This is a genomic window from Bifidobacterium sp., from assembly GCF_050874245.1.
GTDB lineage: Bacteria > Actinomycetota > Actinomycetes > Actinomycetales > Bifidobacteriaceae > Bifidobacterium.
Map to the genome: position 1 here is coordinate 1 of NZ_JBNMKH010000007.1, position 48,274 is coordinate 48,274.

A 48,274-nucleotide genomic window follows, 5' to 3' on the forward strand; every position below is an offset into this window, starting at 1 on the left:
GAAATATGGAAATATAAGCGGCCGAACGCCACGGCTATTTCGATTATTGATTACGATTCCCGCGGTTGCGGCTCCCCGGCCTTCTCCGCGACACGCGACACGTGCAACGCAAGGTATGCGGTTTCCGATTCCGTAAGACCGACTTCCAGCCTCATCCGTACCACCATCGCAAGCTGCTTCGCGCACTGGTATGCGCGCGGATACGAGGTTTTAATCGATTCGATGATCGGCTGCGGCTCGTCGTCGAGCTGCTTGTGCTGGTGGATGCGCACGAACAGGTAGCGCAGATGCGTGATGAACCGCGCCACGTTGACGCTGTCCTGCTCGAGTTTGACGTCGTATGTGCTTTCGATGACGGCGATCATCTGCTGGATGACGCCGGTCATGGCGTATGTGGCGGACATGTCGCCGCCCGAGAATCCCGCATTGACCAGATGCAATGCGAACGCCACCGCTTCGCTGCGGGGCAGGGCTCCGCCCAGATAGGTGTTCATCGCGTCGACCAGCGCCAGACCCTTGGCGTATTCGTCGGGATAGAGCGACCTCACTTCCGCCTCAAGCGGATATTCGATGCTTTGCTTTTTCTGCGCGCGTTGGATCGCGCCGCAGAGATGGTCGGCGAGCGCCATGACCAGGGATGGCTTACCGTCGGCCTGTTCCTTCAGCCCCGTCCGGTTCATGGCGTCCGTGACGAGTCTGATGATTTCGGGAGGGATCCCGGCCACCTGCTGTGCCATGTGGTCGGGATCCCTGCCGTCGACGGGGACGAATCGACGGACGATCTTCGCGTCATCCACGTGCTGTCCCGGCTTGGCCTGGAAACCGATGCCACGACCCGTGAGGATCACCTCGCGGTCGCCATCCTTGGCCAGCACGACATTGTTGTTGAATACGCGAAGAACGTCCACGTCGACCCCTTTTCGCCTCTGTGTGACAGTTAGCGCTGGATGTCGATCACCTCATCCCCTGCCTTGACGTCGATGCCGGTCTTCGGCGTGACGGAGGCGAGGGCTGCGGTGTTGAGCACCGTCATCAGCGTGGTGGTGCTGTATCCAGCTTCCTTCACTTTAGCAAAGTCGACGGAAACCAGCGGATCTCCCGCATTCACGCGATCGTTGGCCTTGACCTTGACGGCGAAGCCCTCGCCGTTCATCTTCACGGTGTCGATGCCGACGTGCACGAGCACCTCCACACCATCATCGGTTTTGATGCCGAAGGCATGACCGGTTTCGGCGACGGTCTGCAGCACGCCAGAGACCGGGGCCACGACTTCGCTGGCGGTCGGCTGGATGCCGACGCCCTCGCCGAGCGCGCGGGATGCGAAGACCGGATCGCCGGTTTCGTCCAGAGCGATCACATGGCCGGCGACCGGAGCGTTCACCACGGTGGTGGAGACGGCGACGGCAGGATTGGCGGTTTCAGTCTTGGTCGCGGTGGCAGTGGCAACGGCGGCCGGAGCGGCGGCTTCCTTGGCTTCCACGGCCGGAGCGGCTTCCTTGCGATCGGCGGCGGCACGGGCCAGCACTTCGGCCTTCTGTTCCGGCGTGCGGTAGTCGAACGTGATGATCAGCACGAAGGAGGTGAGGAAGGCCACCGCGATGGACACCGCGTACACCCACATCTGGTCGAAGACCGGGATGGTCAGCAGCGAGGTGAAGGCGAAGGCGGTGGTGGTCACGCCGTGCACGGTCTGGCCGGCGGCGGTGACGGACGGGAAGAGCCAGCCGAGAACGGCGATGACGACGCCGCCGAGGCCGCAGCCGACGAGCATGCGCTTGTAGATGAGCTTGTAACGCAGGTGGATGCCGTACAGGGACGGTTCGGAGACACCGCCGAGCAGGCCCGCGGCGAGCGCGCCGAATGCGGTCTGGCGCATGTCCTTGTCCTTGTCGCGGATGGCGAGGAAGAGCACGCCCGCGGTGGCGCCGAAGCATGCGAAGTTCCACACGCCCATCGGACCCTGGATGAAGTCGTAGCCGAGCGTCTGGATGTTCATGAGCATCAGGGCGTTAAGCGGCCAGTGCAGGCCGAGCGGCACCAGGAACGGGTACAGCAGCGGAATCATGATGGCGAAGATGAACGGAGCGTGGGTATTGAGCCATGCCAGGCCGACGCCGAGGCCGTTGCCGACCCACACGCCGAGCGGGCCGATGATGAAGGCGGTCAGCGTGCCGACGATGATCATGGAGAAGAACGGCACGAAGACCAGCTGGACGCTTTCGGGGATGATCTTCTTCAGACCGTGGTAGACGAGCGCGAGCACGGCGGCCATGAGCAGCGGCACGAACACGTTGCCGCTGTAGTCGCTCAGAGCCATCGGCAGGCCGAAGATATTGGCCGTGCAGGACTTGGTGCCGAGGGCTGCGTTCTCCACGCACGTGGTGGTCTTGGCATCCATCAGTCCGGTGAACTGCGGGGTCATGAGGATGGCCATGATGGAGCCGCCCAGCCACGGATCGACCTTGAGCTTCTTGGCGGCGTTGTAGGCGACCATGATCGGCAGGAAGTAGAACACGCCCTTCCAGATGGCCTTCACGAACACCCAGCCGGCGGAGGCTTCGTCGTTCGGGATGACGTTCAGCGAAATGAGCAGGTTGACCAGCGCGATGATGATGGACGCGCCGAGCAGCACGCCCAGGATCGGACGGAAGGAGTCGGCGAGGTACTCGAAGAAGGAGTCCATCCACGCCACCTTGCCGCGCGCCTTGGAACGGGCCTCGGCCTTGACGTCGGCGTTGCTCTTATGGCCGTCGCCGTCATCGGAGCCGGAGCCTGCGCCGATCTTCGCCATCTCGGGCAGATGCATGATGTTCTCGTACACGGTGGCCACGCCGCCGCCGATGACCACCTGGAAGCGGTCGCCGCTCTGCGGAACCGCGCCAAGCACGCCCTTCATGTGCTCGAGGGAGTTCTGGTCCACCTTGGAGGCGTCCACCAATTCGAAGCGCAGCCGAGTGGCGCAATGCGTCAGGCTGCGAACGTTGTCAGGACCACCGATTGCAGTGATGATCTGCGATTCGAGTGAGTCAGCCATCCTGATTCCTTTCTTTTTCCTTTCGACCGTTCCGATCATGCGATCCTGGCTGCCGCGCAACAAAAAAGACCCGAGACATGGCATAGCAATGCCACATCTCAGGTCTTGCGTCTTAAAAAGTTGACTTGCAACCCTGCATGAGTCGAATCAGGTAAGACAATACACGACCGACGCGATATTGGCAAATCGCCCGCCAGCGAACCACGCAAATCCCTAGCCACGCATCGGACACGCCGTAATCACCCAAAAAAGAAAACGTATTCATCGCACATAATGGGACAATCGCACGGATTCGACCTGCATGCGTGGCACAATGTTGACTATGGTTGCAAAAAATGCGGGAATGCCCGCCACCCCAGCAGATCTGATCAACGTCGACGAGGTCATCGGCAAGTACTATGACGTCGTCCCCGATCCCAACATCCCGGAGCAGCGTGTCTCCTTCGGCACCTCCGGCCATCGCGGATCGTCCCTGAAGACCTCGTTCAACGAGGCCCACATCGTCGCCATCACCCAGGCCATCGCCGAATACCGCAAGAAGGCCGGCGTCACCGGCCCGCTGTACATCGGCCGCGACACCCACGCCCTGTCCGAACCGGCTTGGAAGACCGCCATCGAAGTGCTCGTCGCCAACGGCGTGCGCGTGCGCATCGACTCCCGCGACGACTTCACCCCGACCCCGGTCGTGTCCCAGGCCATCCTGACCCACAACCGTGCAGCCGACGGCACCCAGCGTTTCACCGGTGACGGTCTCGCCGACGGCATCGTCGTCACCCCGTCCCACAACCCGCCCACCGACGGCGGCTTCAAGTACGACCCGGTCACCGGCGGCCCGGCCCCGGCCGACGTCACCAACGCCATCGCCGACCGTGCCAACGAGCTGCTCGGCGATTTCAAGAACGTCAAGCGCGTGCCGTTCGAGCAGGCCATCAAGTCCGACCTGGTCGAGCGCTTCGACTTCCGCGAGCATTACGTGGCCGATCTGGAGAACGTCATCGACTTCGACGTGATCCGCTCCTCCGGCGTGCGTCTGGGCATCGACCCGCTCGGCGGCGCTTCGGTCAACTACTGGCCGCTCATGAACGAGAAGTACAACCTGACCATCGACGTGGTGCGCCCGCAGGTCGACCCGACCTGGAGCTTCATGACCATCGACCATGATGGCAAGATCCGTATGGATCCGAGCTCCCCGTACGCCATGAAGGGTCTGGTCGACTCCCTCAACAACGGCGCGTGGGACAAGTACGACCTGGTCGGCGGCACCGATCCGGACGCCGACCGCCACGGCATCGTCTGCCCGAACTGGGGCGTCATGAACCCGAACCACTACATCGCCGTGTGCGTGGAGTACCTGTTCGGCGGCAACCGTCCGGGCTGGCCGGAGAACGCCGGCATCGGCAAGACGCTCGTCTCCTCCTCCCTGATCGACCGCGTGGCCGCGTCCATCAACGCCAAGCTCGTCGAGGTCCCGGTCGGCTTCAAGTGGTTCGTGGATCCGCTGTTCAAGGGCGAGGTCGCCTTCGGCGGCGAGGAAAGCTCCGGCATGTCCTTCCTGCGCAAGGACGGCCGTGTGTGGACCACCGACAAGGACGGTCTGATCCCCGACCTGCTGGCCGCCGAGATCACCGCCAAGACCGGCAAGAACCCGGCACAGCTGCATCAAGAGCAGGTCGAGCGCTTCGGCGAAAGCTGGTACAGGCGCGTCGATACCCCGACCACCCTTGAGCAGAAGCAGAAGTTCGCCAAGCTCACCGGCGACGATGTCGAGGCCACGCAGCTGGCCGGCGAGGACATCACCGCCAAGCTCACCGAGGCTCCGGGCAACCACGCCAAGATCGGCGGCCTGAAGGTCACCACCAAGGACAACTGGTTCGCCGCCCGCCCGTCCGGCACCGAGAACATCTACAAGGTGTACGCCGAGTCCTTCGAGTCCCCCGAGGCTCTGGACAAGGTGCTCGCCGAGGCGACCGAGGTCGTGGACAAGGCCCTGGCCGAGTGATGCGACGCCGTCATGCCGCGGTGACGCAAGGCATGCGGTGACGGCATGACACATGGTCCGAAAGGCCCGTTCCCATCTGCGGAACGGGCCTTTCGCCATTCATACAGCCATATCGCCCCGGCCCGCGGATTGACGGCCATGGCACGAAACACGGTTTTCTGGCATGAAACGCGCCGTCCGCCGCTCCCCGTATTTCCCTCTCCCGGTACGCTGGAGACAGAACAGGCGAAACGGCCGACGCCGGATGACGTACGTCAGCCGGGAATCGCCGGAAGGAGGGAACGTGCGCATCGCCATCGTCGAGGACCATGCCACCGAACGCGAGCAGATCGCGGCCATGTGCGCGGACCATTTCGGCCACGGACATGGCGGGGACATGGTCTGCGACTCCTTCGCCGACGCGGGCTCGTTCATCGCAAGCTGGAGAAAAAAGCGGTATGACCTGCTTCTGCTCGACTGCTATCTCACCGACGACGAAGCCTCGCCACACGCCGCCACCGGTCTGGACATAGCGCAGCTGATCCGCCGGCAGAACGACGACTGCGCAATCGTGTTCATCACGTCCAGCAGCGATTTCGCGGTGCTCGGCTACGAGGTCCAGGCAAGCGGATACCTGCTCAAACCCGTCGACCGCAAGACCTTCGACACCACCATGGAACGCGTCGGAAAACTGCTTAAATCGAGATTCCCGTCCGCACGCCCGGACGCGGCACGGGAACCCGGCACCGTGGACCCCAGCTGGCACGTGGCGTTCGGCAACCCCGCCATCACCATGGACCGACGGCTCATCGTCTGCGCGCTGTCCGACGCGCACTACGTGGAATTCACCTTCTCGGACGGCACACGGACACGCATCCGCACCAATTTCTCCGACGTGGACCGACGGCTCACCGTCTTCGACAACTTCTACCGCACCGCGCGCGGCGTGCTCGTCAACTTCGACTACGTGTCCGGCATCGTCAACGCGCAATTCGTCATGAAAGGCGGCCGACGCATCCCCATCACGAAGACGATGGTGACCGCCACCTGCCGCGCCTATGCGGAATACACGTTCACCCGCATGCGAACGGAGGACTGACATGCACATCCTGTTCGCAAGCCTCGCCCAAATCACCCCATCGTCCCTGTTCTTCGCCGTCGGGGAGCAGTTCAACGCGCTTGCCGGACTGGCGCTGTGCCTCATCATGGCGTGGGATCATATGGACAATCCCCGTCGCAACGGCGCGCTGGTCATGTCCGCCGGCCTGATCTGGTTCCTGTTGTGTGGAGCGCTGTGCTGCGCCTTGGGCATCCCCTCGCTATGGACGGTCCTTCCGACCGCGCCGATCGTGCTGCTGGTCTTCAAATGGCTGTCCGAACTGCCATGGAGGCAACTGCTGCTCATCGTGGCCACCGCGTCCTACACGGTGGCGATCATCTACTATCTGTCGCTCGTCATCGACGTGGCGGCACTCGGCGCCCAATCCGTCAACCTGCGCGTCGGCTGGCCGGGCCTGACCACTCTGCTGCTGCTCGACATCGTCGCGCTGCTCTCCCTGTGGCACCCGTTGCACGACTCGATTCCAGACACCTTCGACTCCCCGTCCATCAGCAAGGACTTCTGGAGGCTCATCTGGCTCTTCCCCTTCATCTCCACGTCGATCGTGGTGTGGTGCCTGCCCGCGGACAATCCGTCGCTGCTGGACGCGCGCGTGCTGGAGATAGCGTTCACCGTGGCCGTGTTCTACACCTTGTTCATGGCCTTGGCGTACTTCCTCATCTGGTACATGATCAAACAATCGGACCGTCTGCTCGAGGCCCACAGGCGGGAGCATTACGAAGCCATGCAGACGCTGCAGCTGCAGCACATGGACGAGCGCATCCGCGAGGCCCGCCAGATCAAGCACAATGTGCGCCACCACATCCATTCCCTGCAGGCATTGGCGGCCGCCGATGACATGGACGGTATCCGCTCGTATCTGGAGGAGATGTCGAAGCACCATCTGCTGCAGCCCGCACCGATGCAGTATTGCGAGCACACGTCGCTCAACGCGGTGCTGGTCTATTATTGCGACTGGATCCGGCATCTGGGAGCGGACGTGGACGTCAAGGCGTCGGTTCCGCAATACATCGGCATCAACAACGCGGAGCTCTGCTCGATGGTCGGCAACCTGCTGGAGAACGCCACGGACGCCATAACCCGGCAGACCAGCGGCAGCAAACGTCTGAGGATGCGCGTCCAATATCGTTCCGGTCCACCATCGGCGCTGTTCATCACGGTGGACAACACCTACGATGCCAGCAAAACCGACATCACGCGGATCGATGACGGCTTCGCCTCGACGAAGCACGGCGGCAGCGGACTGGGCACCGCCACCGTGCGGGAAACCGCCGAACGGCATCATGGCACGGCCACGTTCGATTATGGGGACGGCGTGTTCCGGGCCTCCGTCATGCTGTGTCTGGACGATTGACGCGCGATACGGCCCAATGCTTCGCGTCGCGCGGCTTTCGTAGGGTAGAAGGCATGACGATTACGGTTTCCACAGATGGTTCCGCCCTTGGCAACCCGAACGGCCCGATGGGATGGGCATGGGCCGACCACGAATCCGCCGCGGGCGGACGGCCAGGGCACGAGCATGCCGGCGATTGCGATGCCGGCGGCGCCACGAACGGCACCAACCAGATCGGCGAGCTATGCGCCGTGCTGGAGGCGTTGCGCGCGCACCCCGGCTCCGAGGATCTGGTGATCGAAACCGATTCGCAGTATGCGATCAACTGCTCCACCAAGTGGGTGCAGGGTTGGAAACGCAACGGATGGAAGAATTCGCAGAAGAAGCCGGTGAAGAACGCCGATTTGATCCGTGCCATCGATGACGAGATCGGGCGCAGGACCGGTTCGGTGCGCTTCGTCTGGGTCAAGGGACATGCAGGCAACGCCGGCAACGAGAAGGTCGACGAGCTTGCCCGCACCTACGCGGGCGACTGCCGTTCGCACGTGCGCGAAGGCTATCTGCCGCTGGAAGGCTGGAAGTCGCTGCTGGCTTCCGAATATTCGCGCGGCACTGACGTTCCCGAGGACGCGCGCATGCTGATGGACGGCACGATCAGCGCCGCCGAATACCACATGGGCCGCGGGCAGGGCGATTCATCCTCCGATTCCGGCGTCCGCGGCACGGCCGGCACGGCCACCGCCTCTGCGACAGGCGGCGCGAAGCCGCGTTCGATCGCCGACATGCTGGCGCAGCCGGAAGGCGTCCCCGACGATCTTGCGGACTTCGGACGATCGCCCGACGACGCTATGGAAGCCGACGGTGTGGCGGAGACGACGGCGCTTGATAAGGCGTCTGAAGCAAATTCCGCCGTCTCCACTGCGGAGCCGTCCGCCGAAGACATGTCTGCCAAGGAATCGCAGGAACCGCACCAGTCATATGCGCAAATGCTGGTCAAGCATGACTACTTCCCGCGTGAAGACGGTGAAGCGGACAAGACCGCAAAGGACGCAACAGACAAATCAGTGGAATCGGAGGAAGCGGAAAACGTCGAGGAACCGGATCGGTCCGATGCCTCGGCGCCTCAGTCCGACCAACCGGCCGCGGAGGAAAAGCAGCCGCGAAATCTGCCGAAACTGCCGCATCGCAAAAGCCCATCGGGACTGTCGGTGTCGGGCACGGTGCGTTTCTCTCCCCCGCCGAATTCCAGCCCGACCTTCGACGGCAAGCCGCGTCTGATCCGCGGTTACATCGCAGTGGAGGGATACGTGGACGGCGATGGCACGCTGATACTGGACGAGGCACCGTTCGCGGTCAAGCACAGCTGATCCGGAGGCCACGCATATCAGGCTGTTTCATCATGGGCCCAATTGTGAAACATCTTGTGAAACAACCTATGGCCCCGCATGCGCGCGCACGACGCAGGCCGCACCATTCCCGCCCCGAAAATCAACGCATCCGATAGTATGGAGACGGTCTTAACCCCATATCGAAGGAGGATCATGGACAAGGCACAGCAGGACGCGCTGAAGAAGGCGGCCGGCATCGAGGCTGCAAAGCTCATTCAGAACGGCATGATCGCAGGTCTGGGCACCGGCTCGACCGTGCGTTTCCTGGTCGACGAGCTCGGCCGTCGCGTCAAGGAGGAAGGCCTCGAGTTCACGGGCGTCACCACCTCCCGCCGCACCCAGGAGCAGGCCGAAGGCTATGGCATCAAGATCGTCGACATCGATGACGTCGACCACATCGACGTGACCATCGACGGCGCCGACGAGGTGGACAAGAACTTCAACGGCATCAAGGGCGGCGGCGCCGCTCTGCTGTGGGAGAAGATCGTGGCCACCAATTCCAACAAGATCGTGTGGATCGTGGACGAGTCCAAGGTCGTCGACACCATCGGCAAGTTCCCGCTGCCGGTCGAGGTGATTCCGTTCGGCGCAGGCCAGGTCATCAAGAAGTTCGAGGCCAAGGGCTACAAGCCGGTGCTGCGTCTGGACGCGGACGGCAAGGAGGTCCGCACCGACGAGAACAACTTCGTGGTCGACCTGCATCTCGACCGCATCGATCACCCGACCGAGCTGGCCGAGGATCTCATCACCACCGTCGGCGTGGTGGAGCATGGCCTGTTCCTGAACATGGTGGACCAGGTCATCGTCGGCGACCCGAACGGCCCGCGCATCCTGGACAATCCGAACAAGAAGTGATTCCGGGCGGCCGGCGGAACCTCCGTCGGCCGCATACGGCTTCGGCCAAGCACGGCCGAGCACAACAGGAACCACATAGCAAAAATCCCGCGCCTCCGAAAGGAGATGCGGGATTTTGTTTTGAGCGGACGCTTCACACGCGTCTGAAGACTACTTGCGCTGGTGGCGAGTCTTACGAAGCAGTTTGCGATGCTTCTTCTTGCTCATGCGCTTGCGGCGCTTCTTGATGACCGAGCCCATCTCAGCCTCCGTTCCTTAAATTCAAGGGGTAAAAGTTTGCAACTTGCCCAATACTACACCGCTTCGGGGACGAATACGCGCCCATGCATTCATATGGTGGAAAGTCGTGCCCCATTCACGGCCCATACACCATGCGACGGCGACGGTTCGGCCACGGAGCCCCCACGGGTCACAGGGGGAACTGCTGGTAGAAGCGCTGGACGGAAGCCTTGGCTCCGGTGGCGTAGAACACCACGGTATCGTTCTGCCATACGGCGACGGCCTTGCTGTCGTCCCCATTGTCAAGATTGACGCTGTACGTGCCGGTGTTTTTGCCGGACACCTTCACGTTGCCGCTTGCCAGTTCCTTGCCGGTCAACGCCTTGGCAAGCGTGTCGTATTGGGTCTTGGCCTTATCCGCATCGGACCACTGCGCCACCTCAAGCGTGATGTCCTGCGCCGTCTTGCCCGTGGAATAGGTCAGCGTGTATTCCTCGACCGGGGAGGCGCCGGACCACGCCGTTCCCTCATCGGCCTTGATTCGCGCGAAGTTCAACACGGAATCCGGCATGGCCTTGAGCAGCTCACTAGCCCCGTCCGGCAAGGCCACGGCGTCGATGGACGGCGTGGTCGGCTCGCTGGCGGCGCCCTTCGATTTGCCGCTGGACTTGGTCCCGGTCGACGAGCTTGAGGTCTGCTGCCCGGACTGGACGGACCCGTTGCCCTTGTTCAGCGCCCAGCCCGGCCACACGAATGCGGAGACCAGCGCGAGCACGACCACAAGGGCCGCGGCAATGACGGCGGCGATCAATTTGCCATGGGAAGAGGAATTCTGCGTATCAGACATGCCTGCTATTGTTTCACAGCCATAAGACTCGTACGGGCGCCCTCGAAAGAACGGAAACACCCGCGTCGAAACGCCCGGCGAGACCTTTCCCGCCACCTTCCGCATGGCTTTCCGTACCACTTCACGCAGCCCCGCATGCAGCCTCCCATGGCACCGCTATGCCACCCGCGAACATCTTGTCCCAAAACCTCCGTATTGTCGGCCGTATGGCAAAGTCGTCCACTCAATTCCTCTGTTCGGAATGCGGATGGAGCGGCCCGAAATGGCTTGGCCGATGCCCCGAATGCGGCCAATGGGGCACCATCGAGGAATTCCATGAGGCCCGTCTGTCGGCGGGCGTTCGCACCGCGGCCCCCGGACGCACGTCCCGCACGCAACCGCAACCCGTCGCATCATCCGAAGCCAGACCAATCACCGAGATAGGCACGGAGAACGTCTCGCGCATCGCCACGGGATTTTCGGAATTCGACCGTGTGCTCGGCGGCGGCATCGTGCCCGGATCGGTCACGCTGGTCGCCGGCGAGCCGGGAATCGGCAAATCGACGCTGTTGCTGGAGACCGCGGGCAACGTGGCCCGGCTGACGGCGTTCGCGAGCGAACGCAACACCGTGCTGTACATCTCCGGCGAGGAATCGCAGGCGCAGGTGCGCATGCGCGCGTCTCGCATCGGCGCGATGGAGCCGAATCTGCTGCTCGCCTCCACCACCGATCTGGCCACGGTGCTGGGGCTCATCGAACGGTTCAAGCCTTCGCTGGCCATCGTCGATTCGGCGCAGACCATCGTCTCGCAGGACGTCGACGGCATCTCCGGCGGCTCCACGCAGGTGCGCGAGGTGGCGAGCGCGTTGATCGACACCGCCAAAAAGCTTGACATTCCAGTGCTGCTGGTGGGCCATGTCACCAAGGATGGCTCGATCGCGGGCCCACGCACGTTGGAGCATCTGGTGGATGTGGTCTGCCAGTTCGAAGGTGACGCCGAGACCGCGCTCCGGATGCTGCGCGCGGTGAAGAACCGTTTCGGTCCGACGGATGAGGTCGGCTGCTTCGACATGAGCGGCGAGGGCATCGAGGAGGTGACCGACCCGTCCGGCCTGTTCCTGTCCACCGGCAACGGCGCGTCGACGGCGCAAGTGGACGGCACGTGCGTGACGTTCACGTTGGACGGCCACCGCAGCCTGCCGATCGAAGTGCAGTCGCTCGTCACGAAATCGGTGCTGCCGACGCCGCGACGTGCCGCGAACGGCGTGGATTCCAACCGCATCGCCATGCTGGTGGCGGTGCTGTACCGGCATGGCGGCATCAACCTGCTGTCCAACGACCTCTATATCTCCACGATCGCCGGAGGCCAGGCGCGCGAGCCGGGCTGCGATCTGGCGATTGTCGCAGCCTTGGCAAGCGCCGCGAAATCCAAGGCGATCGCCCGCACGACGTGCGCGATCGGCGAGATCTCATTGACCGGCCAGGTACGTCCGGTGCCGCGTCTGGAATACCGGCTTCGCGAGGCCGCCCGGCTGGGCTTCACCACCGCCGTCGTGCCGACGTTGCGCAAGAACGTCGCGATACCGGGGCTGGGCGTGGTGCAGGTGGACACGCTGCAGGACGCGCTGTCGGCGATTCTGCGCTGATATCAAAACACCATATTTTTTCGCGCTGTACCACATGTGGGCAATACTATTTCCGTTCACCGAATTTCCGTTCACCGATTGAGGAGAGTGAGATGGAACGGCTTCGCTTCGCCACTTGGGCGGAACATTATTCACAGAAGACCAATCGTTCATTGGCAGGTTCGCGTCTGCATGTCGATGATGGAGCGCTTGAGGATGGAGAACGCCTCATCGCGCAGGATTGGGGCATGGTCGTGTCCTCGGCCCCGCAGGATGCCGGCGACGCCGACGCGCAGGCCGTGATCGACGCCACCATTCCCGTGGAGGACGTGGCCGACGCGCGCGAACTGTCCGGCGCGCAGGCCGTGGACTTCGCACAACGGCATATGCCGGTGCTCGACGCGCTGATGCGGGATGCGCGGGAACGTGTGGATTTCACCGGAATCAGCATCGCCGTATGCCTGATCCTCGAGCCGAAGACCGCCGTGCTGCTGCGCCAGCTCAAGGCCGCGGGAGCGAAGGTCGGAGCGTACTGCGGAGCGGAGGCCAATGACGAACGCGTCGCCGAGCAACTGCGTTCGGAAGGCATCGCGGTGGCGTTCGATCCGAATTGGACGCCGGCGCAGGCGCATCAGGGCGCGCTCGACCTGCTTGACGAGCTCAAGCCGAACATCATCATCGACGATGGTGCGAGCTTCGCACGTCTTGCGGCGATGGAACGTCCCGAACTCATGGCGGACATCATCGGCGTGGCCGAGGAAACGACCAGCGGCGTGCGCGCCTTCCAAGCCATGCAGGATGCCGGCGCATTGTCGTTCCCGGTCATCGCGGTGAACGACAGCATGCTCAAAACCGGTTTCGACAACGCCCATGGCACCGGTGAAACCTGCGTGACCACCATGCAGCAGATTCTCGGCGCGGACGCGTTCAGAGGCGCCCGCGTGACCGTGGTCGGATACGGCCCGGTCGGCCGAGGCTTCGCCCGTCGTGTCCGCGCGTTGGGCGCGGACGTGACCATCTGCGATACCGACCCGGTCGCCGCCTTGCAGGCGGTGTTCGACGGCTTCCGCGCGCTTGACATCGACCAGGCCATACGCACCGCGGATATGGTCGTGTCTGCGACCGGCGTGCGCCACACCATCACGTTGCAGCATATGCGGGCGATGCGGCCGCAAGCCGTTTTGTCCGTGATCGGAGGCATCGCCAACGAAATCGCATTGGACGACGTCCCCGGCTTCCATGCCGAGAACAAACATGAGATCCGGAACCTCGCCGTGCCCGACGGCCCGACGATCCGTCTCATCAGCGAAGGCGACGGCGTCAACTACACGGTGGGTGGCGGCAATCCGATCGAAATCATGGATCTGAGCTTCGCCGTGCAGGCATCGGCGGTGACCCATCTGCTTGAGCATCGCGGCACGCTGCCGGATGGACTGCAGCGGCTGGGCCGTGACGTGGACCGTCATATCGCGGACATCGCCCTGCGCGTACGCGGATACCAAGCCAGCCATGCCGTTACCGACAACGGCTACGATTGGACGCTGACCCGCTTCGCCGAAGACGAAGCTGCCGACGGAAAAGAGTGATTCCCGTGACGTTGAACACCCCTTTGCAGATCGCGGCGCATCCGAAGCCGCTGGAATCGGTGACTGTGTACAGCTCCCCCATGGTGATTCCCGTCACCGGACCGGTCATTGTCGACGGAGCCGTGGCGGTCGCCGCCAACCGTGTCGTGCATGTGGGCACACGGGAATGGGTTCTCGACGCGCTGAAACGGGATATGGCCCCTTCCGGCCGGATCACGGAGTATCGCTGGCACGGTCTGATCACCCCGGGACTCATCAACGCGCACACCCACCTGCAATATACGAACATGGCCGAAGTGGGGCGGGGCACATACGATCGGTTCCGCGCATGGGAGATTGGCTTCAACGAGGTGTACGCGCGACTGCAAGAGACCCGCCCATGGAAGGAATCCGCGTATCAGGGCGCCCGCATGCTTGTGGAGTCGGGCACCACCGCCGCGGCCGACATCGTCACCGACCCGGAGGCCGTGGGAGCCCTCGCCTCGCAAGGCATGCACGGCATCGCCTATTGGGAGGTCATGGGATGGCACAACGACGATTGGAAAACCGAGGGTATCCAGGAGCTGCTCAACAATCTCGGGCACATGCATGAGGAGGGTCTGCCCAGCATCGGCATCAGCCCCCATGCGCCATACACTTTGGAATCCGAGCCTTTTGTCGATCTGCCCGACATCGCCCGGCAACTGGATATGCGTCTGCACATCCATCTCGCCGAGACGCCGATGGAGGCAGGAAACCGCGACACCACGCTCACCACGTATTCGGCGGCCGATTGGCGCGACGGACAGTGGGCCAGCTACCGGCAGCTCAAGGACGCCGGAAAGGGTGCTTCCGCGATCCAGTTCGTCGACCAGCTGGGATCGCTCGGCCCCGACGTGCATATCGCGCATGGCGTGTGGGCTGATGCCGAGGACCGCCGAATCCTCAGGCAGCGCGGCGTCGGCGTGGCTCTGTGCCCGCGTTCCAATCGCATCACCGTGACCGGCAAGGACGCTCCGATTCGCGAATACCTGGAGGAAGGCAATCTCCTGGCCATCGGCACCGACTCGCTGTCGAGCTCGCCCAGCCTGGATGTGCTCGACGATGCCGCCATGGTCTACGACCTCGCGCGCGAGCAGGGATACAGGCGTGACGATCTGACGCACCGCATCATCCGCATGGTCACGCTCGGCGGAGCCGAGGAAATGGGCATGCACGTGGGCGCCGGACGCATCGGCCAGATCAACGCCGGAGCCACGGCCGACCTGGCGTTCTTCGACATTCCCGTCGGCACTGACTCGCCGCATGCCATCGAACAGACCTTGGAGGATTTCGTCCGCCACGGAGCCGGCACCAATCGTGCGACCATCATTTCCGGCAATATCGTCTACAACGACGGCGCGTTCGACCTTCGCTGACGTCAAGCTCCACAATGAAAGGAATATCATGAGTGTCCCACTTAATCGGATGAGCGACTATGCCCGTGGTGTGGTGGCCGACCTGGGTCTCGAGGCCCATCCGGAAGGCGGATGGTATGTGCGCGACTGGCAGTCGCCGCAGACGGACGAAGCCTCGCACCGACCCCTATCCTCGCTGATCTACTTCCTTCTGCCGGAGGGAGACATGAGCGCCTGGCATAAGGTGGACGCCGACGAGATCTGGCTATGGCATGGCCCCGCCCCGGTCACGCTGCAATTGGGTGGCACGGGCGATTCGCCCGCCGGCGACGATGAGGCGGAATCCATTGTGCTGGGCACGGCGATTGCAGACGATGGCACGCGGGGAATTCCCGTCGGTCATGCGGTGGTGCCCGCCGGGGTCTGGCAGCGCACCGTTCCAGGAAAGGGCGACGCGCTCGTCTCCTGCGTGGTCAGCCCGGGTTTCGTGTTCGAAGGGTTCACGCTCGAATAACGGAAAACATTCGATATGCATTACCAAATTTCGATACGCATTACCAAATAATGCGATATCGCGTGCGTGGCTTCGGAAATATCAATAGGCTATAGTGACGCACGTTCATCATGGACAGGAAGAATCGCGTTTCATACGCGGTATTTGAAGTCAGGGGTAAAGAAAAATGGCATTCTCCAGCAGAAAATTCATGCGTGCGGCAGCGGCGTTGGTCTCCATCGCCGCGCTGACGCTGTCCGCCGCATGCGGATCCGATTCCAGCGCCAAGTCGTCCGAATCCGACAGCTCGGACATCACGCAGCAAACCGTCACTCCCGGCAAGCTGACCATCGCCACCGGTGACCCGGCCTACGAGCCGTGGGTCATGAACGACAAGCCGGAATCCGGCAAGGGGTATGAGGCGGCCGTGGCGTACGCCGTCGCCGAGAAGATGGGCTTCAAGAAGTCCGATGTGGTGTGGACCCGCACCACATTCGATTCCGCCATCGCGCCGGGCGCCAAGGACTGGGATATGAACATCCAGCAGTTCGGCATCACCCCCGAGCGGAAGAAGGCCGTCGACTTCTCCGCCAGCTATTACAACGATTCCCAGGGCATCATCGTCAAGAAGGACGGCAAATACGCCAAGGCCAAGAGCCTGAGTGACCTGAAGGACGCCACCGTCGGCGCGATGGTGGGCACCGAAGGGTACAAGTACGCCAAGAAGATCAAGGACGATGTGCAGACCTTCAACGATGATTCCGCCGTGGCCCAGGCGCTTGACGCCGGACAGATCGACGCGTTGGTGACCAGCACCGTCGAATGCGTGTACATGGTCCAGTCCGACCAGGTCAAGGACGCCATGGTGCTCGGCCGCATCGCCGGCTCCACCGACCCGAACGGCATGGGCATCGTGCTGCCGAAGGATTCCAAGCTCACCTCCGCCGCCTCCAAGGCCGTGAAGGAATTGGACGCCGACGGCACCATCAAGAACCTGCAGGACAAGTGGCTGGCCGAATACACCACCGACCTGGCAGAACTCAAGTAAATCCACCATACGATTCAAGGAATTTCCTTCATGAGCATTTCGGATAACGGTCCGGACAGCCTCGCCGGTCATCAGACCAGCGAGGTTGAGCTTTCCCGGCGCACCTACCGCAAGCAGCAACAGCTGAAATCGGTCGTCACCAGTCTGATCAGCACCATCGTGCTGGCGGCCATCATCGTCGTCGGACTGAAGATGTCCCCCGGTTGGCCGCGGGTCAAGGAGACGTTCTTCTCCGCCGAATACTTCGCCAAATCGTTCCCCAAAGTCCTTGACGGCCTGTGGCTGAACGTGAAGGTGCTGGCCGTGGCGCTCGTGGGCGTGGCCATTTTCGCCACCCTGCTGGCCTTGGTACGTACCAGCAACAATCCGGTGCTGTTCCCGTTGCGCGCCTTGGCCGCGCTGTACACCACGGTGATGCGCGGCGTGCCGATGATCGTGGTGCTCTACCTCATCGGTTTCGGTATCCCCGGACTGGGTATTTTCGGCCGTATCGACCCGTCGATTCTGGGCACCATCGCCGTGATCATGGGCTATTCCGCGTATGTGGCGGAGGTGTTGCGAGCCGGCTTCAACGATGTGCATCCGTCCCAGCGCGCGTCCGCGCGTTCGCTGGGACTCACGGCTGGGCAGACCACTCGCATGATCGTCATTCCGCAGGCGCTGCGCAAGGTGGCTCCGGCGTTGATGAACGACTTCATCTCCATGCAGAAGGATGTGGGATTGATTTCGGTGCTGGGTGCCGTGGACGCGGTCCGCGCGGCCCAGATCGAAGTGGCCAGCACCTACAACTTCACCCCCTATGTGGTGGCCAGTCTGCTGTTCATCCTGATGAGCGTGCCGTTCATCCTGCTGAACGACTGGTATACGGCACGTTTGCGCAAGCGTGAATTGAGCGGAGGCACGGTATGAGCGACATGAACACTCCGGTACTGCGATTGGACGGCATCCGGAAATCCTTCAACGGCAACGAAGTGCTCAAAGGCATCTCGTTCGACGTCAACCAGCATGAGGTCGTGGCGTTGCTCGGCCCTTCCGGATCAGGCAAATCGACATTGATGAAATGCGTGAATCTGCTGGAGCAGGTGGATGACGGCCAGATCTGGCTGGGGAACACCGACATCACCGATCCGCGCGTGCATCAGGACGAGATTCGTTCCCGTATCGGCGTGGTGTTCCAGCAGTTCAATCTGTTCCCGCACATGTCGGTGATGAAGAACGTCACTCTCGCCGCGATCAAGGTCCACCATTGGCATAAGGACAAGGCGGAAGCCCGTGCGCTGGAGCTGCTCGACCGCATCGGCATGCGGGCCAAGGCTGGCGCCTATCCGGACCAGCTGTCCGGCGGGCAGCAGCAGCGTGTGGCCATCGCACGCGCGTTGATGACGAATCCGGAACTGTTGCTGCTTGACGAGATCACGTCGGCGCTCGACCCGATGCTGGTCGGCGAGGTGCTTGACATGGTGGCCGAGCTCAAGGAGCAGGGAACCACCATCCTCATGGCCACCCATGAGATGAGCTTCGCCCATGACGCGGCGGACCGCATCGTGCTGCTGCGCCATGGCGTCATCGCCGAGAACGGTTCGCCTCGGGAGGTCATGGACGAATCGCAGGATCCTGAGACCCGGGAATTCTTCTCTCACTTCCGCAGCTAGACACAAGTTTTACTGTGCCTTGACAAAACGGCCGTTGTCTCTTCGGATGCGTTTGCATTCCAGAGAGGCAACGGCCGTTTTTCTTAAGTCTCGCGACGGGCTCGTATGCCAACACATGATCAATGTCCCAGATTGATCCGCCTTTCAACCAGCATATCGATGACGCCTAATCCTACCGAAGCGGCCGTCTGCGCCGCATCGACCAGATCGTTCTGGTGGTCGTCCAACGACTCGTAGGATTCCCCGCACTGGTTGCTGATGGCCCGAATCGCCAGGAACGGCACGTCATTCTTCGCGCAGATGTGCGCCGCTGCGGTTCCTTCCATCTCCTCACAGTCCGCATGCACCGTGGCCTTGATGCGTTCAAGGACGTCCGGATCGGTATTGAATTGGTTGCTTGTCGCGATGGTGCCGCAGACGAAGCGCCGCGCCACGTCTTCCAACGATATCGCGGAAGCGGAAGTGTCATCCTGTCCCATCGCCAGTTCACGCAGCGACGGAACCCTGCCCCATCCCTGACGTTCCAGCACATCCAAAGCCGCGTCGCGCAACGTCTCATCGGATGTGAAGGATTCCTTCCACGGCGCGCATTCCGCGATAATCGGAGTGTTCGTCTCCAGATAATGCAACTGGTCGCCGACCACAATGTCCCCGACCCGCAAAGCCGGGTTCAACCCCCCGGCGATGCCGCTGAAGACAAGGACGTCGGGCGCGTAACGGTCGATCAGCATCTGGGATGCCGCTCCGGCGCTGACGGACCCCATGCCGCCTTCGCCCACGACCAGTCTGATGCCACGATATGTTCCGACGCCCACGTCGACACCGCCGTGCCGTTCATGGGATGCGTCCCCGATTTGTTCGAGGAATGGCTTGGTTTCCTTGGCGAGCGCGCATTGCACGGCCACAGTGATGGTGTCGTTCATAAGCGCCGATTCTGTGCCAAGGCGCAGACAAACGTCAGGGGGTAATCCCGTTGAACACGTCATAACTATTCCCCATATCCCGCACAGCATGTCGGTCGCATCGAAACGGTAATCTCCGTATGTTCGTAATATATCCAATCTCACCAAATCGAGGTTTCCATTGTCCCGTTCACCACGTTTCCTTCGTCTGACAGCCGCGTTGCTGACCGTTGCCGCGCTGGCCGGCACCAGCGCCTGCGGTTCCGGCTCCTCCGACCAATCCGCCCAGGACACGGTCACCGCAGACACGCTCACGGTCGCCACCGGAGAGCCGGCCTATGAGCCGTGGGTGATCGACAACAAGCCGGAAAGCGGCAAGGGGTACGAATCGGCCCTGATTTACGCCATAGCGGACAAGCTCGGCTATTCCAAGAAGCAGGTCACGTGGAAACGCACCACGTTCGACGCCGCCATCGCTCCTGGAACCAAGGATTGGGATCTCAACATCCAGCAGTTCTCCATCACCGACCAGCGCAAGAAGGCCGTCGACTTCTCCCCGAGCTACTACAATCCGACGCAGTCCATCGTGGTGCGTGGCGATTCGAAGTACGCGTCGGCCACGTCCCTGAGCGATTTCAAGGGCGCCACGATCGGAGCCATGGTCGGCACCACTTCCTATGACTACGCCAAGCAGAAGCTCAGCTCCGACGTGCAGACCTTCAACGACAATGCGACGCTGGCCCAGGCGCTGGACGCCGACCAGATCGACGCACTGGTCATGGACACTCCGGCCGCGGTCAACGTGGCGACATCCTCGCAGGTGAAGAACGGCAAGGTCGTCGGCCAGATTCCGGGGTCCGAGGACAAGCAGGGCATGGGCATCGTGCTGCCAAAGGATTCGCCGCTGACGTCGAAGGTCTCCAAGGCCCTCAACGAGCTGAAGAAGGACGGCACGCTGAAGAAGCTGCAGAACACCTGGCTGAAGGCGTACACCACGGATATTCCGACGTTGAAGTAACGGTTCCGCGCTTATAGACATGCATGAAAAAATGTGCCGGATGGCGATGACGTCATCCGGCACATTTTTTAAATTTCGCGCGATTCAGGATTCGCGCGATACTGGCTTTCACGCGGTGAGGCGCTTCGTCTCCTCAACGTTGCGCTTCAGCTCGGCGACAAGGTCGTCGGCCGAATCGAATCTGATCTGCGGGCGCAGGAATCCTACGAATTCCACACGTGCCTGATGACCGTACAGGTCCAGCCAATCGTCGGTGATGGCGTAGGCTTCGACCACTCGTTGCGCGTCGCCGTTCTCGTTGAATGTGGGTTTGGTGCCGATGGAGATGGCGGCAGGCCAACGATACGGCGACTGCGTGGCCAGGCGCGCGTTCACCGAGGACGAGTCATACTGCTGGGATACGCCGTCCGCCGGCTTCTCTTCGGCTTCGGCCGGCTTCTCCCCCAAATCGACCAGCCATCCGGCGTACACGCCGTCCACCGGCAGGTATCCCTCCACGTTCTCGCTGAGATTGGCGGTGGGGAATCCGATGGTGCGGCCGCGTTCCTCGCCATGCACCACGGTTCCCTCCACGGCATGCGCGTGTCCGAGAATCGTGTCAGCGTCCTTGATACGCCCCTGCCCCAGCAGATAACGTACATTAGTGGAGCTCCACACGCGGACCGCCTTGGCCTGGTGCTTCTTGCTCCATGCGCGGCGCTCGGCCTTCGTGGCGCCTTTCAGCGGATCGGAAGGCTCGCCGGGCTCCGACGGCATGACGGGCTTGGCGTTGACGGGCACACGGGTCTCCCCCGGCCCCAGATCGTTCACGACATCCAGCTGGAACACGCCAGTGGCGAGCGCGAGATTCTCGATGGCCTTCACGTTCCCCGCGCGTTCCGCGCCCATGGCCGCGTCGGCACCGAGCACCAGCGTGCGCATGCCAAGCTTGCCGACCAGCTGGCCGAGGAAGAAACGGTACGATTTCGCTGCAAACGCCATCGTGTAGCGCACGATGAGCGTGTAGTCCACGCCGATGGCGTCGATGGCGCGTAGACGCTCGTCCACGCTGGTCAGCGCTTCGGTGTCGCGCGCACCAGCTTCCGGATCCTGGCCGTCATGCTGGGCCGCATACGCATGCGCCATTGCTGGACGTGGATCGAACAGCACCACCACGGAGAACGCCTTCTCCTGCTCGGCGAGTTCGGCCACACGGCGGATGACCGCCTGATGGCCCTGATGCATGCCGTCGAACGAGCCGACGGTCACCACGGATTTCTTGTCATTGCTCAGGGTTGGCCAATCCACCATGCCGTTGGCATCGGGGGTAAGCGTGATCGTTTTCATATGTCCTTCTTGTTGTGGTTTGTCTCTGTCTGTCGATCCGCCGGTCCCGTCATATGACGGTTTGGGCCGGCCCATGGTTCAGTTGAATACCGCGACCGGCTTGGCTTCGCCTTTTTTTGCCCGTTCTACGATTGCGACCAAATCGTTGGTTTCGGGAACGTACGCCGCCATGGTTCCGCGGATGTCCCTGGCGATTCGGCGGCCGAACCGCAGGTCCGCCGCCTCCCGTTCGTACACTGGCAGCATATCCATGGAGGCGGCGGCGCTGGCGACCAGATCGAGCGCATAGTCGACCGCATGATCGGCGTCGTCGAGCACCGCGCGGTTGCGTGTCACTTCGACGCCGTCGCGGTTGATGAAGGTTTTGGATTCCGTGTGCGCGGTCATGACGTTCGGCGCGTCCACCGAGAAACGTCCGACGCGGATGCGCCGCAGCATCGTCAGATGGCCTCCGAGGCCGAGCTCCTCGCCCAAATCGCGACCCAGCGCACGGATATAGGTTCCCGCCGAGCAGGCCACCCGCACGTCGATTTCCATAACCGGTTGCATGTCTGGTTCAGCCGAACCGGCATTCCAAGCTTCGTCCGGGGAAATATCGGCCGCGACGGCAAGCGGAGCTCCCGCGCGTGCGGACGATGCATAGCCGTAACGCACGGCGGAGACATGGAATTCCGAGATGGTCACCGGACGGGCCTTGAGGTCCACGTCCTTGCCTTCGCGGGCCAGATCGTACGCGCGCTGGCCGTTGATTTTGATGGCCGAATAGGAGTTCGGCACTTGTTCGATACGCCCGGTGAAATGTTCGGCGATCGTCGCTTCGATGACCTGTCGGGACGGGAATTCGATCGCAGTCCGTTCCGTCGGCAGCAGTTCGCCGTCCGCATCGTCCGTGTCGGTGCGCTGGCCGAGCCTGATGGTGGCCAGGTACGTCTTATCGTGGTCCACGATGTAGTTGAGTAGACGGGTGGCATTGCCGAAACCGACCACCAACACACCGGTGGCCATCGGATCGAGCGTGCCGGCATGGCCGACACGCTTCATGTGCAGCGCTCCCCGCACGGCAGCGACGACATCATGGCTGGTGACGCCACGCGGCTTGTCGATGACCAGCAGACCGGAGATGTCAGGCTTCGTCATCGTCCCAATCCTCGACCTCGACGTCATCGTCATCGTCGAAATCGCGATCGTCGGATTCGTCGTCATGCTTATACGGGTCGGCGTCGCCGGCATACTGCGCGTTGGCTCGCGCCTTGGCGAGCTCCTCGTCACGCTTGCGTGCCAGCGCAAGGATATCCTCGATCTCGTGCGCCTCTCCCGGCACCTCGTCGAAGATGAATTCCAGCTGCGGGGTGAGACGCAGACCGGCCTTGGTGCCCACCAGGGAGCGCAGACGTCCCTTCGCCTGGTTCAGAGCCTGCTGTGCGCGGCGGCGTTCGCCCTGCTCGTGCCCCTCATGGCCAAGCTGGGTCCAGTAGACCTTCGCGATCTGCAGATCGTTGGTGACGCGCACCTCGGTGATGGTCACGTTGGCGAGGCGCTTGTCATGCAGTTGCGCCTCCATGGAGGATGCGATCACGCGCTGGATCAGCGCCGCGATGCGCGCGGCGCGGGGATTGGTTCCTGCCATTGGTTTCCTTTGATGAAAGTTCGTGTTGTATCACGGAACGCCCGCAGTCGTGAACCGGCTGTGGGCGTTCCTTTTTTATGTCTTATCGTTCCGGGGAACGAAGCGTTCGACTACTTGCGTTCGATCTCGCGCATCTCGAAGGTCTCGATGATGTCGCCGATCTCGATGTCGTTGAAGGAACCGAGGTTGATGCCCGCCTCGTAGCCTTCCTTGACGGACTGCACATCGTCCTTGAAACGACGCAGCGAGGAGATCTCGAGGTCGTTGACGGTGGCGATGCCGTTGCGCAGGATACGGCACTTCGTACCGCGCTTGACTTCGCCGTCCTGGACCATGACGCCGGCGATGTTGCCGAACTTGGAGGAGCGGAAGATCTCGCGAATCTCGGAATGGGAGGTGACGACCTCTTCGAATTCCGGCTTGAGCATGCCCTTGAGGGATGCCTCGATATCCTCGATGGCCTTGTAGATGACCGAGTAGTACTTGATCTCCACGCCTTCGCGCTCGGCCAGATCGGCCACCTGGCGGTTCGGACGGACGTTGAAGCCGATGATGACGGCCTTGTCCACGGTTGCCAGGTTGACATCGTTCTGGGTGATGGCGCCGACGCCGCGGTGAATCACCTGGATGCCAACCTCGTCGGACACCTCGATCTTCATCAAGGAATCTTCCAGCGCCTCGACGGAGCCGGAGGAATCGCCCTTGATGACGATGTTGAGCATGTCCACCTCGGACTTGGCGAACTGTTCCTTGAGGCTTTCGAGCGAAACGACCTTGCGACGCTTGGCCAGCTGGGCAGCACGTTCGGTGGCCTGACGCTTTTCGGCAATCTGACGGGCGGTGCGGTCGTCGGAGGCCACCAGGAAGAGGTCGCCTGCGGTCGGCACGGAGGTCAGACCCAGCACCTGCACAGGAGTGGACGGACCAGCTTCCTTCATGTGCTTTCCGTTCTCGTCAAGCATGGCGCGAACACGGCCATAGGAAGTGCCGGCCACGATAGCGTCGCCGATATGGAGGGTACCGGACTGCACCAGCACCGTGGCCACAGCGCCGCGACCCTTGTCGAGTCGGGCTTCGACGGTAGCACCGCGGGCGTCCATATCCGGATTGGCGCGCAGGTCGAGTTCCGCGTCGGCGGTGAGCAGCACCGCTTCGAGCAGCTTGTCGACGTTGGTACCCTGCTTCGCGGAGATATCGACGAACATGGTGTTGCCGCCGTACTCCTCCGGGACCAGACCGTATTCGGTGAGCTGTCCGCGGACCTTCTCCGGGTTCGCGCCCTGCTTATCGATCTTGTTGACGGCCACCACGATCGGCACATGCGCGGCCTGCGCATGGTTGATGGCTTCCACGGTCTGCGGCATCACACCGTCGTCGGCGGCGACCACGAGGATCGCGACGTCGGTGAGTTCGGCGCCACGGGCACGCATGGCGGTGAAGGCTTCGTGGCCCGGGGTGTCGAGGAACGTGATCTTGCGCGGTTCGCCCTCGAGGTTGACGGTCACCTGGTATGCGCCGATGCGCTGGGTGATGCCGCCGGCCTCGCCTTCGATGACGTTGGTGCGGCGGATGGTGTCCAGCAGTCGGGTCTTACCATGGTCGACATGGCCCATGACGGTAACGACCGGCGGACGCGGCTTCAGGTCCTCGTCCTCCTGCAGTTCCTCTTCATCAAGGTTGATGTCGAACTGCTGCAGCAGCTCCTTGTCCTCCTCTTCGGCGGACACGATCTTGATGTTCCAGCCGATCTCCTCGCCGAGGATCTGGAAGGTGGCCTCATCCAAGGACTGGGTGGCCGTGGCCATCTCGCCGAGATGGAACAGCACGGTGACCAGAGCCGCCGGATTGACGTTGATCTTCTCGGCCAAGTCGGCAAGGGACGCGCCCTGACGCAGACGGACTTCCTGTCCGTTGCCGGTCGGGATGCGCACGCCGCCGATGACCGGAGCCTTCATCTCCTGGAATTCATGACGCTTCGCCAGACGGTTCTTACGGGCCTTCGAGGACTTGCCTCCCTGGCGTCCGAACGCGCCGGCCGCGCCGCCACGTCCACGTCCGCCACGTGCCGGACCGTTGCTAGGGGCGCTGTTGCCGCCCTGGAATCCACCGCCGTTGCCGCCGAAACGGTTGCCGCCGGCAGGACGCTGACCGCCCTGACCCGGACGATGCTGTCCCCACTGTCCCGGCTTCGCGCCACCCTGACCCGGACGGCCGCCACGGAATCCGCCGCGCTGGCCCGGACGGCCGCCGCGACGTCCCTCGCCATTGTTGACGGTCGGACGGTTCATCGGATGCGGACGCGGGATATCACCCGGAGTCGGGGTGTGCATGCCCTGCTTGCGGCTGAACGGGTTGTTGCCCGGACGCGGTCCCGGAGCGTGCGGCTTCGCGCCGTTGGCGCCATTGCCGCCCTGCGGGGCGTTGCCACGCTGGGAACGAGGTCCCGGAACGGCCGAAGGACGACCGGACTGGTGGCGTTCTCCTCCCTGCGGACGCGGGGAGTTGCCATTGTTGCGATTGCCGTGCTGACGGGATTCGCCCGGACGCGGGGCGCGCTGGCCCGGCTTCGGCGCTTCGGACCTGGAACCGGGACGATGCGGTTTCGGCGCAACCGGAGCGGACGGTTTCGGCGTACCCGCCGCAGCGCCCGGACGCGGTGCGGAATGGGAAGCGGAATGGGAAGGCTGCGGAGCCGGCTTCCTGGCCGGCGCGGACTTCTTGGATTCGGATGCGTTGCCCTGTCCGTTGGATGCGAATGCGGCTTTCAGCCTACGTGCGACAGGGGGTTCAACGGTGGACGATGCGGACTTCACGAATTCGCCCATCGCCTCAAGTTTGTTCAAAACGGTTTTGCTATCGACGCCAAGTTGCTTGGCAAGTTCATATACGCGTGCTTTCGGCACTCAATTCTCCTATCCCGGGCCGCGCGCATACGGGCGCGACCGCTACTGATTCACGGCGAGCTTGTTCCTTCTCATCGTGCAACCATGTTCGTGATACCTCGTCTTTTCCCTGGGCGCAACGGCTTGGCCGACGCGCTTTGGACTGTCGAGTCCAGCATACTCAAGCCCGTGGATTGTACACCCACGGGCTTGTTGGTTGCTGGAAGTGTTGTTTATTCCGCGGTTTCGGCGTCGGAATGATCCGCCTGCTCCGTCATCTTCCTGGCATGCGCCTCGGCGGATTCGATGCCGATCTTCCAACCGGTCAGCTTGGCGGCGAGACGCGCGTTCTGTCCTTCCTTGCCGATGGCGAGGGACAGCTGGTCATCATGGATGAAGGCGATCGCGGTCTTGTTCTTCTCGCTGATCACCTGCACGCCGGTGGCGACCGCCGGGGACAGCGCCGCGGCAACGAATTTCGCCGGATCCGCGGACCAATCGACGATGTCGATCTTCTCGGGGCCGAGGTTCTCCATGACGGCGCGCACGCGAGCTCCACCGGGACCGATCAGAGCGCCCTTCGGATTGACGCCTTCGGTGTTGGCCCGGACGGCGATCTTAGTGCGGGCGCCGGCCTCACGCGCGATGGCCATGATCGAAACCGCGCCGGAGACCAGCTCCGGAACCTCACGTTCGAACAGGCGGCGGACCAGTTCCGGATGGGAGCGGGACACCACGATCTCCGGTCCCTTCAGGCCTCGCGCCACGTTCACCACGTACACGCGGATACGCTCGCCATGGCGGTAGCGTTCGCCCGGCACCTGCTCACGACGCGGCAGCAACGCCTCGACATCGCCGACCGCCACATGCACGTTGGACGTGTCCTTGACATCCTGCTGGACGATGCCGGTGATGAGCTTGCCCTTCTGTCCGGAGAACGCGCCGAACACCTTGTCATCCTCAGCCTTGCGGAACAGCTGGCTGATCACCTGACGTGCGGTCGCAGCGGCCAGACGGCCGAAATCATGCGGGGTGTCGTCATATTCCTCGCCCAAGGTCGGCGCGGGATGCGGATTGTCCTCAGTCGGTTCGCCAGGAATCTCGTCCTGGGCCCAGACGGTGAAGCTTCCGGCGCGCGGATCGAGTTCCACGCGGGCGTGCTTCGCGGCGTGAGGTGTTTTCAGATATGCCAGTCGCAATGCTTCCGAGAGTGCGGCATCCAGCGTCTCGGGATCGATTCCCTGCCCAGCGGCGAGCTGGTGCATTCCTGCCAGGTCCAGTTCCATACTTCCAAGACCTCCTGTATGAAGTTATTCCGAGCGCATGGCCCAATGGTCACAGTCGGATATTATTCTAATGATTCATGCAGACACGTGCCCCTTCCCCTCGTCCGGTTCTTTCCATTGCGAAACGCGTCTGCGCGACCCTCTGCGTCGGACTCGCGCTGTCATCGCTGACGGCCTGCTCCATGCCGCGGATCGCAGGCAAGGACGAGGCCGAACAGCAGCAGAGCCCCTGCGAAAAAGCGTATCTTGACGCCTCCGGAAACGACACCATCGCACTTGACCAACGGCAACCCATCATCCGCCGGCATTTCGCGGCGCATCAGGCAATCTCGTCATGGACGGATACCGCCGCATACTGCCCGTCCCGTTTCGCCGACGGCACATTGCGCAGCGCAAGGGCACGGCACATCGCACGCACGCTGGCCGACCGGCTGTCGATCGCCGTCGACCCGATCACGTTGTCCCGATTCGACGACATCGAATCGCTCGACGTCGATTCCGCGTCGCTTGATGCGATGGCCAAGGCCGAGGACAAGGCCGGATTCGCGATGACGCTGTTCGCCGCACGTTCCATCGGCCACGCGACCCTCGACATCGCGGACCGGCACAAGACGACGTCGCAACGGCTCGCCTCGTTCTCCGGCGACGCCGACGACCGCGGGAAAACGTACGACACGACCAGCCTGCTCGCCAATCCCGGCACGATTGTCGATCCGGCGACCGGCCTTTTGGCCCCCACCGACGCCACCATCGAAATGAACTGCGCGCGCGGCGAGATCGCCGCGATCGAGAAAAGCTCCAATGCCGCGGAATCGCAATCGACGAACGCAAGGGAGCAGTCCCTCGGCGTGCTTGCCGGGCTGATCGCGGACCGTGTCGAATTGGCGCTCGACTGGGGCTATCCGTCCTTCGACGGGGCGCTGTTCGAAGAGGACGCGCAATGAAAGGCAAAGAGGAACGCATCATGACGCATAACGTGACACGCCTGAAATTCCGCCATCCAAGCCCAATCGATTTGACAATCGCCGATGCTGTGGCAGAATAGTCAAGTTGCTTGTTTTCAGGCAACGAATGGATAAGTGTCCGAGCGGTCTAAGGAGCACGCCTCGAAAGCGTGTGAGGGCGAACCCCTCCGCGAGTTCGAATCTCGCCTTATCCGCAAGCAATAAAGGTTGGAACAATGGCGTTCCAGCCTTTTTTGTTTATCGCCTTGCGCATGATAGGACAATCGCGTGCCACGGGTAGTCGCGCCCTCACCCGTACACGCCTGCCTACGCGTCCCGTTCGTGCACGGAGGCGTTCACCCACTGGCTCTGCCGCACATCGCATCCGGAGAAGATGCCGATGTCAAGCATGCAGTCGCGGTAGTCACGGCCGTGGGCGATGGTGATGTAGTTGTCGTCGACCATGCGGTTATGCGTCGGGTCCAAACCAATCCAGCGCCCGTCATAGTAGACCTCCACCCATGCGTGCGTGGCGCCTTCGCCGCACAGCAGGCCCGCGATGTACCGCGCGGCGAGACCGACATGGCGGCAGACCGCCAGCATGACGTGCGCGTAGTCCTGGCATACGCCTTTGCGCTGTGCGAACGCCTCCTCGGCGGTGGTGCGGATGGTGGTGGATGCCGGCGTGTAGGCGAACGCACGGTACACTTCGTCCATCACCACTTTGGCCTGGTCGATGGGAGTGCTGTCGGACGGCAAGGTCCCGATACGCGCTTTGCATATGTCGATCAGCCGTTCGATGGCGGGTCCCGGCACCGTCAAGGCCGAATTGAACCGGTACAGCGGCTTGAATATCTCGGATTTGATATGCGCGTTGTCCACGAAGGCGATGCCCGTCACCGAATAATTGAACATGGTGTGTGGTTCGGGGATGAACCCGGTCATCACCACGGAATCGAAGGAATCGATGGTGGTTTCAAGTTCCGTTTCCGGTTCGAGCTTGACGGCCACGTCGATCACCTGCTGGCGCGGACCGGTCGCCGGAATGCAACGCAACTGAAAACGATGGTCGGTCACAGGCGAGCTGAACGAAAGTTTCATCTCATAATCGAACGCCAGTTTCTTCACATCGTCTCCTCAACGGTATCGCCGATTCCCCAGGAAATGTCAGATGCGCGCCGCATCCATATCCATGGTATTCAGCATGCCGAGATCCTTCAGGCCCTTTGTTGAAATGCGGCCATCGAAATCGTCAAGCAGCACGCCGAGCTTTTCGGCGAGCGCGCCATATCCTCGCTGCGGCAACTGCCCGACCAGCCAACGCAATCCTTCGGCGAAGCATTGCGGCACGGGCAGTCCCTGCAGGGGCATGAGGTATTTGGCCAGCTTGGTCAGCGGCGCCTTGAGCTCGTCCATACGGTATCCGAAGCGCGTGTACAGGTCGAGACGCTCTATATATTTGCCTACGAAGATGAAGGATTTCAATGTCGGATCAACCGGCGAATCCTCCACTCCTCCCCAGAATGCGAGCATGTTGTCCGCGATGTCGCGATGTTTGAAGATATCGGCATCCGCGCCGGTGCATTCCGACGCCTCCACAATGGAGCCCATGGCCAGCTCCACCTGCTGCAACGAACGTGAACCGAGTTCCGGACGGAGAATCACCGCGTTGTTGAACGCGTAGACGATGGCGCTGCGCACGGAATCCGGATTGCTCTCGTCATAAAGGAAACTGTGGATGAACGCGTCGAAGTCCTCGAAATCCTCCGGCAGGTCGAGCGCGCGTGCGAACGGTCGGAACGCGTCCACATCCGTATCCATTACGCGGTCGTAGAACGGGAAGAACTGGCTCAACGTGGTGAACACGCGTTCCGTGTACCGGCCAAGCCAGAACAGGTTGTCCGCCTTGGAGGCCGTGACGAGCGCCAACGAATGCTTGCGCGATTGCTCAAGCACGTGCACGCTTTCCGAGCCCGGAGCGCAATCGTGCTCCACTCCGGAATCCTTGGCCAGCACCCACGTGTCCTTGAAGCCGCCGCCCTGCGACGAGTTGACGATCATCTGGCCCGGCACCGATGAATAACGCGTCAGTCCCGAATACCACACATGCGTGTTCTTGCCGGTCACCACGAATGTGCGGAGGTCGCATTTGCGCGGCTCCAGCTCGCCGGTCTCGGGATTGGCCACGTCGATGTCCCTGAATTGGATGACCTCCTGCGCTATGAACCGCCGGGGGTTCGGCCTTGATGCGGTCGGCGAGCTCCTCGCGTTGCCGGGCATCGAGCGACGATACGAAGACCACGCCGTAGCCACCCGCCTCGGCGACGTCCTTGATGACGAGTTCGCCGAGCCGATCGAGCACCTCTCTGCGATCCTGTTCGAACATCGGCATGTAGGTCGGCGCGTTGTGCAGGATCGGCTCCTCGTCGAGATAATACCGGATCATGTCCGGCACGAAATAGTAGATGGCCTTGTCGTCCGCCGCCCCGTTGCCCGGAGCGTTGACGATCGCCACATTGCCGGATCGGTAGGCGGACAGTATTCCCGGCACGCCGATCACGGAATCCGGATTGAACGCGAACGGGTCGAGGTATTCGTCGGACAGTCTGCGGTAGACCACGCCGACACGATGCCGTTTGCCCGAATAATCAAGGAAGTACAGCTTGTTGTCCACCACTTCCAGGTCTTCGGGGAACGCCAGCGCGGCACCCGTCTTCTCCGCCAGGTACGCATGCTCGAAGAACGCCGAATTGTATCGGCCCGGCGTCAGTACGACGGCGATGCCGTCGGTGGAGACGAAATCCATGGATTTGCGCAGCAGACGCGGATAATCGCGATTGTCGCGCACATGCACGTTGCGGAACAGGCTCGGCGTGATCCTGCGTTCGATGTCACGTGCGAACAGCGGGTAGCTGGCGCCCGACGGGATGCGCAGGTTGTCCTCCAGCACCCACCATCGTCCGTCCTGTCCCTGCACCAGATCCTCTCCGGCGATGTGGGCGAATATGCCGCCGGGAGGCATCACGCCGTTGACCTGCGGAAAATATCCGGAGGACGTGTACACGTATTCCTCCGGCACGACGCCGTCCTTGATGGCCCGCTTGTCGGAATAGATGTCTCGAAGATAGGCGTTCAACGCGTCGACGCGCTGCTTCAAGCCGGCTTCCATCCCATCGAATTCGTCCGATTCGATGATGCGGGGAATCGGATCGTACGGGAACAGCCGGTCATGGTATGTGCCGTTCTGGTAGATGCCGAAGCGTACTCCGTTACGGCTCAGCTCGCGGTTGATGGCTTCCCTGCGCCCCACCAATTCCGTGGCCAGCTTACGTGCGGCGGATTCGATCATCGTTCCACGCTCCTCTTCCCCCGTGCCTGCGCGGCGCATGCATGCCGTCGCGGCTCTCGCTGTGATAGAAGAGAACGTATAGGCCCACGGTTACCGGAAAGCGCAACGCATTGTTACGGCAATGTCTCGGTTATGGATTTGTTCGTTCGCCGTAACCCCATCGTGACATATCCCGCCGCATATCCCGTCACACGTACCAATCACAGCGTGCGTTTGGCGCGAATCGCCTCCGCCCGCACGGCGAGCTGGTCGTCGGCCGGATATTCGATATGTTCCAGAGTCAGCCCCTGCGGCGCGATCGGGCCTGTGGAACCTTCCCGCAATGGTGTGGCCATCTTTCCCGCGAACCAATCGAGCGAACGCTTGCCGATGCCGACCTGCACGCAGCCGTTGACGAGCGACCTGACCATATTGCGCGCAAAGGCGTCCGCGACGATCGTGAAGCAGACAAGTTCCGATTCCGCCGCCGGCGTGCGGTAGCGCTCCCCCATCGTCATGCCGTCATCGATCAGAGGACGCTGGGGAATGCGGCGCCAATACGCGGTCTTCACCTCGCGTATGGTGGTGCCTCCCGGATTGGGGGTTGCGAACGAGCCGAAATCGTGCAGGCCGATTGTCACCGCCGCGGCCTCGTTCATGGCTTCGATGTTGAGCTCGTTGTCGACGTGCAGGACGAAGTTCCTGGTACGAGGGTCAACTTCGTTGTTGCTGTCGGCGATGCGATACACATACGTGCGTTCCAGCGCAGAGAAACGCGCGTCGAATCCGTCGGGGGCTTCGGAAATGGCATGTATCGAGATGTCGTCCGGCAGCATGCGACGCAGCCGTCGGGTCAGCGCGGTGATGGGCGGCACATCCATATGCCCGACGCAGCGCGCCAGCACGTCCTCGTCGACGTCGAGATGGCATACCTGATGCGATGCGTGCACGCCCGTGTCGGTCCGACCGGCCACGGTCAGACGCAGCGGCTCGTCAGTATCATTCTCCGGCACGCGGAGCACGGTGTGCAGCGTTCGTTCGATCTCCCCCTGCACGGTGCGTATTTCGGGTTGTTTCGCCCATCCATAGAAATGGGTGCCGTCGTATGCCAAGTCGATGCGTAATCTCACGGCATCGAGCATAGCAAACGGCTGTCATAGCGGTACGTATACGAAAAGCGCATACAAAAAGGCCAGGGACCTTTCGATCCCCGGCCTTCAATCAGCCAGAATAGTGACTCACTCGGCCTTTTCGGCAGTGGTCTCCTCGGCGGCGGCTTCCGGAGCCTCAGCAGCCGGCGCTTCAGCGGCCGGAGCTTCTGCAGCGGCGACCTTGGTCGCGGCTTCGGCTTCCTTCACCACGGCCTGCTTCGGGCTCACCGGCTCGGTGACGAGCTCGATGATGGCTGCCGGAGCGGCATCGCCGCGACGCGGAGCGATCTTGACGATGCGGGTGTAGCCGCCTTCGCGCTGCTCCATCTGCTCGGCGATCTCGGTGAACAGCTTGTGCACGACGGACTTGTTGCGGATGACGCGCATCACGCGACGACGGTTGTGCAGATCACCACGCTTGGCGAGCGTGATCAGACGCTCGGCCAGCGGACGAAGACGCTTGGCCTTCGGCAGGGTGGTGGTGATACGGCCGTTCTGGAACAGGCTGGTGGCCATGTTCGCGAGCATAAGACGCTCATGAGCCGGGCTGGAGGCCAGACGCGGACCCTTCTTTGGTGTAGGCATTGTTTCTCCTTGAAAGCCCCGTCGGATTCAGGTGGGCAATCGCCCGAACATCCGAATCCAACGAAGCGGTTAGGTCAAAAGTGGCGAATCACTCGTCTTCCGGCGAGAAGAAGGTGCCACCTTCGAGGTTGTTGGTATCGAAGTTGCCCAACGGGGAAGCCTTGAGGGCGAGACCCAGAGACTGGAGCTTCTCCTTGACTTCGTCGATGGACTTCATACCGAAATTGCGGATGTCGAGCAGATCCTGCTCGGTGTGGGCGACCAGCTCACCGATCGTGTGGATGCCTTCGCGCTTCAGGCAGTTGTAGCTGCGCTGGGTGAGGTTCAGATCCTCGATCGGAATGTTCATCTCCGGGTTGGTTTCCTCTGCTACCGGAGCAGGGCCAACCTCGACGCCTTCCGCCTGGGTGTTGAGCTCACGGCACAGACCGAAGAGCTCCACCAAGGTGGATCCTGCGGATGCGACCGCATCGCGCGGGGAGATTGCCGGCTTGGTCTCCACGTCCAGGATGAGCTTGTCGAAGTCAGTGCGCTGTTCGACGCGCGTGGCTTCCACACGATAGCTCACCTTGAGCACCGGGGAGTAAATCGAGTCGACCGGAATACGGCCGATCTCGGCATTATCCTGCTTGTTCATCTGGGCGGGCACATAACCGCGGCCACGTTCGACGGTGAACTCGATCTCGAGCTCGCCATCCTCCGCGAGGGTTGCGATATGCATGTCCGGATTGGCGATGGTGACGCCGGCCGGCGGGGTGATATCACCCGCGGTGGCCTCGCCCTTGCCGCTCTTGCGCAGATACATGACAACCGGCTCATCGTATTCGCTGGTGAGCACGATGCCCTTGATGTTCAGCAGGATCTCGGTAACGTCCTCTTCAACACCCGGCAGAGTGGTGAACTCATGCGGGACGCCGGAGATACGCACCGAAGTCACAGCCGCTCCCGGAATGGAGCTCAGGAGGGTGCGGCGCAGCGAGTTGCCAAGCGTATAGCCGAAACCAGGCTCAAGAGGCTCGATGGTGAAGCGGGAACGCTGAGGGTTGAGAGATTCCTCGGTAAGTGTCGGACGCTGTGCGATAAGCACTGTGGTTATCCTTTCAGCTTCAGGCCGGTGGTGCACTCACCGGCCATAAGCGGCGTTGGATTGATGATTTCTTCTAGTGCTCAGACGCGACGGCGCTTCGGAGGACGAACGCCGTTGTGTGCCTGCGGGGTGACGTCGGTGATGGAACCGACTTCGAGTCCGGCGGACTGCAGGGAACGGATAGCGGTCTCACGACCGGAACCCGGGCCCTTCACGAACACGTCGACCTTCTTGAGACCGTGCTCCATAGCCTTGCGGGCTGCGGATTCAGCGGCCATGCCAGCGGCGTACGGCGTGGACTTACGGGAGCCCTTGAAACCGACATCGCCACCGGACGCCCAGGACACGACAGCGCCGGACGGGTCGGTGATCGAAATAATGGTGTTGTTGAAAGTGGACTTGATGTGCGCCTGCCCAACCGGGACCGACTTGCGGTCGCGGCGACGCGGCTTGCGCGCGGCTTGCTTTTGAGCTGCCATTGACCCTCGTTTCCTAATAACGAATTTGCTTTGATGTCCAGACGATGGAACTCACGTCCCGTGGCCCGGACTGCCAACCACCGATTACTTGGTGGCCTTCTTCTTTCCGGCGACCGTGCGCTTCGGGCCCTTGCGGGTACGAGCATTGGTCTTGGTGCGCTGACCGCGCACAGGAAGTCCCTTACGGTGACGCTGGCCTTGATAGCAGTTGATCTGAATCTTACGACGGATGTCCGCATCGATTTCACGACGCAGATCGCCCTCGATCTTGTAATTGCCTTCGAGGTAATCACGCAGCGTGATCAGCTGCTCATCCGTCAGATCCTTGACGCGAGTATCCGGGTTGATACCGGTCGCGGCAAGCGTTTCCTTAGCGCGAGTGCGACCCACACCAAAGATGTAGGTGAGGGCGATCTCGATGCGCTTCTCATTGGGGATGTCGACTCCGGCAAGACGTGCCATTGCGATTCCTTCTGTTTTCCGCAGGTCTTGCACCGAGTCGTCCGGTTTCCCGGCCCGGGCCTGCGTACCCGGGGTTCATCTCGTTCTCACGAGCTGTGACTCAGCGCCTGTACTTTATTTGTGCCGCTGGATCTGCTCTCAGCCCTGACGCTGCTTGTGGCGCGGGTTGACGCAGATCACCATGACGCGGCCGTGACGACGGATCACGCGGCAGTTCTCGCAGATCCTCTTCACACTAGGGCTGACCTTCATGGTTTTCCTTTGCTTGTGTACCTTACTTGTAACGGTACGTAATACGGCCGCGGTTCAGATCGTATGGGCTCATTTCCAACACAACACGATCCTGCGGCAGAATGCGGATGTAGTTCTTCCTCATCTTGCCCGAGATGGTTGCGAGCACGATATGCTTGTTCTCGAGTTCGACACGAAACATCGCGTTCGGCAGTGCCTCCACCACCTGTCCTTCGACTTCAATCACACCGTCTTTAGCCATGAGCCTCGTTCCGTTCTTTGGCGATTACTACGCGTGCCCGAAGACACGCCAACTTGTAAGAGTACACGAAAGCGGGAACCAGGACACGTTCGGCGTGTCGCGATTCCCGCTTTCGTTGAAAATATGTTATTCTGCTTGTTTTTGCTTTCAGCCAAGCTCGGCCACGATGGTGGCCTGGATCTCGTCCACAGCGCCGACACCGTCGAAGGTCTTGAGCAGTCCGCGCTGACGATAGATGTCCAGCAGCGGCGCAGTTTCCTTGGCGTACACGTCAAGACGCTTGGCGATGGCCTCCGGAGTATCGTCGGAGCGGCCTTCGATCTCAGCACGCTTCTTCATGCGCTCCATAAGCACGTCATGGTCCGCATCAAGGGCGACCACTGCGTCGAGCGGGGTTCCCAGCTCGTCCAGAATGGCGTCCAGAGCTTCCACCTGGGAGGCATTGCGCGGATATCCATCAAGGATCCAGCCGTTCTTGGCATCGTCCATGGCCAGACGGTCCTTGACGATCTTGTTGGTGAGCTCGTCCGGAACGAGTTCGCCCTTGTCGATGTACTTGAGCGCCTCAACGCCCAGCTCGGTCTTGTTCTTGATGTTGTAACGGAAGATGTCTCCCGTGGAGATGGCAGGAATCCCGTAATGCTTGCTCAGCAGGGCGGCCTGAGTACCCTTGCCAACGCCTTGCGGTCCCATGATCAGCAGTCGCATGTTGTTTCTCTCCGTTTCGCTTGGTCCGTGAAGGACATTCGGATAATCGGTTGGTTACAAAAAATCGTGATACCGCCCCATTGCCGGGACGGTATCACGATCAAGTGGTTACTTGCCTTCCTTGTGGTCGGTGTCCTCGAACAGGAAACCGGCGTACTGGAACTGTTCGGTCTGGGCCTTGGCCTGACGCAGGGTGTCGAGGCCGACGCCTGCGATGATCAGGATGGTGGTGCCACCGAACGGCAGCTTGGTGTTCAGGTTCAGAGCCATGATGAGCACCGTCGGGATGAGGGCCACGAACAACAGGTAGACCGCACCGACCGTGTTCAGACGGTTCATCACATAGCTCAAGTAGTTGCTGGTGGCACTACCGGCACGAATGCCCGGAATGAATCCACCGTACTGCTTCATGTTGTCGGCGGTCTCATCTGGGTTGAAGGTGATCTCGGTGTAGAAGAAGCAGAAGAACACGATCATCAACGCGTACAGGACGATGTACCACACGGATGTGGTGTTGGCCAGATTGCTGTTGATCCACTTGACCCAGGACTGGTCGGAATTGCCGAACTGCGCGATCAGAGTCGGCACAGCCAGAATGGAGGATGCGAAGATAGGCGGGATGACGCCGCTCATGTTGATCTTCAGCGGCAGGTAGGTGGAGGAGCCGCCATACATCTTGCGGCCGATCATACGGCGGGTGTACTGCACCGGGATACGACGCTGGGACAGCTCGACGTAGATGACGAGGATCATGATGACCAGAAGCACGCCGACGACCGCGGCGAACTTGCCCCAATTGCCGTCGGTGCCGTTGGTGCCCCAACCGATCTCCCACAACTGCGGGAGGAAGCCGGAGCAGATGGACATGAAGATAAGGATGGACATACCCTGGCCAAGTCCCTTATCGGTGATCAATTCGGCCATCCACATGATAAGGCCGGTGCCGCCGGTCATGATCAGCACCATGACGATAAGGTTCCAGACGGAGCCGTCAGGGACGACCTGGGAGCACTGGTAGTTGAACAGCGCGCCGGAACGTGCGGTCACCAGAATGGTGGTGGACTGCAGCACGGCAAGGCCGATGGTCAGATAACGGGTGTACTGGGTCAGCTTGGCCTCGCCCGACTGTCCTTCCTTGTGCAGCATCTCAAAACGCGGGATGACCACACGGAGCAGCTGGATGACGATGGACGCGGTGATGTACGGCATGACGCCCAGCGCGAAGATCGACAGCTGCAGCATTGCGTCACCGGAGAAGAGGTTCACCAAGCCAATGAAGTTCTCGGAGGTGTTGTTCATCTTGCCGACGCACTGCTGGACGACGGTATAGTCGACGCCAGGGGTCGGAATGAACGAACCGATACGATAAATGATGATGATGCCAAGAGTGAAGAGGATCTTGTTCCTCAACTCCTTGGTCTTCAAGACCTGGATTAACGTCCTCACCTGGGATTCCTTCCATCGTCGTGCGCACCTGCGCACACGTGCAAAAACAGACTCTAAAAGCCGAGTTTAGCGTATGGCGTCTACCGATACGCCCTATTTCTCCAGTATTTGTCCGATTTTGCATTCTTCACGCGGTTTTCCTCCGCGTGGATTCTCTATTAAGAAAACGAATGAGGCTCCCTCGCATAAGCGGGGAAGCCTCATTTGTTTTCGAGCTTTAGTCAGCTACGTTTCCTGGAATCAGTCCTCGGAAACGGAACCACCAGCAGCTTCGATCTTGGACTTGGCGGAAGCGGAAGCCTTGACACCCTTGATGGTGTAGGCGGCCGAAACCTCGCCGTCGCCCAGGACCTTGACCGGGTAGCCACCGCGGACGGCGCCCTTGGCGACCAAATCGGCCACGGTGATCTCTCCACCCTGCGGGAACAGTTCCGCGAGGGAGGCCACGTTGACGACCTGGTATTCCTTCTTGAACGGGCTCTTGAAGCCACGCAGCTTCGGAAGGCGCATGTACAGCGGCAGCTGGCCACCTTCGAAGCCCGGGCGGACCTGGTAACGCTTCTTGGTGCCCTTGTCGCCACGGCCCGAGGTCTTACCCTTGGAGCCTTCACCACGACCGACGCGAATGCGGTCCTTCTTGGCGCCCGGAGCCGGCTTCAGGTCATGCATCTGCAGAATGTCTGCCATAATCAGTCAGCCTCCTCAACGGTGATCAGGTGACGGAGGACCTGCAGCTGGCCACGAAGGGCCGGGGTGTCCTCACGAGTCACGGTCTTGCCGATCTTATTCAGGCCCAGAGTCTGAGCCGCAGCGCGCTGCTTCGGAGTGGAATTCACCAGACCGTGGTGCAGCTTGATGTTCAGGTTAGTCATCACTCACCGTCCTTCTGAGCAGCCTTGGCCTGAGCCTCTTCACGAGCCTTGCGGGCCTCGGCGATGCCTTCAGCACGAGCACGCAGCAGCGCGTCCGGAGCCACCTCTTCAAGGGACATGCCACGACGTGCGGCGATCTCCTCCGGCTCTTCGAGCTTCTTGAGAGCGTCGACGGTAGCGCGCACCACGTTGACGGCGGTGGCGGAGCCCATCGACTTGGTCAGGACGTCGGTGATGCCAGCGCATTCCATGACGGCGCGGACCGCACCGCCGGCGATAACGCCGGTGCCCGGAGCGGCCGGACGCAGCAGCACGGTGCCAGCGGCGTCATGACCAATCACCGGATGGGTGACGGTACCCTTGATGCGCGGCACGGTGAACATGTGCTTCTTGGCATCCAGCTGGCCCTTGGCGATTGCGGCCGGGACCTCACGGGACTTGCCGTAGCCGACACCAACAGTGCCCTTGCCGTCGCCGACCACCACGAGGGCGGCGAAGCTGAACGTACGGCCACCCTTATGGGTCTTGGACACACGGTTGATGGTCACCACGCGGTCGAGCATCTCGTTCTCGTGAGAATCCTCACGACGGTTGCGACGCTCGCCACGGCGACCCTCACCGCGCTGGCCACGACGGGACTTGCGGTCCTCGTTGTTGGACTCAGCGGCAGCCTGAGTGTTCTGAGTTTCTTCAGCCACTTGGGTTTCCTTTTCGTTGTCGCTCACAGTGCCAGACCTCCCTCGCGGGCGCCTTCAGCGACAGCTGCGACGCGGCCATGATACTTGTTGCCGCCACGATCGAACACGACCGCGGTGATGCCTGCGTCCTGAGCCTTCTTGGCAATCAGTTCGCCGACCTTCTTTGCGGCTTCGGTCTTGGTGCCCTCGAAACCAGCGAAATCGCTGGTCAGAGTGGATTCGCTCACCAGGGTGACGCCCTTGGTGTCGTCGATAATCTGGGCAACCATGTGACGGTTGGAGCGGGTGACCACCAGACGCGGAAGCTCCGGGGTGCCGCTGATGTGCTTGCGCAGACGAGCGTGGCGGCGCTTAAGCGCGACCTTCTTGCCCTTACCGAGAATCTGGACGCTCATTACTTACCAGCCTTTCCAGCCTTGCGCAGAATGTGCTCATCCGCGTACTTGATGCCCTTGCCCTTATAGGGTTCCGGAGCGCGAAGCTTGCGGATGTTGGCGGCGCACTGGCCAACAGCCTGCTTGTCGATGCCCTTGACGATCACCTGGTTCGGGTTCGGCAGCTCGAATTCGATGCCTGCCGGAGGCTCGACGGTGATGGTGTGGGAATAGCCGAGGGAGAACTCGATGCCCTTGCCCTTCATCTGGGCGCGGTAACCGGTACCGACGATCTCCAGAGTCTTGGCGTAGCCTTCGTGCACGCCCTTGACCATGCCTGCCACGATGGAACGGGCCAGGCCGTGCTTGGCCCTGGTCGGACGCAGGTCATCGGCCGGGGTGAGGACGACTTCATTGCCCTCGACCACAGCGGTGATGCCCTCAGGAATCTCATAGGAATCAGTGCCCTTGACACCCTTTGCGGTGAAGGACTGACCGTCGATCTTGACTTCCACGCCAGCCGGAATGGTGACGGGGAGCTTACCAATATGCGATGCCATGTTTCAGCTCTCCTTTCTCACCAAACGAAAGCGACGATCTCGCCGCCGATGCCTCGATCGAGGCATTCCTTCTGGGTCAGCAGTCCCGAGCTAGTCGAGATGATTGCGATGCCAAGACCACCGAGCGGCATCGGCAGAGCATCGGACTTTGCGTAGCGACGCAGGCCCGGCTTGGAGATGCGCTTGATGCCCTGGATGGAACGCTCGCCGTTCGGGCCGTACTTGAGGGTGACCTCAAGAGTCTGGCCGACCTTGGCTTCCTTGGCGGTGAAGTCCTTGATGTAGCCTTCACGCTTCAGAATCTCGGCGATGTTCGCCTTGAACTTGGAGTACGGCATATCCACGGTCTCGTGCTTTGCCGCGCTCGCATTACGCAGACGCGTAAGCATGTCTGCGATCGGATCTGTCATTGTCATTTGGGCTAACGCCCTTTCTCGCCATGGTTTCCGCCGCCCTCACGCCTTATTGGCGATCGGGCCGCGGACCTTCAGCGTCGATATTTACCAACTGGACTTCGTAACGCCGGGCAGCTCGCCGCGGTGGGCCTTCTCACGAAGGCAGATGCGGCAGAGGCCGAACTTGCGGTAGACGGAGTGGGGACGACCGCAGACCTGGCAACGCGTGTAAGCGCGCACCTTGAACTTCGGCTTAGCGGCCGCCTTGTTCTTAAGAGCGGTTTTTGCCATATCAGTTCTCCTTGAAGGGGAAGCCGAGGTGCTTCAGCAGCACGCTTGCTTCCTTGTCGTCCTTGGTGCTGGTCACCACAGTGATGTCCATACCGCGCTGGTGATCGATCGAATCCGGATCGATCTCGTGGAACATGGACTGCTCAGTGAGGCCAAAGTTGTAGTTGCCCTGACCATCGAACTGCTTGCCGTTGATGCCGCGGAAATCGCGGATACGCGGCAGAGCCATGGTCAGCAGACGGTCCAGGAACTCCCACATACGATCGCCGCGCAGGGTGACGTATGCGCCGATGGCCTGGCCTTCACGCAGATGGAACTGTGCGACGGACTTCTTGGCCTTGGTGATCTTCGGCTTCTGGCCGGTGATCAGGGTGAGGTCCTTGACCGCGCCTTCGATGAGCTTGGAGTCGCGAGCAGCGGCACCGACGCCCATGGAAACGACGACCTTCTGAACGCGAGCGACCTGCATCGGGTTGGAGTAGTGGAATTCCTTCTCCAGCTCCGGCACGATCTGCTCGTTGTACTTCTGCTTCAAGCGCGGAGTTGCCGGCGCTTCGACAGTGGTATCGGTCATGCCAGCTCCTTTCCGGACTTCTTGGCGACACGCACGCGCACGGTCTTCACCTTGCCGTCACGGGCCTCTTCCTTTTCGACGATGCGCACGCGGGTCGGCTGCTTAGTCTCCGGATCGATGACCATCACGTTGGAGCGATGGATCGGAGCCTCAACAGCCACGATGCCGGCCTGCTGGCCCTGCTGCGTGGCGCGGACGTGCTTCTTGACGATCTGCACGCCCTCGACGATCAGACGATCGTCCTTGAGCACCTTCTTGACGGTGCCTTCCTTGCCGCGGTCCTTGCCGCGGATGACCTTGACCAGGTCGCCGCTCTTGATCTTGGCTGCCATGTCAGATCACCTCCGGGGCGAGGGACACGATCTTCATGAAGCGCTTGTCACGCAGTTCACGACCGACCGGTCCGAAAATACGAGTGCCCTTCGGGTCACGGCCGGAGCCGAGAATGACGGCGGCGTTCTCGTCGAACTTGATGTAGGAGCCGTCAACACGACGGTGCTCCTTGACAGTGCGGACGACGACAGCCTTGACGACGTCGCCCTTCTTGACCGACCCGCCAGGGATGGCGTCCTTGACGGAGGCGACGATCACGTCACCGATGCCGGCATAGCGTCGCTTCGATCCGCCGAGCACTCGGATGGCGAGGAGTTCCTTCGCACCCGTGTTGTCGGCGACATGAAGCCGCGTTTCCTGCTGAATCATTGATTCTCCTTAGCCGAGCTGGTTCTCCCCAAGCACCCCGCCTGCCTGCTGGAAGCAGGCGGGGTGACTCACGGAGCCTTGCCGAACTTATTTACTTAGCGCGCTCGATGATGGTATCGAGACGCCAACGCTTGGTCTTGCTCAGGGGCCGAGTCTCCATAATACTCACGAGGTCGCCAACGTGCGCCTCGTTGTGTTCATCATGGACCTTGACCGTACGAGTGGAGCGCACAACCTTGCCGTAAAGCGGGTGGGTCGAACGCTGCTCGAGCTCGACGGAAATCGTCTTGTCCATCTTATCGGACACGACGTAACCGCGACGAACCTTGCGGAAGTTACGCTCTTCAGCCATTACTTCTCCTCAGCTTTCGTTTCGGTCGCCTCGGGGGCCTGGCTGATGCCGAGCTCACGCTCGCGCAGGACGGTGTACATCCTGGCGATGTCGTGCTTGACCGCCTTGAGGCGGGCGGTGTTTTCGAGCTGACCGGTCGCGGACTGGAAGCGCAGGTTGAACAGCTCTTCCTTGGACTTCTTGAGGAAGCCCTCGATCTCCTCGTTGGTCTTCTCGTTGAGATTCTTCATGGTGTAGTCTGCAGTTCCGACTGCCATCAGATGTCACCGCCTTCACGAGCAATAACACGGCACTTCATGGGGAGTTTGTCGATTGCGCGGCGCAGAGCCTCACGAGCGACATCCTCGGACACGCCACCGATCTCGAACATGACGCGACCAGGGTGGACGTTGGCGATCCAGAATTCCGGAGTACCCTTACCGGAACCCATTCGGGTGCCGAGCGGCTTCTTGGTCAGCGGACGATCCGGGAAGATCGTGATCCACACGCGGCCACCACGCTTGATGTAGCGGGTCATGGCGATACGAGCGGCCTCAATCTGACGGTTGGTCACATAAGCCGGAGCCAGAGCCTGGATACCGAAATCGCCGAAAGCGATCTCGTTGCCGCCCTTGGACATGCCACGGCGGACCGGACGGTGCTGCTTACGATACTTGGTTCTCTTTGGGATAAGCATTTCTCAGCTCACTCCTTCGTTTCCGTTGCGGCAGGTGCCTCGGCGGCGGCCGGAGCCTCCGCTGCAGCGTTCTGCTGCGGAGCAGCGTTGCGCTGGCCACGACGCGGACGACGATCGCCGCGACGGCCCTGGCGGTTGTTGCTCTGCTGTGCCTGCTGCTCTTCGAACTCACGCTCGGTCATATCGCCCTTGTAGATCCAGACCTTCACGCCGATGCGGCCGTAAGTGGTCTTGGCCTCGAAGAAGCCGTAATCAATGAGGGCGCGCAGGGTCTGCAGCGGAACGCGACCCTCGCGATAGAACTCGGAACGGCTCATCTCGGCGCCGCCAAGACGACCGGAGAGCTTGATACGGATGCCCTTGGCGCCTGCGCGCATGGCATCCTGCTGGGCCTTGCGCATCGCGCGACGGAAGGTCACGCGGTTGGTCAGCTGCTCAGCGATGCCCTGGGCGACGAGCTGGGCGTCCAGTGCGGCATTCTTCACTTCGAAGATGTTGAGCTGGACCTGCTTGCCGGTGAGCTTCTCGAGCTTCGCGCGGACGCGCTCAGCCTCGGCTCCACGGCGGCCGATGACGATGCCCGGACGAGCGGTGTGGATGTCCACACGCACGCGGTCGCGGGTACGCTCGATGACGATGCGGGACACGCCCGCACGCTCGAGATCCTTGCTCATGGCCTTGCGGATGGCGTCATCTTCGAGGACGAAGTCGCGGTAGCGTTCGCCGACCTTGTTGGAATCGGAGAACCACTTGGAACGATGGTTCTCAGTGATTCCCAGGCGGTAGCCAAACGGATTGATCTTCTGACCCATCTTTAGCGGTTTCCTTCCTTGTTAGCGACAACGACCGTGATGTGGCTGGTGCGCTTGTTGATACGAGCGGCACGGCCCTGTGCACGAGCGCGGAAACGCTTCAGCGTCACGCCTTCGTCCACATAGGTCTCCTTCACGACCAGGTCGTTCTCGCGGAACGGCTCGCCGGCCTTGTCGGCCTTCACGCGGGCGTTCGCGATGGCGCTCTCCAGGACCTTGCGCACCGGAAGGGATGCGTCCTGCGGAGCGAACTTCAGAATGGTGATGGCTTCGGTCGCCTTCTTGCCTCGGATGAGGTCGACCATACGGCGAGCCTTGCGCGGCGTCACGCGGACGTGACGAGCGATTGCTTTAGCTTCCATGTGTCCTTACTCTCCTTTAGCGGCGTGCCTTCTTGTCGTCCTTCACATGACCCTTGAAGGTCTTGGTCGGGGCGAACTCACCGAGCTTGTGGCCAACCATGGATTCGGTGACGAACACCGGAACATGCTTGCGGCCATCGTGAACGGCGAAGGTGTGTCCGATGAAATCAGGGGTGATCATCGAACGGCGGGACCACGTCTTGATGACGTTGTGCGTGCCCTTCTCGTTCTGCTCGTCGACTTTCTTCTGCAGGTGGGCGTCGACGAAGGGGCCCTTCTTGATGCTACGAGTCATCTACTCGACACTCCCTTACTTACGGTTCTTACCATTCGGGCGACGACGAACAATCATCTTGTTCGAAGCCTTCTTCGGACGGCGGGTACGAACCTCGCCCTTGCCCCACGGAGAAACCGGCGGCTTGCCACCGCGGGTACGACCGCCGTGCGGGTGATCGACAGGGTTCATGGACTCACCACGGGTGATCGGGCGCTTGCCCATCCAACGAGCGCGGCCTGCCTTGCCGAGCTGGATGTTGGCGTGATCGGAGTTGCCGACCTCACCAACGGTCGCGCGGCAGCGAGCGTCCACGTTGCGGATTTCGCCGGACGGCATACGCAGCTGGGCGTAAGCGCCATCCTTGGCGACGAGCTGCACGGCGGCACCGGCGGAGCGGGCGATCTTGGCGCCACCCAGCGGGCGGAGCTCAATCGCGTGCACCACGGTACCGGTCGGGATGTTGCGCAGCGGCAGGTTGTTGCCCGGCTTGATATCGGCCTGGGCGCCGGTCTCGATGACGTCGCCCTGCTTGATGCCTTCCGGAGCGATGATGTAGCGCTTCTCGCCGTCTGCGTAGTGCAGCAGCGCGATGCGGGCGGAACGGTTCGGGTCGTACTCGATGTGAGCGACCTTTGCCGGCACGCCGTCCTTGTCCCAACGCTTGAAGTCGATGAGACGGTACTGGCGCTTGTGACCGCCGCCGCGATGGCGGGAGGTCATACGGCCGTAGGAGTTACGACCGCCAGTCTTGCTGAGCTTGCGAACCAGCGACTTCTCAGGCGTGGAGCGCGTGATCTCGGAGAAGTCCGAGACGGACGCGTTACGGCGGCCTGCAGTCGTCGGCTTATAAACGCGGATAGCCATAATCTAGTTCTTCCTTTAACTTTTCTCGGCTAGCCTTCAGTTACCGAAGATGTCGATCGTCTGGCCCTCGGCGACGGTCACGATGGCGCGCTTCTGATTGACGCGCTGGCCGAAACCGTTGCGGGTGCGCTGACGCTTGCCGGCGCGGTTGAGGGTGTTGACGTTCGTCACCTTGACATTGAAGATCTCTTCGATTGCCTGCTTGATCTGAACCTTGTTCGCGTTCGGGGCCACCACGAAGGTGTACTGACCGCGATCGGACAGAGCGTAGCTCTTCTCAGAAACGACAGGCTTGAGGATGATGTCGTGTGCGGGCTTGTGAATAGCGACCATGAAAATCAGGCCTCCTTTGCAGCCGGCTCGGTCTTCGCGGCAACGAAGGCGTCGAAGCCTTCCTTGGAGAAGACCACGTACTGAGCGGTGACCACGTCGTACGTGTTGAGCTGATCGGCGAAGATCGGGTGAACGGTCGGGATGTTACGAACGGAAAGCCATTCGTTCACATTCTCGCGAGAGAGCACCACGGTGGTGAACTTATTCTCGGTCACCGGGGTAAGCGCGGCGATTGCGGTCTTGGTGGACGGGGCTTCGGACACACCGAAGTCCACAACGGCCACATGACCGGCATTGGCGCGATCGGAAAGCACGTACTTGAGAGCAGCGGCCTTCATCTTCTTCGGGGTGCGCTGGGAGTAGTCGCGCGGCTGCGGACCGAACACGGTGCCGCCGTGGTACCACTGCGGTGCACGGATGGAGCCCTGACGAGCACGACCAGTGCCCTTCTGCTTCCACGGCTTGCGGCCACCGCCGGAAACCATGCCACGGGTCTTGGTGGCGTGGGTGCCCTGGCGAGCAGCGGCGAGCTGGGCGATGACGACCTGGTGAATCAGCGGGATGCGGGACTGGACTTCCTCGGCGGAGAAGCCGAAGATCTCAGCCGGAGCATCGACGGTGCCGGTGGCCTTGCCCTGGTTATCGGTGACGTTCAGAGTAACGTTTGCCATGATTTATCAGGCTCCCTTCACTGCCGAACGGACGAGAACGATGCTGCCCTTCGGGCCCGGAATGGCGCCCTTGATAGCCAGCACGCCGTTCTCAACATCCGACGAAACGATGGTGAGGTTCAGCGCGGTGTTGGTCACATGACCCATGCGGCCGGCCATACGCTTGCCCTTGAGGATGCGGCTCGGAGTGGCGCATGCGCCGACAGAGCCAGGACGACGCTCGTTCTTGTGAGAGCCGTGGGTACGACGATAGGACTTGAAGCCCCAACGCTTGATGGTGCCTGCGAAGCCCTTGCCCTTGGTGGTACCGGTCACGTCGACCAGGGTGCCCTCCGGGAACAGCTCAGCGGTCAGCTCCTGACCCGGCTCGAACTCTTCGGCGTTATCGGTGCGGACCTCAGCGAGGTGACGACGCGGGGTGACGCCAGCCTTGGCGAAGTGGCCGGCAAGCGGCTTGGTCACCTTGGTCGGGTCAACCTGGCCGTAGCCAAGCTGAACAGCCTTGTAGCCGTCGGATTCCTCGGACTTGACGGCGGTCACCACGTTGGTGGACACGTCAACGAGGGTCACAGGAACGAAGAAACCGTTCTCGTCCCAGACCTGAGACATGCCGAGCTTCTTACCCAGCAGTGCAGTGCGATTAGACATAATGGTTCCCTCCTCCCTTACAGCTTGATCTCGATGTTCACGTCTGCGGGCAGATCAATGTGCATGAGGGAGTCCACGGCCTTCGGGGTCGGGTCCACAATGTCGATGAGACGCTTATGAGTACGCATCTCGAAATGCTCGCGAGAATCCTTGTACTTGTGAGGAGAACGGATAACGACGAACACGTTCTTCTCGGTCGGGAGCGGAACCGGGCCAACCACAGTTGCACCCGCGTTCGTCACCGTTTCGACGATCTTCTTCGCCGATTGGTCGATGACCTCATGGTCATAGGACTTAAGCCTGATGCGGATTTTCTGTCCCGCCATTGCCTTCCGCCCTTTCTAGCGATTCGTTAGTTACTGTTTACCAGCCTGCTTCCAAGGGCACCGGCGCAGAAAGACCCCCGGGACCGTGGAGTCCCGTGGCCATACCACATCAGTGCGCGGCCATTCAGTTCATCACCGGAGTGATTCCCTGTGCCACGCTCGCTTTTTGAATTACAATTTGCGAGCCCTAAAATCAGGCAACTTCTTTATCTAAGCATCAGGGGTGAACA

General features: G+C 61.6%; 55 protein-coding genes, 1 tRNA gene and 1 pseudogene. 15 read left to right on the forward strand and 42 right to left on the reverse strand.

Annotation, left to right across the window (positions count from 1 at the left end; genetic code table 11):
- Positions 1-50 precede the first annotated feature (50 nt).
- Both ACR0P8_RS01485 and ACR0P8_RS01490 read right to left on the reverse strand, forming a co-directional pair.
- Positions 51-908 (reverse strand): PRD domain-containing protein, encoded by an 858-nt coding sequence (locus tag ACR0P8_RS01485; protein WP_432623005.1) that lies wholly within the window; start codon positions 906-908, stop codon positions 51-53.
- A 29-nt stretch (positions 909-937) separates the two neighbouring features.
- Positions 938-3,034 (reverse strand): glucose PTS transporter subunit IIA, encoded by a 2,097-nt coding sequence (locus ACR0P8_RS01490; protein WP_432623007.1) that lies wholly within the window; start codon positions 3,032-3,034, stop codon positions 938-940.
- Between the two features lie 322 nt (positions 3,035-3,356).
- On the opposite strand from ACR0P8_RS01490, the gene pgm reads away from it, so the two are divergent.
- From pgm to rpiA, 5 genes are all read left to right on the forward strand, one after another.
- Positions 3,357-5,033: a phosphoglucomutase (alpha-D-glucose-1,6-bisphosphate-dependent) gene (gene pgm, locus ACR0P8_RS01495; RefSeq protein ID WP_432623009.1), complete on the forward strand. Its 1,677-nt coding sequence runs from the start codon at positions 3,357-3,359 to the stop codon at positions 5,031-5,033.
- A gap of 283 nt (positions 5,034-5,316) precedes the next feature.
- Positions 5,317-6,111, forward strand: coding sequence for a LytR/AlgR family response regulator transcription factor (locus ACR0P8_RS01500; protein WP_432623011.1), 795 nt, complete (start codon positions 5,317-5,319; stop codon positions 6,109-6,111).
- A gap of 1 nt (position 6,112) precedes the next feature.
- Complete coding sequence (locus tag ACR0P8_RS01505; protein WP_432623013.1) at positions 6,113-7,486, forward strand: sensor histidine kinase; 1,374 nt, start codon at positions 6,113-6,115, stop codon at positions 7,484-7,486.
- Between the two features lie 53 nt (positions 7,487-7,539).
- Positions 7,540-8,832 (forward strand): ribonuclease H family protein, encoded by a 1,293-nt coding sequence (locus tag ACR0P8_RS01510; protein WP_432623015.1) that lies wholly within the window; start codon positions 7,540-7,542, stop codon positions 8,830-8,832.
- Between the two features lie 174 nt (positions 8,833-9,006).
- Positions 9,007-9,708, forward strand: coding sequence for a ribose-5-phosphate isomerase RpiA (rpiA, locus tag ACR0P8_RS01515; protein WP_432623017.1), 702 nt, complete (start codon positions 9,007-9,009; stop codon positions 9,706-9,708).
- A 150-nt stretch (positions 9,709-9,858) separates the two neighbouring features.
- Here rpiA and ACR0P8_RS01520 read toward each other — a convergent pair whose 3' ends face one another.
- Complete coding sequence (locus ACR0P8_RS01520; RefSeq protein ID WP_004268639.1) at positions 9,859-9,948, reverse strand: 30S ribosomal protein bS22; 90 nt, start codon at positions 9,946-9,948, stop codon at positions 9,859-9,861.
- A 169-nt stretch (positions 9,949-10,117) separates the two neighbouring features.
- Positions 10,118-10,774: a hypothetical protein gene (locus ACR0P8_RS01525; RefSeq protein WP_432623019.1), complete on the reverse strand. Its 657-nt coding sequence runs from the start codon at positions 10,772-10,774 to the stop codon at positions 10,118-10,120.
- A 206-nt stretch (positions 10,775-10,980) separates the two neighbouring features.
- Between ACR0P8_RS01525 and radA the strand changes: the two genes are divergently transcribed.
- From radA to ACR0P8_RS01560, 7 genes are all read left to right on the forward strand, one after another.
- Positions 10,981-12,399 (forward strand): DNA repair protein RadA, encoded by a 1,419-nt coding sequence (gene radA, locus ACR0P8_RS01530; protein ID WP_432623021.1) that lies wholly within the window; start codon positions 10,981-10,983, stop codon positions 12,397-12,399.
- Between the two features lie 92 nt (positions 12,400-12,491).
- Positions 12,492-13,964 carry an adenosylhomocysteinase gene (locus ACR0P8_RS01535; protein WP_432623023.1) on the forward strand — a complete coding sequence of 491 codons (1,473 nt, stop codon included), beginning with the start codon at positions 12,492-12,494 and terminating at the stop codon, positions 13,962-13,964.
- Positions 13,965-14,044: 80 nt separating this feature from the next.
- A complete protein-coding gene (locus tag ACR0P8_RS01540; RefSeq protein ID WP_432623084.1) occupies positions 14,045-15,361 on the forward strand; it encodes an amidohydrolase family protein in 1,317 nt (438 codons plus the stop codon).
- A gap of 28 nt (positions 15,362-15,389) precedes the next feature.
- Entirely contained in the window at positions 15,390-15,854 is a 465-nt protein-coding gene (locus ACR0P8_RS01545) for a cupin domain-containing protein (protein WP_432623025.1), read from the forward strand.
- A gap of 166 nt (positions 15,855-16,020) precedes the next feature.
- Positions 16,021-16,881 carry an ABC transporter substrate-binding protein gene (locus ACR0P8_RS01550; protein WP_432623027.1) on the forward strand — a complete coding sequence of 287 codons (861 nt, stop codon included), beginning with the start codon at positions 16,021-16,023 and terminating at the stop codon, positions 16,879-16,881.
- A 30-nt stretch (positions 16,882-16,911) separates the two neighbouring features.
- A complete protein-coding gene (locus ACR0P8_RS01555) occupies positions 16,912-17,790 on the forward strand; it encodes an amino acid ABC transporter permease (protein ID WP_432623029.1) in 879 nt (292 codons plus the stop codon).
- Entirely contained in the window at positions 17,787-18,533 is a 747-nt protein-coding gene (locus ACR0P8_RS01560; protein ID WP_432623032.1) for an amino acid ABC transporter ATP-binding protein, read from the forward strand. The genes ACR0P8_RS01555 and ACR0P8_RS01560 overlap by 4 nt, the downstream gene beginning before the upstream one ends.
- A gap of 119 nt (positions 18,534-18,652) precedes the next feature.
- Here ACR0P8_RS01560 and ACR0P8_RS01565 read toward each other — a convergent pair whose 3' ends face one another.
- Positions 18,653-19,456 carry a 5'-methylthioadenosine/S-adenosylhomocysteine nucleosidase gene (locus ACR0P8_RS01565; RefSeq protein ID WP_432623034.1) on the reverse strand — a complete coding sequence of 268 codons (804 nt, stop codon included), beginning with the start codon at positions 19,454-19,456 and terminating at the stop codon, positions 18,653-18,655.
- Between the two features lie 160 nt (positions 19,457-19,616).
- On the opposite strand from ACR0P8_RS01565, the gene ACR0P8_RS01570 reads away from it, so the two are divergent.
- The gene (locus ACR0P8_RS01570; RefSeq protein WP_432623036.1) at positions 19,617-20,453 is read left to right on the forward strand and encodes an ABC transporter substrate-binding protein; all 837 of its coding nucleotides are present in this window, start codon (positions 19,617-19,619) and stop codon (positions 20,451-20,453) included.
- Positions 20,454-20,561: 108 nt separating this feature from the next.
- On the opposite strand, the gene ribF is transcribed toward ACR0P8_RS01570, so the two are convergent.
- The 5 genes from ribF to nusA all read right to left on the reverse strand — a co-directional run bounded on the left by ribF (position 20,562) and on the right by nusA (position 27,574).
- Complete coding sequence (gene ribF, locus ACR0P8_RS01575) at positions 20,562-21,779, reverse strand: bifunctional riboflavin kinase/FMN adenylyltransferase (protein WP_432623038.1); 1,218 nt, start codon at positions 21,777-21,779, stop codon at positions 20,562-20,564.
- A gap of 78 nt (positions 21,780-21,857) precedes the next feature.
- Complete coding sequence (gene truB, locus ACR0P8_RS01580; protein ID WP_432623040.1) at positions 21,858-22,916, reverse strand: tRNA pseudouridine(55) synthase TruB; 1,059 nt, start codon at positions 22,914-22,916, stop codon at positions 21,858-21,860.
- Positions 22,903-23,406 carry a 30S ribosome-binding factor RbfA gene (gene rbfA / locus ACR0P8_RS01585; RefSeq protein ID WP_432623042.1) on the reverse strand — a complete coding sequence of 168 codons (504 nt, stop codon included), beginning with the start codon at positions 23,404-23,406 and terminating at the stop codon, positions 22,903-22,905. The genes truB and rbfA overlap by 14 nt, the downstream gene beginning before the upstream one ends.
- A 110-nt stretch (positions 23,407-23,516) precedes the next feature.
- Positions 23,517-26,309 carry a translation initiation factor IF-2 gene (gene infB / locus ACR0P8_RS01590; protein ID WP_432623044.1) on the reverse strand — a complete coding sequence of 931 codons (2,793 nt, stop codon included), beginning with the start codon at positions 26,307-26,309 and terminating at the stop codon, positions 23,517-23,519.
- A 212-nt stretch (positions 26,310-26,521) separates the two neighbouring features.
- A complete protein-coding gene (gene nusA / locus ACR0P8_RS01595; RefSeq protein WP_432623046.1) occupies positions 26,522-27,574 on the reverse strand; it encodes a transcription termination factor NusA in 1,053 nt (350 codons plus the stop codon).
- Positions 27,575-27,651: 77 nt separating this feature from the next.
- On the opposite strand from nusA, the gene ACR0P8_RS01600 reads away from it, so the two are divergent.
- Both ACR0P8_RS01600 and ACR0P8_RS01605 read left to right on the forward strand, forming a co-directional pair.
- A complete protein-coding gene (locus ACR0P8_RS01600) occupies positions 27,652-28,518 on the forward strand; it encodes a hypothetical protein (protein ID WP_432623048.1) in 867 nt (288 codons plus the stop codon).
- Between the two features lie 129 nt (positions 28,519-28,647).
- Positions 28,648-28,733, forward strand: a tRNA-Ser gene (locus ACR0P8_RS01605).
- A 112-nt stretch (positions 28,734-28,845) separates the two neighbouring features.
- Here the strand turns inward: ACR0P8_RS01605 and ACR0P8_RS01610 are convergent.
- From ACR0P8_RS01610 to rpsJ, 32 genes and pseudogenes are all read right to left on the reverse strand, one after another.
- Positions 28,846-29,646 (reverse strand): transglutaminase family protein, encoded by an 801-nt coding sequence (locus ACR0P8_RS01610; RefSeq protein WP_432623050.1) that lies wholly within the window; start codon positions 29,644-29,646, stop codon positions 28,846-28,848.
- Between the two features lie 39 nt (positions 29,647-29,685).
- Positions 29,686-31,867: pseudogene (locus tag ACR0P8_RS01615) on the reverse strand (circularly permuted type 2 ATP-grasp protein).
- Between the two features lie 200 nt (positions 31,868-32,067).
- The gene (gene truA / locus ACR0P8_RS01620; RefSeq protein WP_432623052.1) at positions 32,068-32,988 is read right to left on the reverse strand and encodes a tRNA pseudouridine(38-40) synthase TruA; all 921 of its coding nucleotides are present in this window, start codon (positions 32,986-32,988) and stop codon (positions 32,068-32,070) included.
- Positions 32,989-33,084: 96 nt separating this feature from the next.
- Positions 33,085-33,582 carry a 50S ribosomal protein L17 gene (rplQ, locus tag ACR0P8_RS01625; protein WP_432623054.1) on the reverse strand — a complete coding sequence of 166 codons (498 nt, stop codon included), beginning with the start codon at positions 33,580-33,582 and terminating at the stop codon, positions 33,085-33,087.
- An 88-nt stretch (positions 33,583-33,670) separates the two neighbouring features.
- Positions 33,671-34,669: a DNA-directed RNA polymerase subunit alpha gene (locus ACR0P8_RS01630; protein WP_003808143.1), complete on the reverse strand. Its 999-nt coding sequence runs from the start codon at positions 34,667-34,669 to the stop codon at positions 33,671-33,673.
- 80 nt (positions 34,670-34,749) lie between these two features.
- Complete coding sequence (gene rpsK, locus ACR0P8_RS01635) at positions 34,750-35,148, reverse strand: 30S ribosomal protein S11 (RefSeq protein WP_003808141.1); 399 nt, start codon at positions 35,146-35,148, stop codon at positions 34,750-34,752.
- Positions 35,149-35,232: 84 nt separating this feature from the next.
- Complete coding sequence (gene rpsM, locus ACR0P8_RS01640; RefSeq protein WP_026641530.1) at positions 35,233-35,610, reverse strand: 30S ribosomal protein S13; 378 nt, start codon at positions 35,608-35,610, stop codon at positions 35,233-35,235.
- A gap of 138 nt (positions 35,611-35,748) precedes the next feature.
- A complete protein-coding gene (rpmJ, locus tag ACR0P8_RS01645; protein ID WP_003808136.1) occupies positions 35,749-35,862 on the reverse strand; it encodes a 50S ribosomal protein L36 in 114 nt (37 codons plus the stop codon).
- A 22-nt stretch (positions 35,863-35,884) separates the two neighbouring features.
- Complete coding sequence (gene infA, locus ACR0P8_RS01650; RefSeq protein WP_003808114.1) at positions 35,885-36,103, reverse strand: translation initiation factor IF-1; 219 nt, start codon at positions 36,101-36,103, stop codon at positions 35,885-35,887.
- A 147-nt stretch (positions 36,104-36,250) separates the two neighbouring features.
- On the reverse strand, positions 36,251-36,811 hold the full coding sequence (locus tag ACR0P8_RS01655) for an adenylate kinase (protein WP_432623065.1): 561 nt from the start codon (positions 36,809-36,811) through the stop codon (positions 36,251-36,253).
- A gap of 108 nt (positions 36,812-36,919) precedes the next feature.
- Positions 36,920-38,257: a preprotein translocase subunit SecY gene (secY, locus tag ACR0P8_RS01660; protein ID WP_432623067.1), complete on the reverse strand. Its 1,338-nt coding sequence runs from the start codon at positions 38,255-38,257 to the stop codon at positions 36,920-36,922.
- A 240-nt stretch (positions 38,258-38,497) separates the two neighbouring features.
- Positions 38,498-38,944, reverse strand: a complete 447-nt coding sequence (gene rplO / locus ACR0P8_RS01665; protein ID WP_432623069.1) for a 50S ribosomal protein L15 — start codon at positions 38,942-38,944, stop codon at positions 38,498-38,500.
- Between the two features lie 2 nt (positions 38,945-38,946).
- On the reverse strand, positions 38,947-39,132 hold the full coding sequence (rpmD, locus tag ACR0P8_RS01670; protein ID WP_011742827.1) for a 50S ribosomal protein L30: 186 nt from the start codon (positions 39,130-39,132) through the stop codon (positions 38,947-38,949).
- Positions 39,129-39,854, reverse strand: coding sequence for a 30S ribosomal protein S5 (gene rpsE / locus ACR0P8_RS01675; RefSeq protein WP_432623072.1), 726 nt, complete (start codon positions 39,852-39,854; stop codon positions 39,129-39,131). The genes rpmD and rpsE overlap by 4 nt, the downstream gene beginning before the upstream one ends.
- Positions 39,851-40,222, reverse strand: coding sequence for a 50S ribosomal protein L18 (rplR, locus tag ACR0P8_RS01680; RefSeq protein ID WP_003808051.1), 372 nt, complete (start codon positions 40,220-40,222; stop codon positions 39,851-39,853). The genes rpsE and rplR overlap by 4 nt, the downstream gene beginning before the upstream one ends.
- The gene (rplF, locus tag ACR0P8_RS01685) at positions 40,222-40,761 is read right to left on the reverse strand and encodes a 50S ribosomal protein L6 (RefSeq protein ID WP_026646501.1); all 540 of its coding nucleotides are present in this window, start codon (positions 40,759-40,761) and stop codon (positions 40,222-40,224) included. Before rplF ends, rplR begins: the two co-directional genes overlap by 1 nt.
- A gap of 17 nt (positions 40,762-40,778) precedes the next feature.
- Positions 40,779-41,177: a 30S ribosomal protein S8 gene (gene rpsH / locus ACR0P8_RS01690; RefSeq protein ID WP_003808048.1), complete on the reverse strand. Its 399-nt coding sequence runs from the start codon at positions 41,175-41,177 to the stop codon at positions 40,779-40,781.
- Positions 41,178-41,261: 84 nt separating this feature from the next.
- On the reverse strand, positions 41,262-41,447 hold the full coding sequence (locus ACR0P8_RS01695; RefSeq protein WP_003808046.1) for a type Z 30S ribosomal protein S14: 186 nt from the start codon (positions 41,445-41,447) through the stop codon (positions 41,262-41,264).
- Between the two features lies 1 nt (position 41,448).
- A complete protein-coding gene (rplE, locus tag ACR0P8_RS01700; protein ID WP_026646502.1) occupies positions 41,449-42,021 on the reverse strand; it encodes a 50S ribosomal protein L5 in 573 nt (190 codons plus the stop codon).
- Positions 42,018-42,353, reverse strand: coding sequence for a 50S ribosomal protein L24 (rplX, locus tag ACR0P8_RS01705; RefSeq protein ID WP_026646503.1), 336 nt, complete (start codon positions 42,351-42,353; stop codon positions 42,018-42,020). The genes rplE and rplX overlap by 4 nt, the downstream gene beginning before the upstream one ends.
- A 1-nt stretch (position 42,354) precedes the next feature.
- Positions 42,355-42,723, reverse strand: a complete 369-nt coding sequence (gene rplN / locus ACR0P8_RS01710; RefSeq protein ID WP_026646504.1) for a 50S ribosomal protein L14 — start codon at positions 42,721-42,723, stop codon at positions 42,355-42,357.
- A 91-nt stretch (positions 42,724-42,814) separates the two neighbouring features.
- Complete coding sequence (gene rpsQ, locus ACR0P8_RS01715; protein WP_026646505.1) at positions 42,815-43,075, reverse strand: 30S ribosomal protein S17; 261 nt, start codon at positions 43,073-43,075, stop codon at positions 42,815-42,817.
- Positions 43,075-43,332 (reverse strand): 50S ribosomal protein L29, encoded by a 258-nt coding sequence (rpmC, locus tag ACR0P8_RS01720; RefSeq protein ID WP_003835994.1) that lies wholly within the window; start codon positions 43,330-43,332, stop codon positions 43,075-43,077. The genes rpsQ and rpmC overlap by 1 nt, the downstream gene beginning before the upstream one ends.
- Positions 43,332-43,751: a 50S ribosomal protein L16 gene (gene rplP, locus ACR0P8_RS01725; RefSeq protein WP_003835996.1), complete on the reverse strand. Its 420-nt coding sequence runs from the start codon at positions 43,749-43,751 to the stop codon at positions 43,332-43,334. Before rplP ends, rpmC begins: the two co-directional genes overlap by 1 nt.
- An 8-nt stretch (positions 43,752-43,759) precedes the next feature.
- Positions 43,760-44,563: a 30S ribosomal protein S3 gene (gene rpsC, locus ACR0P8_RS01730; protein WP_026646506.1), complete on the reverse strand. Its 804-nt coding sequence runs from the start codon at positions 44,561-44,563 to the stop codon at positions 43,760-43,762.
- A 2-nt stretch (positions 44,564-44,565) separates the two neighbouring features.
- Positions 44,566-44,925, reverse strand: coding sequence for a 50S ribosomal protein L22 (rplV, locus tag ACR0P8_RS01735; protein WP_003808026.1), 360 nt, complete (start codon positions 44,923-44,925; stop codon positions 44,566-44,568).
- Positions 44,926-44,941: 16 nt separating this feature from the next.
- Positions 44,942-45,220, reverse strand: coding sequence for a 30S ribosomal protein S19 (gene rpsS / locus ACR0P8_RS01740; protein WP_003808025.1), 279 nt, complete (start codon positions 45,218-45,220; stop codon positions 44,942-44,944).
- A gap of 15 nt (positions 45,221-45,235) precedes the next feature.
- Positions 45,236-46,066: a 50S ribosomal protein L2 gene (gene rplB, locus ACR0P8_RS01745; protein ID WP_204441770.1), complete on the reverse strand. Its 831-nt coding sequence runs from the start codon at positions 46,064-46,066 to the stop codon at positions 45,236-45,238.
- Between the two features lie 36 nt (positions 46,067-46,102).
- On the reverse strand, positions 46,103-46,399 hold the full coding sequence (gene rplW, locus ACR0P8_RS01750; RefSeq protein ID WP_003808021.1) for a 50S ribosomal protein L23: 297 nt from the start codon (positions 46,397-46,399) through the stop codon (positions 46,103-46,105).
- A 5-nt stretch (positions 46,400-46,404) separates the two neighbouring features.
- Positions 46,405-47,070, reverse strand: coding sequence for a 50S ribosomal protein L4 (gene rplD / locus ACR0P8_RS01755; protein ID WP_432623081.1), 666 nt, complete (start codon positions 47,068-47,070; stop codon positions 46,405-46,407).
- 6 nt (positions 47,071-47,076) lie between these two features.
- Complete coding sequence (rplC, locus tag ACR0P8_RS01760; RefSeq protein ID WP_003808016.1) at positions 47,077-47,718, reverse strand: 50S ribosomal protein L3; 642 nt, start codon at positions 47,716-47,718, stop codon at positions 47,077-47,079.
- A gap of 17 nt (positions 47,719-47,735) precedes the next feature.
- Positions 47,736-48,044: a 30S ribosomal protein S10 gene (gene rpsJ, locus ACR0P8_RS01765; protein WP_003808013.1), complete on the reverse strand. Its 309-nt coding sequence runs from the start codon at positions 48,042-48,044 to the stop codon at positions 47,736-47,738.
- Positions 48,045-48,274: the final 230 nt, after the last annotated feature.

Coding starts and splice junctions, on each gene's coding strand:
- rpsC (WP_026646506.1), bottom strand. CDS start 44,563: ATGGGTCAGAAGATCAATCCGTTTGGCTACCGCCTGGGAATCACTGAG.
- rplP (WP_003835996.1), bottom strand. CDS start 43,751: ATGCTTATCCCAAAGAGAACCAAGTATCGTAAGCAGCACCGTCCGGTC.
- pgm (WP_432623009.1), top strand. CDS start 3,357: ATGGTTGCAAAAAATGCGGGAATGCCCGCCACCCCAGCAGATCTGATC.
- radA (WP_432623021.1), top strand. CDS start 10,981: ATGGCAAAGTCGTCCACTCAATTCCTCTGTTCGGAATGCGGATGGAGC.
- rplX (WP_026646503.1), bottom strand. CDS start 42,353: ATGGCAGCCAAGATCAAGAGCGGCGACCTGGTCAAGGTCATCCGCGGC.
- rplN (WP_026646504.1), bottom strand. CDS start 42,723: ATGATTCAGCAGGAAACGCGGCTTCATGTCGCCGACAACACGGGTGCG.
- rpsK (WP_003808141.1), bottom strand. CDS start 35,148: ATGGCAGCTCAAAAGCAAGCCGCGCGCAAGCCGCGTCGCCGCGACCGC.
- rplB (WP_204441770.1), bottom strand. CDS start 46,066: ATGGCTATCCGCGTTTATAAGCCGACGACTGCAGGCCGCCGTAACGCG.
- ACR0P8_RS01520 (WP_004268639.1), bottom strand. CDS start 9,948: ATGGGCTCGGTCATCAAGAAGCGCCGCAAGCGCATGAGCAAGAAGAAG.
- ACR0P8_RS01600 (WP_432623048.1), top strand. CDS start 27,652: ATGCAGACACGTGCCCCTTCCCCTCGTCCGGTTCTTTCCATTGCGAAA.
- infA (WP_003808114.1), bottom strand. CDS start 36,103: ATGGCTAAAGACGGTGTGATTGAAGTCGAAGGACAGGTGGTGGAGGCA.
- ACR0P8_RS01550 (WP_432623027.1), top strand. CDS start 16,021: ATGGCATTCTCCAGCAGAAAATTCATGCGTGCGGCAGCGGCGTTGGTC.
- rplC (WP_003808016.1), bottom strand. CDS start 47,718: ATGTCTAATCGCACTGCACTGCTGGGTAAGAAGCTCGGCATGTCTCAG.
- rpiA (WP_432623017.1), top strand. CDS start 9,007: ATGGACAAGGCACAGCAGGACGCGCTGAAGAAGGCGGCCGGCATCGAG.
- ACR0P8_RS01490 (WP_432623007.1), bottom strand. CDS start 3,034: ATGGCTGACTCACTCGAATCGCAGATCATCACTGCAATCGGTGGTCCT.
- truA (WP_432623052.1), bottom strand. CDS start 32,988: ATGCTCGATGCCGTGAGATTACGCATCGACTTGGCATACGACGGCACC.
- rplO (WP_432623069.1), bottom strand. CDS start 38,944: ATGGCAGACATTCTGCAGATGCATGACCTGAAGCCGGCTCCGGGCGCC.
- rpsS (WP_003808025.1), bottom strand. CDS start 45,220: ATGACTCGTAGCATCAAGAAGGGCCCCTTCGTCGACGCCCACCTGCAG.
- rpsQ (WP_026646505.1), bottom strand. CDS start 43,075: ATGGCTGAAGAGCGTAACTTCCGCAAGGTTCGTCGCGGTTACGTCGTG.
- ACR0P8_RS01535 (WP_432623023.1), top strand. CDS start 12,492: ATGGAACGGCTTCGCTTCGCCACTTGGGCGGAACATTATTCACAGAAG.
- ACR0P8_RS01525 (WP_432623019.1), bottom strand. CDS start 10,774: ATGTCTGATACGCAGAATTCCTCTTCCCATGGCAAATTGATCGCCGCC.
- rpsJ (WP_003808013.1), bottom strand. CDS start 48,044: ATGGCGGGACAGAAAATCCGCATCAGGCTTAAGTCCTATGACCATGAG.
- ACR0P8_RS01560 (WP_432623032.1), top strand. CDS start 17,787: ATGAGCGACATGAACACTCCGGTACTGCGATTGGACGGCATCCGGAAA.
- rplE (WP_026646502.1), bottom strand. CDS start 42,021: ATGACCGATACCACTGTCGAAGCGCCGGCAACTCCGCGCTTGAAGCAG.
- ACR0P8_RS01540 (WP_432623084.1), top strand. CDS start 14,045: ATGGTGATTCCCGTCACCGGACCGGTCATTGTCGACGGAGCCGTGGCG.
- ACR0P8_RS01695 (WP_003808046.1), bottom strand. CDS start 41,447: ATGGCAAAAACCGCTCTTAAGAACAAGGCGGCCGCTAAGCCGAAGTTC.
- rplF (WP_026646501.1), bottom strand. CDS start 40,761: ATGGCATCGCATATTGGTAAGCTCCCCGTCACCATTCCGGCTGGCGTG.
- rplD (WP_432623081.1), bottom strand. CDS start 47,070: ATGGCAAACGTTACTCTGAACGTCACCGATAACCAGGGCAAGGCCACC.
- rpmC (WP_003835994.1), bottom strand. CDS start 43,332: ATGGCAGTCGGAACTGCAGACTACACCATGAAGAATCTCAACGAGAAG.
- rplW (WP_003808021.1), bottom strand. CDS start 46,399: ATGGTCGCTATTCACAAGCCCGCACACGACATCATCCTCAAGCCTGTC.
- ACR0P8_RS01545 (WP_432623025.1), top strand. CDS start 15,390: ATGAGTGTCCCACTTAATCGGATGAGCGACTATGCCCGTGGTGTGGTG.
- rpsH (WP_003808048.1), bottom strand. CDS start 41,177: ATGACAATGACAGATCCGATCGCAGACATGCTTACGCGTCTGCGTAAT.
- ACR0P8_RS01565 (WP_432623034.1), bottom strand. CDS start 19,456: ATGAACGACACCATCACTGTGGCCGTGCAATGCGCGCTCGCCAAGGAA.
- rpsM (WP_026641530.1), bottom strand. CDS start 35,610: ATGGCACGTCTTGCCGGAGTCGACATCCCCAATGAGAAGCGCATCGAG.
- truB (WP_432623040.1), bottom strand. CDS start 22,916: ATGACGAAGCCTGACATCTCCGGTCTGCTGGTCATCGACAAGCCGCGT.
- ACR0P8_RS01655 (WP_432623065.1), bottom strand. CDS start 36,811: ATGCGACTGCTGATCATGGGACCGCAAGGCGTTGGCAAGGGTACTCAG.
- nusA (WP_432623046.1), bottom strand. CDS start 27,574: ATGGAACTGGACCTGGCAGGAATGCACCAGCTCGCCGCTGGGCAGGGA.
- rbfA (WP_432623042.1), bottom strand. CDS start 23,406: ATGGCAGGAACCAATCCCCGCGCCGCGCGCATCGCGGCGCTGATCCAG.
- rplQ (WP_432623054.1), bottom strand. CDS start 33,582: ATGCCTACACCAAAGAAGGGTCCGCGTCTGGCCTCCAGCCCGGCTCAT.
- rplV (WP_003808026.1), bottom strand. CDS start 44,925: ATGGAAGCTAAAGCAATCGCTCGTCACGTCCGCGTGACGCCGCGCAAG.
- ribF (WP_432623038.1), bottom strand. CDS start 21,779: ATGAAAACGATCACGCTTACCCCCGATGCCAACGGCATGGTGGATTGG.
- rpmJ (WP_003808136.1), bottom strand. CDS start 35,862: ATGAAGGTCAGCCCTAGTGTGAAGAGGATCTGCGAGAACTGCCGCGTG.
- ACR0P8_RS01510 (WP_432623015.1), top strand. CDS start 7,540: ATGACGATTACGGTTTCCACAGATGGTTCCGCCCTTGGCAACCCGAAC.
- ACR0P8_RS01555 (WP_432623029.1), top strand. CDS start 16,912: ATGAGCATTTCGGATAACGGTCCGGACAGCCTCGCCGGTCATCAGACC.
- ACR0P8_RS01505 (WP_432623013.1), top strand. CDS start 6,113: ATGCACATCCTGTTCGCAAGCCTCGCCCAAATCACCCCATCGTCCCTG.
- rplR (WP_003808051.1), bottom strand. CDS start 40,222: ATGAGCGTCCAGATTCTCGGTAAGGGCAAGAAGGTCGCGCTTAAGCGC.